Here is a 46,670-nt window from a genome sequence, read left to right on the forward strand (position 1 = left end):
ACAGGAGAGTCCGCAAAGGCAGCGGCTAATACAGGCGGTTCATCCAGTGGTGCGGTGACCGTAAAGGTTTCCTTATCACAGGCAGCAACCGAACCTCCGGTAAAAGCAGCGGAGTATTTTAAAGAGATTGTGGAAGAGCGCTCCAATGGCGAAATTAAAGTAGAAGTATATCCGGATAACCAGCTTGGCAACGAGCGAGATGTCATTGAGGGTATGCAGCTTGGCACTGTAGAGATGGCGATGACGTCGGTAGCGCCGTTCTCCAGCTTTGTTCCATCTGTTAATATATTCTGCCTTCCGTTCCTCTGGAGAGATAAGGAACATATGTATTCCGTTCTGGACTCTGACGAGATTGGAATGTCCTATAGCGGTGACTGTGAGGAGAAAGGCTTCCATCTGATGGGCTTCCTGGATTTGGGAACCAGACATATCATGACAACGCAGAAGACGATCAACAGCATCGAAGATTTAAAGAACCTCAAGATCCGTACCATGGAAAATCAGGTACAGCTGGATTCCTTTACCGCATTCGGCGCAAGCCCGCTGCCGATGGCATACGGCGAATTATACACAGCGCTGCAGCAGAACATCATTGACGGTGCAGAAGCGGCCAATACAAACTATTATTCCAAGAAGTTTTATGAGGCAGCGCCGCACTGGGCAATGGTTGGATGGACCAACGACTTAGGTATCTGCGTAGTTGCTAAGAATTTCTATGATTCTCTTTCGGACGAGCACAAACAGATTATCGATGAGTGCACCAAAGAAATGATCGATAAAGAGAGAGAACTTTATACAGCATCTGAGGATGAGTGTTTGGAACTGTTAAAGGGAGAGGGCATCGAAATCACAGAGCCGGATCGCGAACCATTTATCGAAGCAGCACAGAGCGTATATGATCAGTGGGGCGATAAAGTAGGCGGAAGAGATAAAATTGACGCAATCGTTAATTATGGAAAATAAAATGTGTTCAGTGACAGAGAAAGGCAAAGGTGTATATGGGATTTGATTATCAAAGTTTTTTGAATGACAAGATTTTTGAAGAATTAAACAAGATAAAAGCCTTTTCTCCGGAGGTTGTTGAGCAGGAAGCGGCGGCGCGAAAAAAACCGGGATTTCCGCATGATAAGCTGGTATTTGCGGCAGCGGATCACAATGCCAGAATGATCAATGAGTACAAAGGAAATCCGATTGGTTTAAGTAATAGGCGGGAGTATTTATCCCGCCTGGTGCGGATGCTGCAGAGTGACCAGATTGATGGAATCGAGGCGACACCGGATATTATTGAAGATTTATTTATCCTCAATAAATTGCAGCGGGAACGTGGAGAAAAGGCGTTTCTGGATGGGAAGATGCTGGTTGGCACTGTGAACCGGGGCGGTCTGAAAAATACAGTATGGGAGATGGACGATATGCCGTCCTGTTATACAGTCGATCGCCTAGTGAAACTTCGGATGGACGGTGTAAAGTTTATGATCCGTCTGAATCCGATGGATGAGCGAAGCAAATATACGGTTCGGTACTGTGCAGAAGCTGTCAATGCAGCAGAGTCAGCTGGTCTTCCAATTTTTATCGAGGCGCTGTATGTAGAAACGACGGAAACGGGGTTTACGATGAAGACGGATTCAGAGAGTCTGTGTAAGGTAGTCGGCGTGGTAGGCGCTCTTGGCTGCCGTGCATCCGGCAAATGGATTGAAGTTCCGCTGAATCATGAATATGCAGTTCCGACGGCGGCGACCACCTGTCCGGTGCTGGTAGTTCCAGACGAGGTAAAGAGTGAGCCGATTGAGGTTGTAGAAGAGTACACGAAAGAGATCGGAATCAGCAGCAATATCCGCGGAATCTTGCTGGGACGAAATGTTATGTACAATGAATCGGATCCGCTTCCAATCGCGGAAGCGATCGCGGATATCTGGCATAAGGGCGGCAACGCGGAAGAAAATTACAAGCGATGCGTCGAAAAATTATAAGAAAAAATAGGGTATATCAGGTTACTGGGCATGTATGTGTGAACAGTAACTATATCAGAAACGGGGTATATACAAAAGTCTAATTGAATTTGATCCTTATTTGCGCTATTATAAAAATAAGCGTTCCTGTAGACTAAAAGAAGTTGGATGCAAATCGCAGATTTGTTCTACAAGAAAGATGGGGGAAACAATGCGAGTTAGTGATGTGGCATACGAGAAGATTAAGATGATGATTATTACAGCCAGACTTCGCCCCGGACAGACATTAGTAGAGGCTGAATTGATGGAAGAGCTGGGGATGGGACGAACTCCCATCCGTGAGGCACTGAATCGACTGGCATGGGAAAACTTTGTGAAAATTGTCCCGAGACAATGTATTATGGTAAATGAGATTTCCTTATATGAAGTGGAATCGATTTATCAGATGAGATTTGCTCTGTCTCCACTTGAATCAGAGCTTGCTGCTATGAATCGGACGGAAGAAGATTTAAAGCGGCTGAAAGACAGCCTGGAAGTCCTGAGAGAGGAGACAGATGCGGAAGAAAGAGTTCTTTTGGATCGAGCATTTCATAGAATTATTTCTTCTATGACTAGGAATCCGTTTCTTGAGCGGGAGATGAATAATTATCAGGATTTGAGTATTCGTCTTCTGTTTTTAAACCGGATTAATTTATCTTCGATTGATGATATGGATATTGGACATCATGAGGAAATTTATCGTTGTCTTCAGGAGAGAGATGTAGATAAATTGATATCGGTTCAGAAAGCGCATGTTCAGGCATTTAAAGAAAAATTTATCCGCTGAGAGCGGGAACTTCCCTTCGCTGAAAGGCGAAGGGAAATATAAGCCACATAAGATATATTTGAAGTATATTACTAACTCGGACTTTAAGTTGAAAGGAGACCAGCTATGAAAAAAATTGCTTTTATTGGAAGTGGAACTATGGGTACAGCTCTTGCAACGGCAGCCTGCAAGGGAATTGATCCATCGGAAGTTGTGATTACAGATGTGGTTACAGAAAAAGGACAGAAATTAGCGGACGAGCTGGGATGCAACTTTGTTGAGACCAATGGAGAAGCGATCAAGGCAGCTCATTATGTTGTGTTCTGTGTAAAACCGCAGTTTTTAAAGAGTGTTCTGGAAGAGGTGAAACCGGTCTTTGCGGCATGTGCAGAAGAAGGGCAGGAAAAAATTATCGTTTCGATTGTAGCGGGTGTTGAGGTTTCAACCTATATGAAAGAATTAGAGTTAGAAGGAAAGAATGTTCCGGTTATCCGTATTCTCCCGAATACAGCCTGCTTGATTGGAAAAGGTTTTATCCTGATCGAACAGGGCGACAGCTACACGAAGGAACAGGAGGACGAATTCCGGTATATTCTACGTGAAGCCGGTGGATTTGACAGCCTTCCGGCCTCCCAGTTTGTGGCAGGCACAGTATTAACATCTACATCCCCGGCGTTTATCGCAATGTTTGCTAATTCTCTGGCAGACGGCGGCGTTTACAATGGTCTTTTACGTTATCAGGCGAGAAGATATGCACTGGAAGGAATCCTTGGAACCGTGCAGCTGTTTTTACAGAGCGAAAAGCATCTTGAGAATTTAAAAGATGATGTGTGTTCTCCGGCTGGTCCGGCGATGATCGGTGTGAAGACACTGGAAGACCGTGGGTTCCGCAGCAGCGTGATCAATGCGGTTGTCGATGCTTATAAACGATTTGATGAAATTGGAAAATTAAAATAATCGTTGCATCATCCTGAAAAAGCCCCCCTTTATATTTTTATACCACCTTAACAGCCGGTCGGTTTCCCTGATGAAGAGAAGCCGACCGGTTTCCCATTAACTGCTTGGGATATCTGGTTTTGATAAGTGCTGTTTCCGGTACTGTGCCGGTGTGCAGCCAATGATCCGTTTGAATGTGGCGATGTAATTGCTGACCTGGTTGTATCCGACCAGTCCGGCAATCTGTGAGATGGGCAGATCGCGGTGAAGGAGGGAAACACTGGTCTGGATGCGGTAATTAGTTAAATATCCATAGGGAGTTGTGTGAAGAATATTTTGAAAAATCCGGCAGCATTCTCCGACGCTGATATTGGCTGATGCAGCCAGGTCTGAGAGCTGTAAATCATCTGCGTAATGTGCATAGATGAACAGGAGAATGGATTGCAGGCGCTGCTGGCGCAGGAGGTTAATAGAGGTAGAATTCCCACTGCTGTGAAAATTGGAAATCAGCAGATTCCACATCGAGGCAATCTTAATGCAGATAGAATATTCCTTGCCTTTAACCTGATTGGAAAGAAATAAATCGGTTATTTTTTTGTGCAGTCCGATCAACTCTTTTTGCCATTCGGATTCCGGGTGAATAGAGAAAGCGGAGAATTTCCCACCGGCGGTATAGGGCAGGACGTAGTCTGATCCATGCGGCTTCCAGGAAAAAAGGCAAGAAGGCGGTAAGGAAAATTGAGGCTCGCATAGGAGCCGTCTTCCGACATCTGTGTGACGGCATGAATCAGGGAGGTGTTGACGAAAATCAGATCTCCAGCCTGTCCGGGCAGAGAAAGATTATCTACCTGCATTGTCAATGTTCCGCTTAGTACGAGGGTAAACTGCAGCTCATCATGCCAGTGGAAGTCGCGCAGCCAGCGTCCCGGCGGCTGCATGGAATGAATATCAGAATAGTAGACATTGACCGGAAAATCTTGATCTTGATAGTGGTTGATTTCCTGTAACTGGGAAGTAGATTTCAAAGGATCCCTTCTTTCTATAAAAATTCAATATGTTAAGATTTTGGTATTTTTAGTTATTGATATTGTACCATTTCCACATAAGAATTGCTATACTTTTAAACGAAAAGAGATTTATAGCAGGTACTAAAAAAATAAATCCCACAGAATGGGAATGTGAGAAAAAAATAGGAGGAAATCAGATGGCAGCAATCGAAAGAAAACCATACATGGATCGGATTGACCGATTAAAACAGAGAGTATTAAAGACCAAGCCAGAGATGGATCTGGAAAATGCAATTATCCTGACAAAGGGCTTCCAGGAATCAGAGGGGCAGCCGCTGTGCATCCGGAAAGCATATGCATTTAAGAAACAGTGCCTGGAGAAAACTGTAAAAATCTGGGGGGATGAGCTGATTGTCGGCAATGCCGGAAGCAAGCAGCGCGGCGGTATTTTAAGTGTCGATACCTGCTGGTCGGTTCTGGATGAGGAGCTGGATACCATCAGTACCCGTCCATATGACCCATTCTATCTGCGCCCAGAGGATCGGAAGGCATTTGAGGAGATCATCCGCCCGTACTGGAAGGGACGTTCCACGTATGAGCAGTGGCTGGTACAATGCCCAGATTTTGCGGCAACCTTACGTGACTGCGGTGCTCTTTACATCAACCGTAAATCGGTTCGTGGCTGGGGCGAGACGACTGCGGGTTATTCCAGAGTCATTAAAGAAGGCATGGAGGGAATCAAGGCGCATATCCATAAAGTGCTTGATACACTTGATATTACCCGTCCGGGTGACTATGAGAAGATTGAATACCTGAAAGCGATGGAGCTGGCAGCTGACGGTATCTCCGCATTGGGACACCGCTATGCGGCAGAGGCGAGAAAGCTGGCAGAGGCAGAGCCGGATGAGAAGCGCAGAAAAGAACTGTTACAGATTGCAGAGACCTGCGATCAGGTTCCGGAAAAACCGGCGCGTACCTTCCGCGAGGCGATTCAGTCGATGTATATTTACCAGACCTGTATTTTCATGGAGCAGAATGCAGCAAGCTACAACCCGGGACGTATGGATCAGTATCTTTACCCATTTTATAAGGCAGATATCGAGGCTGGCCGTTTGACAGAGGAAGAGGCGCAGGAACTTTTGGACTGCTTATGGGTTAAATTCTCTGAGCAGTGCCTGTTCCAGGATCAGGTAACCGCACAGTTTTCCGCCGGTTACCCAATGTTCCAGAACGTATGCTGCGGCGGTGTGGATGAGCGCGGCATGGACGCAGTCAATGACGTGTCGTACCTGATTTTGCAGGCAACCGCAGAAGTACAGTTATATCAGCCGTCCCTGTCTGTCCGCTACAATATGGCGAAGAATCCGAGCAGCTTCTTAAAGAAGATTGCAGAGGTTATCAAGCTTGGAACCGGTTTCCCGGCATTCCACAACGATGAAGTTGGTATCGAGATGCTCCTGAACAAGGGAATCCCGTTAAAAGAAGCATATAACTGGAATCCATGCGGCTGTGTAGAGACGAACCTGGAAGGAAAACAGAGATGCTACACCGCATATGCAGACTTCAACTTAGGTTCTGCGGTTGAATTTGCCCTGTTAAACGGTAAGAGCCGTAAATATGGCATTCAGGCATCTGAGGCGACCGGCGATCCGACTGCCTTTAACACCTACGAAGAGTTTGAAGAGGCAGTCAAAGAGCAGATCCGCTATGAACTTCGCGGAACCGTGGCTTCCAGCCATGTATGCGATGACATTGGCTTCCAGAGGGTCGTTCCGGCACTTTCCCTTTCCTTCTATGAGTGCGTAGAGAATGCGAAAGATTACGCATGGGGCGGTGCGAAATATAACCTTGGAAATGGTATTGATGCGATCGGCGTAGCAGACCTGATCAACAGCCTGATTGCAGTAAAGAAACTTGTATTTGATGAGAAAAAAGTAACGATGCAGCGTCTTCTGGATGCACTGGATGCAAACTTTGTGGGTTATGAGGATGTCAAGAAGATGTGTGATGAAGCTCCGAAGTACGGCAATGATGACGACGAAGTAAACGAGCTGACCGGTGATATGTTCTGTTTTATCGCGGACTATATCGAGTCGTTCCACAGCAAATTCGGCAAGATGACGCCAGGCATTCTTCCGGTATCTGGAAATACTCCGTTTGGTCTGGAGGTCGGTGCACTTCCGTCCGGACGTCTGGCTTGGAAACCGTTAGCAGACGGCGTATCTCCGAACCAGGGAACCGATACCGAGGGCATGGGCGCTGTATTGAAATCCATTTCCCACATTCCGCATGGCCGTTTCAATCAGGGAACCCTGCTGAACGTAAAGATGGATACGGTATTCCGCGACAGCCCGAACTCGACAAAAGAACTGATGAACTACCTGCGGAGTCTCTGCTCCCTGGGCGTATTCCACACACAGTTCAATGTCATCGATACGGAGACCTTAAAAGAAGCACAGAAGCATCCGGAGGATTACAACGGACTGCTGGTACGTGTAGCTGGTTATACAGCATATTTTACAGAGCTTGGAAAAGAAGTACAGGACGATATCATTTCCAGAACTTCACATTCCAATATCTGCTAGGAAAAAGAGTGAAATCTGCCGTGTTTTATAAAAAATGCGGCAAATCAGCTACCGGGGATGTGCATCATGCGCGGTGGCGGGCAGCAGGCAAGGTGTACTTGACAGGAGGAACAGCGTATGGAATTAAAAGCAAATATTCTTCGGATTGAGCGGTTATCCCTCTCCGATGGGAAGGGGATGCGGACGGTTGTATTTTTTAAGGGCTGTCCCCTGCGCTGTGCCTGGTGTTCGACACCGGAGTCGCAGTCGGGGCAGCGGGAAGTCTACTATATGAAAGAGCGCTGCACCGGATGCGGTGCCTGCATCCAGGTCTGTCCGGAACAGGCACTTCGCCGGAGCGAAAAAACGGGAGAGATCGTGAGGGATCACAGCCGCTGTAAACAGTGCTTTCAGTGTGTGGATGCCTGCAATTACCGGGCACAGCAGATCTATGGCAAGGAGATGACCGTAAAAGAAGTAATGCGCGAGATCCAGAAGGATGAGATGTTTTTCTTCTATTCTGGTGGTGGAGTGACACTTTCAGGAGGTGATCTGTTCTGTCAGACGGATTTTGCGGAAGCACTGCTGGAGGCCTGTGATGACGCCTGCATCAATGCGGCGGCAGAGTTAGATATGTTTACTTCGTTTGAAAATGTGAAACGGATCGTGCCGCATCTGCAGATGTTTTATGTGGATGTGAAAACGATGGATCCGGAAAAGCATAAAAAATGGACGGGGCAGGATAATGCCTGTATTCTGGAAAATATCCGCAAAGCCGATGCGATCTGCGCGCCGCATTCGATTCATGTCCGTGTGCCGCTGGTAGAAGGAGTCAATGATGATGTGGAAAATATTCGGAAAACGGCGCAGTTATGTCAGGAACTTAAAAATTGTCAGGAATTGGAATTTCTGCCATATCATAGACTGGGGCTTCATGCATACCGGCAGCTGGGAAGAAACTATCAATTAGAAGAACATGCGTCGATGAGCCGTTGGGATGTGTATCAGAAAATGGGATTTCTGTGCGAAACGGATTGGATGTTTGATATAGCGATATCAGGATTGGAGGTGTATAAAGCTGGAATAGGAAAAACGGGAGTAACAGAGGAGGTGTTAAAAGCGTAAAATACGATAAAAATTAGTATTGGATAAAAATGGATAATGGGAAAATGCGTACCGTGTGAGATAAGGTTGGTTGGTGAAAAATAGTCTTGCACGGTACGTTTATTTCTATGAATTTTCTATGAATTTCAATTTTCCTCTGGACAAACAAGACAAGTTAGTGTATACTAACTTCATCAGCAGTTAGACAGAGCTAACTTTCGGAGGATAAGATATGAGTGTTGTAATTGTAGGTGGTCATGACCGCATGGTCAGCCAGTACGTGAAAATCTGCAAATCATTTAACTGTAAGGCAAAGGTATTTACACAGATGACGGCGGATTTCGGCAAACAGATCGGAGCGCCGGATCTGCTTGTACTTTTTACAAGCACCGTTTCCCATAAAATGATTCGGACGGCGGTTGATGGTGCAAAGGGAAGCCGGACAGAAGTTGTCCGCTGCCACACCAGCAGCAAAACCGCGTTGGAAGAAATTTTGCAGGAACACTGTGCAGCTTGCTGACGTATTTAAATGCGAAGCCACGGCAAATTCCGTTACTGGGCACGTATGCGTGAACAGTAACTCCGTCGGTTTCTGGAAACGATAGATTGATTTCGATATGGTTTGAAATATTCTTCCAAATATGGTATTCTAGTATATAGTATTATGGTAACTGGTCGGCAGTTTGGGAAGACTATTCTGCGGGAGACGGGAAGGCACGAAGCCAGGCCGGTTATGTGTTAGAAGTTTGGAGGGAATCACTTTGAAAATACAGCAGTCAGCAGAGGATTATCTGGAAACGATTCTTATGTTAAGCTATCGCAAGCCGATGATCCGTTCGATCGATGTAGTCAATGAGCTGGGGTATTCAAAACCAAGCGTCAGCGTTGCGATGAAGAATCTTCGTGAAAACGGTTATATTTCGATGGATCATGAGGGATATATCACTCTGGAGCCGTCGGGACGGAAGATCGCGGAGATGATTTATGAGCGTCATACATTACTGACAAAGCTTTTGGTAGCGTTGGATGTGCCAAGAGAGGTGGCAGTGGAAGATGCCTGCCGCATTGAACATGTGATCAGCCCGCAGAGTTTTGAGGCAATCAAAGAATTTGCAGCCGCGCATCTGGCAAAGATCGAGAAAGCAAACCGGGCAGATGAGCCGGAAAAATAGATGGCTGTTTAAGATTCGGACAGTTATATTCTCATCATAAATTTATAATTGCAGAGGACACGGAAGAGAGACCGCACGCGTGAACGTGGCGGTCTCTTTTTCATAGGAAATTACGTCCTATGAAAAAAACGCTCCGCGGGATGTGCACTCGCGTGAAGAAGGTTTTCTCAAATAAAAGCGATCAGGCGTTGAGCATCTGCACCGAAAAATCATTAAAAGTACCCAGAACCGCCAGCGTGTAGCTGTAACCGCTGCGAAGCCGGATATTCGTATTGACGATGGCGAAGCCCGGATTGGTCCGGCGGTAGACGGTCAGCTGGTAGATGCCGGGGATGATGTGCATGTAGCGCGTATAATTCATGTAATCCAGATCAGATACGACCAGACGTCCGTTCAGGTAGATATCGATCGGTTCGCGGATGGAGGCGGCATTGTAGAAACGCAGGTGCGCGATCTCCGACGAGGTGGAAAAGAACGGCGAGAGAATGCCCCAGGTCCAGAGCGCGCCATTTGGAGATGGCTTCCAGTTGGAACCGCCGCAGTTTATGCAGCCACCGGTGTTCGGGCTGCCATGATTATTGGACGGCAGGCTGGGCATCACATCCCCGTATGGTCCGAAGCCCGGAGATACCTGAAGATCATTGGATGAGCTGTCCGGATATGTTAAGATAACAGGAGGCTGAGAACTAAATCCAGACTGTGCCGTATCACTGGTTCCAGCTGCTGCCGCATCCGTCTCCGGTGCCGCCGCCGGAGTCGTGTCAGCATCCCCCTCAGGCACTGCTGCTGCATCGTAGTTGTATGTTTCCATAAAAAGATACCTCTTTTCATATTGGCTATATTGCAGTATATGAAGAAGAAAAAAGGAGAGTTACTATTTGCAGGCAGGAATTTTTTGGACTGAAAATCCTGTTCGATACTGTAGAAAAGCGTATTTTGCCGATCTGGAATGCAGAGCATCGGCAAAATTCAGTTATAGTTTACATGATTTGGTGAAAGGTCAAGAATGAAGAAAATAAAAAAGAGACTCGAATCTCGAATCTCTTTCCAGTGACCTGTCCGGGAATCGAACCCGGGTTTACGCCGTGAGAGGGCGTCGTCTTGACCGCTTGACCAACAGGCCATATTTAATTTTATTCAATCGAGGCGACGTGATTCGAACACGCGACCTCTGCGTCCCGAACGCAGCGCTCTACCAAACTGAGCCACGCCTCGATATGATTTTCTCGCTTTTGAAGCGGTGCTCATCAGCGACTCCTATATACTATCACGCCTTCAAAAAAAATGCAAGCGTTTTTTTGAAAAAAATTGAAAAAGTTTTAAAAAATTGAAAAAACCCTTTAAAATCAATATTTTCACGCCTTTAACTTATATTTCGAAATTATTATGAATAACGTAAGAAAGCGAAAGGATGATTAAAGTCCTGCTAAGGATGCGCCGAAACTCTTTTCATTTTGGATAAAAAGAATAAAATGGGGAACAAAGCATAGTGAGCTTGCATTGAAAAATGAATGAGTCAGGAGGAATTAAGTATGAACATCATCGCAGCCATCTTATTTGGAATATATGGAGTGATCGGAGGCGTGAGTACCGTCGTATGTACCGTAAGCATTCCGGGTATCATTATTTGGAAAATTTACCGGAAAACGAAATATCATAAGGCGCTGACGGATTAAGGAAAATAAGGATTATAAAAAGGGGCTTGCAGGTGAAGAATTTTCTACCTGCAAGACCCTTTTTTGCTTAAAATCAATGTAATTATCGGACAATATAGACATCGGCGCTTCTCTTTCCATACTGCAGTGCCTGACTGTGGGAATTGAAGAAGATGTCCAGTTTGTTTCCGCGGATGCCGCTGCCGCTGTCTTCGACGGTATAGACAACGCCGTTGATGCGGAGTTTAGTTCCGAGCGGGAATACGCGCAAGTCGGCGGAAATAGTATGTCCTGCCTGCGGAATGGTTCCGGATTTAGTGCGGTTCTTTCCACCACGGCAGCATCTGCGGCAGCTGCAGTAAGCAGTTGTCGTAAAACGTCCGGCGTAGATTTCAGCAGGTGCCTCTGCTTCCTGTGCCTCGGCAGCAGCATTTGTGTCAGTATTTTCAGTCATTGCAGCTTCGTCAGCGTTCTCTGCCTCCACCTGTGCAGACTCATTTGAAAATGCAGCGACTTCTGCCTCGGAAGCGTTCGTGTCAGCCGCTTCTTCCGCAGCAGCGTTTGTCTGCTTTCTAATCAGCTCCGGATCGGAAGCCGGACCAGATGGTGTCTGGGCTGCTTCGGTGGAAGTGCCGTTTGTTTCTTCACCGGCTGCCGCATCTATTTGGGAGACAAGCTCGGTTCCGGCATCTGTGGCTGCCAGTGTATTCATGGTGCCTGCCATGAGACAGACCAGGCTCATTGCCGTTGTGGCAAGTCCGCGCCGCATGGTGTTCATCATATTCATCAAATAAAAACCTCTCATTTCAATTTAGATTCATTTGTCTCACCGCAACGATTGTGTATCTCACAAATATTGCAATGCGTTTACAAATGTTATAATTTATTACTATTATATTACAAAAATGTTAAATGTCAAGCCGGAGAGCCGGAAATAGGGCTCTGGGAGCGGTCGGAGGTTCGACAAGTCGAAAACTTGTTCGAACGCAAACAGGAAAGCGGGTAAGGGAGTTTCTACCTATAGAAAGTGTGAAAATCAGCGTGCCTAAAAACAGGGTATGCAGAATGGAAAATTTTATTCGAAAAAAGAAGAAAAAATTTTTTTTAAAAACCGAAAAAAATCATTGACAAATACTTGCGTAAGTAATATAGTATGAACTGTAGATATTAGCACTCTGATAGATTGAGTGCTAACAGAAAACTTCCAGAGCGGGTTTAAGAGACCGGCGGAAGCGGATGCACGGAAGGAGAGATTGGATGGAACTGGATGAGAGAAAAGAAAAGATTTTGAAAGCGATTATCCAGAACTATCTGGAGACCGGAGAGCCGGTTGGTTCCAGAACGATCTCCAAGTATTCCGATTTGAAACTCAGTTCGGCGACGATTCGAAATGAGATGTCGGATCTGGAAGAACTGGGATATATCATTCAGCCGCACACATCGGCAGGCCGGATTCCTTCAGATAAAGGATATCGTTTCTATGTGGATCAGTTGATTCATGAGAAAGAGACGGAGGTCACGCAGGTGCGTGATATGGTCATCCAGAGAGTGGATCGGGTGGAGCTTCTGTTAAAGCAGATGGCAAAGCTTTTGGCGAGCAATACGAATTATGCGACGCTGATCAGCGGACCGCAGTATCACCAGACGAAGATCAAGTTTATACAGCTTTCCAGAGTGGAAGCCGGGAAACTCCTGATTGTCACTGTTTTAGAAGGCAACATTATCAAGAACTCGATTGTGACACTTGATGCGGAACTGACCGATGAGGACATCCTGAATCTGAATATTCTTTTAAATAGCGGTCTCAACGGATTGACGATGGAGCAGATTAATCTGGATGTCATTACCCGGATGAAAGGGCAGGCAGGCGAGCGCAGCCACATCGTGGATGTGGTACTAAGCGAGGTGGCCGAGGCGATTCGTTCCGGCGAGGAAGATTTACAGATTTACACCGAAGGTACGACGAACATTTTCAAATATCCGGAACTGAGCGATGGCGCGAAAGCCAGCCAGCTCATCGGGACACTGGAGCAGAAAGACCTCTGGAGAGAGATTCTTACTGAGGACGATGCGGACAGCGATAAGAAAAATGAGATTCAGGTCTACATCGGAAGTGAGACACAGGTGCAGTCGATGAAGGACTGCAGTATCGTTACTGCCAATTATGAATTGGGGGACGGACTTCGGGGAACGATAGGAATCGTTGGACCGAAACGAATGGATTATGACAAAGTTGTATCGACCCTGCGCTCATTAAAGAGCCAGCTCGATCAGACATTCAATCATAAAGATACCGAGTAGCACGGATGTGCAAAATAAAGAGGTGAGAGACATGGCAAAGACAGAGATAGATTCCAAAGCAGCCGAGGCGGCAAATGAGGAGCAGGTAAAAGAAACAGAAACCCAGGCAGAAGCTGAGGCAGTGAAGGAAAAGGAAGCTTCTTCGGAAGACGCACAAGCGCCGGAGGGAGAAAAAGAGAAAAAAGGATTTTTCTCCAAGAAGAAGGATAAGAAAGATGAGCAGATCGAGGAGCTGACGGATCGCCTGAAGCGCACGATGGCTGAATTTGACAATTTCCGGAAACGAACGGAGAAAGAAAAATCAGCGATGTATGAGATTGGCGCAAAGGACATCATCGAGAAGATTCTCCCGGTGGTGGACAATTTCGAGCGTGGTCTGGCGACCATCCCGGAGGGCGAAGAAAAAAGTGCTTTCGCCGAGGGCATGGATAAGGTTTACAAGCAGCTCGTAAAAACACTGGGCGATGCAGGTGTAAAGCCAATCGAAGCGGTTGGTCAGCCATTTGATCCGAACTTCCACAATGCAGTGATGCATATTGAGGATGAAAACCTGGGTGAGAATGTGGTAGCCGAGGAGTTCCAGAAAGGCTATGTATACCGCGACAGCGTGGTTCGCCACAGCATGGTAAAAGTGGCAAATTAAAATAGGTAACACGTAAACAGCTGGCACCCAGAATTCGGTGCTGGTGGTTGATTTGATATAATATAGACAGACAGGCGGCAGAATTTAACTCCCATGAGGAGAAAGAGAACTGCCAGAAAAAGATAATTTCAGGAGGAAATAACTATGAGCAAGATTATCGGTATTGACTTAGGTACAACAAACAGTTGTGTAGCCGTTATGGAAGGTGGTAAACCGGTTGTTATCGCAAATACAGAAGGTATCCGTACCACACCGTCCGTTGTGGCATTTACAAAGACAGGCGAGAGACTGGTCGGCGAGCCAGCAAAGCGTCAGGCAGTTACCAACGCTGAGAAGACCATTTCTTCTATCAAGAGACACATGGGCAGCGACTACAAAGTAACCATTGATGACAAGAAATATACGCCGCAGGAGATTTCCGCGATGATTCTGCAGAAGCTGAAAGCAGATGCAGAGAGCTACTTGGGCGAGAAGGTAAACGAGGCAGTTATTACTGTTCCGGCTTACTTCAACGACGCACAGCGTCAGGCAACCAAGGATGCAGGTAAGATCGCTGGTCTGGATGTAAAGAGAATTATCAACGAGCCGACGGCAGCAGCGCTTGCGTATGGCCTTGATAATGAGAAAGAGCAGAAGATCATGGTATATGACTTAGGTGGCGGTACATTCGATGTTTCCATCATCGAGATCGGTGACGGCGTTATCGAGGTTCTGGCAACCAACGGCGATACACATCTGGGCGGCGATGATTTCGATAACCGTATTACCCAGTGGATGATCGACGAGTTCAAGAAAGCAGAGGGTGTAGACCTTTCCGCTGATAAGATGGCGCTTCAGAGACTGAAAGAAGCAGCTGAGAAAGCGAAAAAAGAGCTTTCTTCCGCAACTACAACCAATATCAACCTTCCGTTCATCACTGCAACCAGCGAGGGACCGAAGCATCTGGATATGAACCTGACCAGAGCTAAATTTGATGAGCTGACCAGAGACTTAATCGAGAGAACCGCAATTCCGGTACAGAACGCACTGAAAGATGCTGGTATCACTGCTTCTGAGTTAAGCAAAGTACTTCTGGTAGGTGGTTCCACACGTATGCTGGCAGCACAGGAAGAAGTAAAACGTCTGACTGGTAAAGAGCCGAGCAAATCCTTAAACCCGGATGAGTGCGTAGCAATCGGTGCAGCTATCCAGGGTGGTAAGCTGGCTGGCGATGCCGGTGCCGGTGATATCCTTCTTCTGGATGTAACTCCGCTGTCCCTGTCCATCGAGACTATGGGTGGTGTAGCAACCAGACTGATTGAGAGAAATACCACAATCCCGACCAAGAAGAGCCAGATCTTCTCTACCGCAGCTGATAACCAGACCGCTGTTGATATCCACGTTGTACAGGGCGAGAGACAGTTCGCAAAGGACAACAAGACACTGGGAACCTTCCGTCTGGATGGCATTCTTCCGGCAAGAAGAGGTGTTCCGCAGATTGAGGTTACCTTCGATATTGATGCAAACGGTATCGTAAATGTATCTGCAAAAGACCTTGGTACAGGTAAAGAGCAGCACATCACGATTACCTCTGGTTCCAATATGTCCGATTCCGATATCGATAAGGCAGTCAAAGAGGCAGCTGAGTACGAGGCACAGGATAAGAAGAGAAAAGAGGGCATTGATGCAAGAAATGAAGCTGACTCCATGGTATTCCAGACCGAGAAGGCTCTGCAGGATGTAGGCGATAAGATCGATGCAAACGATAAAGCAGCCGTAGAAGCTGACTTAAATGCACTGAAAGAAGCTATCAACAAAGCTCCGATCGACCAGATGACCGATGCACAGATTGATGAAATCAAGGCTGGCAAGGAAAAACTGATGAACAGCGCACAGGCACTCTTCAGCAAGGTTTACGAGCAGGCACAGGCAGCTGGCGCAGCAGGAGCACAGGGCGGAGCTCAGGGTGCAGCTGATGCAGGAAGTGCACCGCACGACGATAATGTAGTTGACGGAGACTTTAAAGAGGTATAATATAATAGGCAGCCATTTTTCAAAGAAAAATGAGCGGATTACGAATGTTTTTGAGGATTGCGGGAGCACGCAGTGCGGAGCAATCCGGGACATCGGGGTATCAATAGAAAAACGCAGTGAGGGGCTGTCGCAGGAATCTGCGGCAGACCCCCATTTGTAGGTTGTGGGGTAACTGTTCAGTAGGTCTGCGCATTTACTGCGCTGACCGTACGAAAACATGGGCCAGCAGGCAAAAATCCCATTGCCGTAGGCAATTTTTAATGGATTTTTGCGCGTGACTGTGAAGGTACTGAACAGTTACGTTGTGGGAAGATAAATAGATACGATAGAAACTCTGCCGGATGCGGTCAAATGTACCGGCGGATTTTGGGAAGGAAGAGCTGAGATGGCAGAGAGTAAGAGAGATTACTATGAGGTCTTAGGCGTCCCGAAGGATGCGGACGATGCGACACTCAAAAAAGCATACAGAACCCTGGCCAAAAAGTATCATCCGGATGCAAATCCGGGCGATCAGGCGGCAGCCGATAAATTTAAGGAGGCATCGGAGGCGTACAGCGTACTGAGTGATCCGGAGAAGAGACGTCAGTATGATCAGTTCGGCCATGCGGCTTTTGACGGCGGTGCAGGCGGCGCAGGCGGATTCGGTGGTTTTGATTTCAACGGCGGCGATATGGGAGACATTTTCGGAGATATCTTCGGAGATATTTTTGGCGGCGGACGCAGCCGCGGCGGCAGAAGCAACGGACCGATGCGCGGCGCGGATGTGCGTACCAGTGTGCGGATTACTTTTGAAGAAGCGATCTTCGGCTGTGAAAAAGAGCTGGAGTTAAACTTAAAGGAAACCTGTGAGAAATGCCATGGAACGGGTGCAAAACCGGGAACCCAGCCGCAGACCTGTCCGAAATGTAACGGTAAAGGCAAGATCATGTACACGCAGCAGTCGTTCTTTGGTCAGATTCAGAATGTACAGACCTGTCCGGATTGCAACGGAACCGGAAAGATCATCAAGGATAAATGCCCGGATTGCTACGGAACCGGCTATGTAGCGAAGAGAAAGAAGATCAAAGTGACGATCCCGGCAGGTATCGACAACGGTCAGATGCTGCGTGACCGCGGCAATGGTGAACCGGGTACCAACGGCGGTCCGCGCGGAGATCTGCTGGTAGAAGTAGTGGTATCCCAGCACCCGATCTTCAAGCGTCAGGATACAACGATCTACTCAACCGTGCCGATCTCCTTCGTGAAAGCAGCACTCGGCGGTCCGATCCGCATCAAGACGGTGGACGGCGAGGTAGAGTATGAGGTCAAACCGGGAACCCAGACAGATACGAGAGTCCGCCTGAAAGGAAAAGGTGTTCCGTCCCTGCGTAACCGCAACGTGCGCGGCGACCATTTCGTGACGCTGGTGGTACAGGTTCCGGAGCGCATGACCGAGGCACAGAAGGAAGCGCTTCGCAAGTTTGACGATGCCATGAACGGAATTGCACCGGAGGGCGAGAAACATAAGAAGAAAGGACTGTTCGGAAAGCTGGAGAAATAGAATACGGACAGGACAAAAATAGAAAAGAGCTGTCGGGCTGACATAAAAATGCGGCGCGGCAGCTCTTTGTTTCTGTTTCATAGAAAATTACGTCCCATTACGCGTTCTGTAACAGAATATAGTTACTGTTCACGCATACGTGCCCAGTAACGGAATTTGCCGTGGCTTCGCATTTAAATACGGCAAATTCCTGCTGCCACCACGTTTTCTTACGGCACTTTCGGTTCCAAAAGTGCCTACCCGTGAACAGAAACGTAACAGAATATACCAGAAAATGACAGAGTTTTGTAAGTTGACTTCCGTTTAAAACTTATATACAATAGGACGATGGAGGACCAGCAACACAGATAGAATGGATTTTTGTCAGAAAAATATGCCAAATGATAAAACCATTACTTGAATGGCAGATCCTTCCGGGAATAGGAACCCGTATTGGATTTTTAAAGGGAGAATAGGACGATGACAGATAGAAACGGGAATTTGAATGAAAATTCACGTTCCGGCAGCCGCGAAGATGGGCGGGAGCCGGTGAGACGAAATACGGCGATGAACAGCCGGGAGATTATGCTGGAAGATGAAGATTATCTGGATGAGCCGGATGAGGGCTATTTGGATGATGATTATTTCGACCGGGATATGGAAGAACGGATCCTGAGGGAAGCGGAGCTGGATATGGAAAACATACACCAGCCAGAGCGTCAGGATCAGAACCGGTGGGAAGAGCCGGAACGCCTGCCGGAGAAAGAGCCGGAGGAGACAGCCAGTCGAAAGCGCAGCCGCGCCCGTGGAAATCAGAACGCAGGCACAGGGCGGGAGGCAGCCCATGCGGCGCCGCGGCGGGGACAGGATTCCGGAAGGACGGCATCCTGGACGGAAACCACCCCGGAAAAGGCAGCTCTGAAAGCTGAGCATAGAAAAAACGGTAAAAAGGCGGCATGGATCGCTGCCTGCACGGCGGGCATTCTGCTCGTGGCAGCCGGAGGTGTCTATGCGGGAATGTCCCAGAAATATAAGACTCGTTTCTTTCCGAATACGCAGATCAACGGTGTTGACGCGTCTGGAAAGACAGCGGCAGAGGTGCAGGAACTGATTGCGGAAGGTGTGAATGGTTACACACTGACGATCACCGAGAGAAATAATCAGACAGAAACCATTGCCGGAACCGATATCAAGCTGCATGCGGAGTTTGACGGCAGCCTGGAAAAGATGGTAGCGGCACAGAACCCGTTCGCATGGCTGGGGCATGTGAAACAGGAAGAATATACGATCGGAACCATGGTGGCGTATGATGATGCGGCGCTGGAAAGCCAGATCCGGAATTTATCGTGTTTAGACCCGGGGAAAGCGGTAGAACCGGTCAATGCAAAGATTTCAGAGTATGTGTCCGGACAGGGATATTCGATTGAGCCCGAACAGGAAGGAACGGCAGTCGAGGCGGAGAAGCTGACACAGGCGGTAACGGGTGCGATCGAGAATCTGCAGGATCATTTATCGCTGGAGGAAGCAGATGTCTATAAGAAGCCGACGGTATTGAAAGACGATGCATCTCTGGCAGAACAGCTGGATAAGATGAATAAATACGCGAAAATGAGCGTGACATACCAGTTTGGCGATTCGACGGAGACCTTAAATGGAGATCAGATTCATGCGTGGCTGATTGCCAATGCAGACGGAAGTGTTTCGGTAGATCCTCCAAGGTGTCGGAGTACGTGTCTGAGATGGCGAAAGCACACAATACTTCAAACAAAGCGAAAACATTGAAAACATCGTATGGTTCCACGATTCAGGTAAGCGGCGGAACGTATGGCTGGAAGATCAACCAGGCGGCAGAGACGGAAGCGCTGGCAGCGATTATTGCCTCCGGCGAGAGTACGACGCGTGAGCCGGAGTATTCCCAGAAGGCGGCGAGCCATGGGGCAAATGACTACGGCGACACTTACGTGGAGATCAATCTGACCGGACAGCACCTTTTCTTCTATAAAGAAGGAAAGCTGGTGGTAGAGTCGGATTTCGTATCTGGAAACCTGGCGAAAGGCTGGGGAACCCCGGCAGGCTCGTATCCGCTGGCATATAAGCAGAAAAATGCGGTCCTGAAGGGTGAGAATTACCGGACGCCGGTTAATTATTGGATGCCGTTCAATAATGGTATCGGTATGCATGATGCGAAGTGGAGAAGCAGTTTTGGCGGTGCGATTTACAAGACGGGCGGTTCCCACGGCTGTATCAACCTGCCGCCGAGTGTTGCAAAGACGATCTTTGACAATATTTCGGCAGGAACTCCGGTGATCTGCTACAATCTGCCTGGTACGGAGAAGAGTACGACGAGCGGTACGGCAAAACCGGCGGAGACGAAGCCGGCAGAGACCACGGCGCCAGCAGAAACACCAGCGCCGGCAGAGACGCAGGCGCCAGCACCGGCAGAAACACAGGCACCGGGTCCGGCACCGACCACAGCGCCAACGCAGGCGGAGACGAAAGCGCCGGAGACTGCGGCACCGACCAGGCAGGACCGGGAGGTCCTCGGGGGATAATGGTGGAAATATTGCAGTGGGACCAGGAGCATAGGAAGAAACGGGAATAAAAATCGAGAAAAAACCTGCATAAAATGATTTACACCGAAAACATATTGTGTTATACTAACTAGGTATGAGTCCGCCGGTGCTCAGTTTTTTGACGACTCCGACATAAACTTAGCATACGGTAAGAATAATTTTAAGGAGGAAATCACAATGATTTCAAAGGAAAAGAAAGCAGCTATTATCGAACAGTACGGAAGAAAAGCAGGCGATACAGGTTCACCGGAGGTTCAGATCGCAATTCTGACCGCTAGAATCGCTGAACTTACAGAGCATTTAAAATCCAATCAGAAGGATCATCATTCCCGCCGCGGACTTCTGAAGATGGTAGGACAGAGACGTGGTCTTCTGGATTACTTAAAGAAATCCGATCTGGAAGGATACCGTGCACTGATCGAGAAGTTAGGCATCAGAAAGTAATTAAGATTAAAACGTATAGGGTGGAGCAATCCACCCTAGTTGTTTATGTAGAAGAAAAGTCCGAGACCGCTGCTGTACCCGTAAAGCAGAAAAACATATTTGCGGGCAGAGCAGTAGTTTCGGTATTACTTTTCACAGAAAGGCACTTTTGGAACCGAAAGCGGCGTATGAGAATGTGAAGGTTCTTCTGCAAAACAAGATGAAAGGAGATATGAGATGTACAAGAGTTTTTCGATGGAACTGGCTGGCAGAACTTTAACAGTGGATGTTGGCCGTGTAGCAGCTCAGGCAAATGGTGCTGCATTTATGCATTATGGAGATACAACCGTATTATCAACCGCGACAGCTTCTGACAAGCCGCGTGACGGTATTGATTTCTTCCCGTTAAGCGTTGAGTTTGAGGAGAAGATGTATTCGGTCGGAAAGATTCCGGGCGGATTTAACAAGAGAGAGGGAAAGGCATCTGAGAACGCAGTTCTGACTGCACGTGTTATCGACCGTCCGATGCGTCCGCTGTTCCCGAAGGATTACCGCAACGATGTTACCTTAAATAACCTCGTATTATCCGTTGACCAGGACTGCAGCCCGGAGTATACCGCGATGTTAGGTTCTGCAATCGCAACCTGCATTTCCGATATCCCGTTTGATGGTCCGTGTGCGACCACCCAGATCGGCATGATCGACGGCGAGTTTATCGTAAACCCGACTAACGCACAGAAGAAAGTATCTGATATGGCTCTGACCGTTGCTTCCACCCGCGAGAAGGTTATCATGATCGAGGCTGGCGCAAAGGAAGTTCCGGAGAACATCATGATCGACGCGATCTTCAAGGCACATGAAGTAAACCAGGAGATCATCAAATTCATCGACACCATCGTAGCAGAGTGCGGCAAGCCGAAACATTCCTACGAGAGCTGTGCAGTTCCGGAAGAGCTGTTTGCAGCGATTCGTGAGCTGGTTCCGCAGGAAGAGATGGAAGAGGCTGTATTTACAGACGAGAAACAGAAGAGAGAAGAGAATATCCGCGCAATCACCGAGCGCCTGGAAGAGGCATTCGCTGATAACGAGGAGTGGCTGGCTGTTCTGGGTGAGGCTGTATATCAGTACCAGAAGAAGACTGTCCGCAAGATGATCCTCAAAGATCACAAGCGTCCGGATGGCCGCGGTATCACCGAGATCCGTCCGCTGGCAGCAGAGATCGACATTCTGCCGCGTGTACACGGTTCCGGTATGTTCACCCGTGGACAGACACAGATTTTAAATATCTGTACACTGGCTCCGCTGTCCGAGGCACAGAAGATCGACGGACTGGATGAGAACGAGACATCCAAGAGATATATGCACCATTACAATTTCCCGTCCTACTCCGTAGGCGAAACCAAACCGTCCAGAGGACCGGGACGCCGTGAGATCGGTCATGGTGCGTTGGCGGAGCGTGCGCTTGTGCCGGTACTTCCGACTGCGGAAGAGTTCCCGTATGCAATCCGTACCGTATCTGAGACGATGGAATCCAATGGTTCTACCTCCCAGGCAAGTATCTGTGCATCCACTCTGTCCCTGATGGCAGCAGGTGTACCGATCAAGCTCCGGTAGCTGGTATTTCCTGCGGTCTGGTAACAGGCGACACCGATGATGATTACATCGTTCTGACCGATATCCAGGGTCTGGAAGACTTCTTCGGCGATATGGACTTCAAGGTAGGCGGCACTCACAAGGGTATTACTTCCATCCAGATGGATATCAAGATCCACGGTCTGACCCGCCCGATCATCGAGGAGGCAATCGCTAAGACGAGAGAGGCAAGACTCTACATTCTGGATGAAGTTATGGCGCCGGTTATCTCCGAGCCGAGAAAGACCGTCAGCCAGTATGCTCCGAAGATCGTTCAGATCTCCATCGATCCGCAGAAGATCGGCGATGTAGTCGGAAAACAGGGCAAGGTAATCAACAAGATCATCGAGCAGACCGGCGTTAAGATCGATATCGAGGACGATGGCAGCGTATCTGTATGCGGCACCGATCAGGCAATGATCGACAAGGCAGTTTCCATCATCAAGGGCATCGTGACCGACATCGAGCCGGGTCAGATTCTGACAGGTACCGTTGTCCGTATCATGAATTTTGGTGCATTCGTAGAGCTGGCTCCGAACAAAGATGGTATGGTTCATATTTCCAAGCTTTCGGACAAGCGCGTAGCGAAGGTAGAGGATGTTGTCAACATCGGCGATGAAGTTACTGTAAAGGTAATCGAGGTCGATAAGATGGGTCGTATCAACCTGAGCATGAAACCAGGCGATCTGGCTGAAAATAAATAATAAATAGATTGCAAATGCACACGATGTGCTGCAATCATCCATCATAAAATCAATGTGCCTGCATCACTGCGGCGCAGACCAGATAAAGTAAGGAATGCTGCAAGGCAGAGAAGCGGTTCGCTTCTGCTTTGCGGTGTTCCTTTTTACTTTACAAAGAGGAAAAATATGTTAGAGGTAACAGGGATAGAAAAACGGTACCGCGGAAGGACGATCCTAAAAAATGTCTCTTTTCGGGCAAATCCAGGGGAATGCATCGGGATTGTCGGCGGAAATGGATGCGGCAAGACGACGCTGCTCTCGATCCTCGCGGGGATCCGCAAGCCGGATCGGGGGAGTATTCGGATTGACGGGCAGGAGGCGCTTGGAAGACATCGTCTATTAGAAGAAAAAATTGCCTATGTGCCTCAGGAAAATCCATTGATCCCGGAGCTGACGGCATTTGATAATTACCGTCTCTGGTTCCGGGGGGAACGGCGGGAGATGGAGCGGGATCTGGAATGCGGCGTCGGTCGTGTGCTGGGTGTGGACCGATTTTTGAAAACGCAGGCGGGACGGCTTTCCGGCGGAGAGAAAAAGAGGCTGAGCATCGCGGCGGCACTCTCCGGACGCGCGGATATCCTGATTCTCGATGAACCGGGGGCAGCGCTTGACCTGGAGGCAAAGGAGCAGATCCTGACTTATATCAGGAGCTATGTGAAAGCAGGGGGAACAGTTCTTTTAACGTCCCATGAGATGGGAGAGATAGGGGCGTGTACAACCCTTTATGTATTAAAGGACGGTGTGCTGGTTCCGACGGAGGCAGGGCTTTCGGCGCGGGAGCTGATACAGAGGTTTTAAGGTTACTGGGCACGTATGCGTGAACAGTAACGTTTTAAGAGTGAGAAAACAGGAGGAGGTACAAGATGGAAGAGGGAAATAATGCAAACAATACAAACAATGCAAACATGTCAAACAATTCAATCCCGCTAAACCCGGCAGAGGCAGCGGCGCAGGCGCTTACGGCCGCATCTGACACGGCGGATGGAACCAGTGCAGGCGGATCCGCTGGTGCAGGCGGCGGAATCGGTGGAAATGCTGCAGGCGGCAGTGACGGTGGCAGAACGGGCGGAAATGGTTCTGGCAGGAAGAAATGGCTCATTTCAGCCGGAGCAGCCGCAGCGGTGGTCGTGGTCGGCGGCGGTGTGATGCTCAGCCATCAGGCGGACCCGAAGGACACAGTGATCGATGCGTTCAAGAGTATCACGGCGGAAGGGCAGTTAAATCCGTCTGAGGAGATCTTTGGGACGAAAGAGCTGGAAGACCTTTTACAGAAGGGATCTGCGCAGACGGGTATGGAGTTAAGCATGACAGGTATTTCCGATGAATCCCTGAACCAGATGAGCGGTGCGGGCATCGGTCTGGATGTGAAGCGCGATGTGGACAGCGGACGGCAGCTGCTAAATCTTTCCTTGCAGTATGGCGGCGGAGAATTGGCGGACGCACAGTTTTACATGGATGATACACAGATCATGGCGGCGATTCCGGCACTTTCCAGCCGTATGTTTACCCTTGACTATGTCAATGATCTGGAAGGACAGCTCATTAATTCTCCGTATGCGGCGCAGAAGCTCGAAGAGCAGGGGATTGATATTGAGGGGCTGGCAAATTATCTGGGACAGTACAAGGAAGCGCTTTCGGACGAGGAGCCGATGATGGATCTGAAAGCACTCTGGAACCGCTACAAAGAGGGAAGCAAGGCGATTGATGACCTCAAAACGGCTATGACCGTCACTAAGAATGACAAAAAAGAGTTTACGATCGACGGACAGAGCGAGAACTGCCGCGGTTACCATGTGACTCTGCCGAAGAATGCGCTGATTCGCTTTGCAAAGACGACGAGAGAATTTTTCCTGAATGATGAGACACTCAAACAGGATGTGGTGCGCTATCTGGAACTGGCAGGCGACGCAAGCAGCATCTATGCAGCGGACGGGGACGGAGAGAGCGTGGATCCGGAGGAACAGCAGAAGGAACTCTGGGCGCAGGCGGAAGCGGTGCTGGACAATCTGGTAGAGGAAATGGAAAATACCATCGGGGATGTGACGATGGATGTCTATGTGAGAAAAGACGGCAAAATGGCTGGATTTTCCTATGAGACGGATGCAACGGTTGAGGAAGAAAATGTCCGTTTTTACGGCGATGTTTCCTTTGGCGGCGGTTACAACATGCTGTCGAATGTGAATGGGGCGTTAAATATTGAGGATTCGGACGGTCAGATTATCACGGTTTCCCTGGATAAAACAGGCGCTTACGAGGCTGGAAAGAGCTGGAGTGGTCAGGTAATTGCGACCCTGCAAGGCGACGAAGAAAAATACCAGTTTATTCTGGATGGCGACTATCAGATCGCGGACGGCAGCTATGAGGTAAAGCTGGATCTGCAGAGTAACGGTGCGTCTCAGGCGTCGCTCACGGCGAATGGCGCGGTCAGCGAGCTTTCGAAGGGCGAGAGCGTCCATATCGATATGGATTCTCTGCGTATGGAAACTACATTGTTAAATGGAAGCATTTCTTATGTTGAATTAGCCGGTTCCTATTATGTCAACCCGCTGGAGGATGAGATCGCGCAGCCGGACGGCGTTCCATTTGATGTGCTGGCTTCCTCCGAGGAGGATTATAACCAGGTCACAACGGAGATGACAGGCAACCTGTTCGCAATTCTACTGAAAGTCATGTCATAGGCGGCGGAAAATGCGAACATATATGATATATCTGCTGCTGACCGGAAAGCGCCTGCTCCGCCAGCTGCCGTATTTTCTGGCAGGGCTGGCAGTGATGGTGCTGCTCATCGGCATGGCGGCGTTTTCGGCATCTAAGGTTTTATATGGGGAAACATCTTTAAAGAAAATCGAGGTGGGTGTGGTGCTTCCGGAGGACGATGCGCTTTCGGAAAAGATAACCAAAATGATTGCCTCGCTGGACAGCGTGGAAAGTCTCTGCGATTTTTCGTATCTGGAACACGATGAAGCGTTCCAAAGGATGAAAAGCGGGGAACTTCAGGCGGTTTTCGAGGTGCCGTCCGGCATGGCGCGTGGCATTTTGGACGGAACGAACCAGCCCGCCACGATCTGGTTTCTGGATGAGAGCGGGCTGGAAGAAGCTGTTTTTCGGGAACTGGCAGAGTCGGGCAGTTCGATGCTTGGCACTTCGCAGGCGGCGATCTATGCGGCAAATGAATGTTTAAATATCCATGGAGTGCCGGAACAGATTTCGGTGTCCGAACAGGATTTGAACCGTATCTTTTTAAAATATGCGATGAACCGCGAGGCACTTTTCCGGAAGAAAACGGTCAGCGCGGCGGGGGATGTATCGACGGCGGTCTTTTATGGAATTTCGGGGATTGTATTTTTGATGATTCTTACCGGAATCCCGGCAGCGCCGTTTCTGGCGCCCCAGACGGAGGCGCTGGAACAGGGGCTTCGGCGTATCGGGATCCTGCGGTGGTATCCGCTTTTCTGCAAATGCTTGTGCATGATGCTTCTTCTGATGGCAGTCACGGCGGGCGGCTATGGCTGGGCGGTGCAGAAGGGATATGCGCTGGCGGGGCGGGAAGAACTGGCGGCGTGGGGGCTGACCTGCGCGGCAGTTTCGGCGTGGATTCTGCTGTTTTATGAGGTGTGCAGAAGTTCGGCAGCGGCGATTTTGACGTTGTTTGCGGTCAATGTGGTATTTCTCTTTCTGGCGGGCGGCATCATCCCGTCCGTCTTTCTGCCGGAGCTGGTTCAGAAAGTCGGAAATATGACGGTGATGGCGCTCTGGATGGATGGAATCCGCTTTATCGCTTCGGGCGAGGAGACAGGGGCGGTTCCGGTGCTGTGGAAACTGGCTGCGGCGGCATTGGCATGCTTTGCACTGGCGCTTGCCGCCGGAAAAAGGAGGGATTGACGGATGCGGAAGCTGGCGTGGTGGTTCTGTATGTTTGGAATGACGCTGCGGCGGGCTCTTTACCGCCCGGTGTTCCTCCTGTTTCTTCTGATCTTTCCATTGGGAATGGGCGCGCTCCATCAGGTGGAAAAACGGGATTCCGGGCGGATCGCGGTGGCGCTCTGCCCGGGAACGGATGCGTGGAATCAGGCGCTTGCAGAAAGACTGGAATCGGAAGAGAGCAGTTCATTTTTCTTTTATCCGTGCGGGACGGAGGAAGAGGCAAAGGAGGCGGTTATGACCGGACGGGCGGAGTGCGCCTACCTGTTTCCAGAGAGATTAAAAGAACGGCTGGACGAGGGGCATTATACCCGTGCGGTCCGCGTGCTGGTGTCGCCGTCCACAGTGGCAGAGAAAATTATATCAGAAAAGATATTTTCTGAACTGTTCGAGGTGTACGGGCGGGAACTGCTGGCGGACTATGGGAAAAATGGAGCGGCATTTCAGACGGTGATGGCACGCTGCCAGACGACGGAGGCGCGGGAAAAGGCGTGCGGCATGCTGCTGGAACTCTATGAAAAATACCGCAGCAACGGAAGCACCTTTACCTTTGATTATCAGACCTTACAGGGAGGAACGGCACTGCAGACAGGGGCGATGAAGGTGGTCTTTCCGGTGCGCGGGCTGACGGCGGTATTCCTTTTTATCATGGGGCTGGCGGCAGCTGTCATGGCGGGCGAGGATGCAGAGCGCGGGCTTTATGCGGCGGTCCGGAGCCGGGAGCGGTGGTTGCTGCAGACGGCGGAGATCGCGGCGTTTGTATTTTTAGCATCCATTTCGGCCTATGCGGCGCTTCTGGCGTCGGGAAATGGGGCAGAGCCGCTTTTAGAGGCGGGAAAGCTGCTTTTTTATCTCTTCTTCGTGACCATGTATGCCTTTGGATGCCTGGCAGTCTGCCGGAAGCCGGGATTTCTGGCGGCGCTGATTCCGGTGTTTATCCTTGCGAGCCTCCTGCTCTGCCCGATCTTTTTTGACGCTTCAGTCTTTTTGCCGGGAGCCGCGGGTATGCGAAAGCTGCTGCCGCCGTGGTGGTATCTGAGCGGCATTTTCGGTTCCAAAAGTGCCTACCCGTGAATAATTACTTTTTAACAACGTTTTTTTGGATAACTTCGATAAAAAGATTGCTATTTTTTCATTCAATTATTATAATAAAAAGAGACATCCGGTATCGAGCATCAATCTGCCGGATGTTTTCATGCGAGAAAATCAGGAGAGGAGTGAACACAATGGAAAGCCGGAGTCATAAGGCGGAATCAGACGGCAGCTACCCAGAACCGAAGGCAGCGTACACATGCATTTGCAGGAATGACAGCTGCAAACAGCGGATTCCTTGTGTACACTGCCGCATCTGTGGATAAGTTTCCGGCATTCTGCCTGTGTGCAGGAGCAGGAAGGGAGCAGCCTGTCCGATTTCCAAAATGACAATATTTTGGAAGGAGACGGGAATGTTAGAAGAAGAGAAGAAAGAAGAGCTGCTGGCTCTGCTGTCCGGGAAGAAGTACCGGGAGCTGAAAAGCCAGCTGGTCGAGATGAATGAGGTGGATATTGCCTCATTTATCGAAGAATTGGATTCAGAGAAGACGGTCGTTGTATTCCGTATGCTGCCGAAAGAGCTGGCATCGGAGGTATTTGCCTGTCTGGAAGTCGAACAGCAGCAGCACATCATTACCAGTATTACGGATAATGAGCTGCGTGCCATCATTGACGACCTGTATGTCGATGATGCGGTCGATATGCTGGAGGAGCTGCCGGCGACGATCGTGCGGCGCGTACTTCAGAACTCCAGCCCGGATACGAGAAAACTGATCAACCAGTTCCTCAATTACCCGGAAAACAGCGCCGGAAGCGTCATGACGGCGGAGTACGTGGGACTCAAGAAAAATATGACGGTGGAGCAGGCATTTGATTATATCCGGAAATATGGTGTGGACAAGGAGACGATTTACACCTGCTACGTCATGGATGAAAAACGCCGCTTAGAGGGCGTTGTGACGGTCAAGGATCTTCTGATGAATGATTATGCGGCGCTCATGGGCGATATCATGGATCCGCATGTGATCAAGGCGTATACGACGGAAGACCAGGAAAAGGTCGTGGAGACGTTCAATGAGTACAACCTCCTGAGTTTACCGGTTGTGGACGGCGAAGACCGTCTGGTCGGCATCATCACGGTCGATGATGTCATGGATGTCATGGAGCAGGAGGCGACGGAGGACTTCGAGAAGATGGCGGCGATGCTGCCAAGTGAGAAGCCGTACCTGAAGACGGGCGTGTTCCAGCTCGCGAGAAATCGTATTCCGTGGCTGATGATCCTGATGTTGAGCAGTATGGTGACCGGCGGTATTTTGTTAAAATATGAGAATGCCTTTTCGGTAATTCCGCTTTTGGTTACGTTTATTCCGATGCTGATGGATACGGGCGGAAACTCCGGCAGCCAGGCGAGCACGATGATCATCCGTGGTATGGCGGTCGGCGAGGTAGAACCGGCGGATATTCTGAAAGTTATGTGGAAAGAAATCCGCGTGGGAATGCTCTGTGGACTTTCTCTGGCGCTTGTCAATTTCGTTCGCCTGATGATCCAGTATCCGGGGCAGGTACTCATCTGCCTGACGGTAGTTATCAGCCTGTTCTGCACGGTTATCATCGCGAAGACGATCGGATGTGTGCTTCCGATTGCGGCGAAGACGATCCATCTCGACCCGGCGATCATGGCGTCGCCGATGATCACGACGATCGTGGATGCGTGTAGCCTGATGATTTATTTCCAGCTGGCGTGCCATCTGCTGAATATGAAGGCGTGATATAAATTACCTGCCTGCTGGCCCATGTTTTCGTATGGTCAGCGCAGTAAATGCGCAGACTTACGGAACAGTTACTTTATTTTATAATTCCAATATTTTAATTATTTCTAGGAAAGGAAAAACTGTTTGGAACATAAGCTTCCAGACAGCCGTGTGAAAAGTATGACAAAGATCAGAACCAGATACGCACCGAGCCCGACAGGCAAAATGCATGTAGGAAACTTAAGAACTGCATTATACGCATACCTGATTGCAAAACATGAGGGCGGCGATTTTATCCTGCGAATCGAGGATACCGATCAGGAGCGTTTCGTTGAAGGCGCGACCGAGATCATTTACAATACGATGCGCGATACCGGACTGAAGCATGACGAAGGTCCGGACATCGGAGGTCCGGTTGGCCCGTATGTACAGAGCGACCGTCAGAAACAGGGCATCTACATGGAATATGCGAAGAAGCTGATCGATAAAGGCGAAGCTTATTACTGTTTCTGCGATCAGGAACGCTTAAACAGCTTAAAGAGAGAAGTAAACGGCGAAGAGATCATGACCTATGATAAGCACTGCCTGCACCTTTCCAAGGAAGAGGTAGAGGCAAACTTAAAGGCAGGAAAGCCGTTTGTCATCCGTCAGAACAATCCGACCGAGGGAAAGACTACCTTCCACGATGAGATTTACGGGGATATTTCCGTAGATAACTCCGAGCTGGATGATATGGTTTTAATCAAATCGGATGGATTCCCGACCTACAACTTCGCAAATGTGGTGGACGATCATTTACAGCAGATCACCCATGTAGTCCGCGGTAACGAGTACCTGTCTTCTTCACCGAAGTACAACCGTCTGTACGACGCATTCGGATGGAAGGTTCCGGTTTATGTGCACTGCCCGACCATCACGAACGAGGAGCACAAGAAGCTGAGCAAGCGAAGCGGTCATTCTTCCTATCAGGATCTGATCGATCAGGGCTTCGTTTCCGAGGCAGTTGTCAACTTCGTTGCCCTGCTTGGCTGGTCACCGGAAAATAATCAGGAGATTTTCTCCTTAGACGAGCTGGTAAAAGAGTTCAACTACAAGAATATCAGCAAATCTCCGGCTGTTTTCGATATGGTAAAACTGAAATGGATGAACGGCGAGTACATCAAGGCGATGGATTTTGATAAGTTCTATGAGATGGCAGAGCCGTACATCAAGAAAGTAATCACCAAGGATCTGGATCTGAAGAAGATCGCGGCGATGGTTAAGACGAGAATCGAGATTTTCCCGGATATCGAGGGACACATCGATTTCTTTGAGACACTGCCGGAGTATGATCCGCAGATGTATGTTCACAAGAAGATGAAGACCAATCTGGAGACATCCTTAAAGGTATTAAAAGATGTTCTGCCGATTCTGGAAGCACAGGAAGATTACTCCAACGACGCCCTGTACGCGGCGCTGTCCGAGTATGTATCCAAAGAGGGCGTTAAGACCGGCTTTGTAATGTGGCCGATCCGTACCGCTGTATCCGGCAAGCAGATGACGCCGGCAGGCGCGACCGAGATCATGGAAGTGCTTGGCAAGGAAGAGTCGATCCGCCGTATCAAGAAGGGGATTGAACTTCTGGAGGCACAGCAGTAGGCTGTCGTAACCGTCGATGTTCGACTTGAAGCAAGTTTGGCTTCGCAGATTAAATCAGTAGGTAGTAAATAAATAACTGCTTTTTCATGTATCGTAGATGCATGAAAAGCAGTGAAAAGGTGCGCTTTGTGAGAAATACATTCCAAGGCGCACTTTTCTTACATTTGTACTTGACAGATTTGCTTCAGATGCGCGGCAGAAGGATGTCTTGCACGTCAAAATGCGAATTTCGAAGCAAATATGCCGAGATATTCTTGAATTGTGGAGTAAGGAAACAGGAAATGGCATTCAGTAAAGCACAGACACAGGCAATCATGCATAAAGATGGTCCCATGATGGTTCTGGCGGGACCGGGATCAGGGAAAACAACGGTGATCACCCATCGGGTCCAGTATCTGACGAAGGAGTACGGAATCGATCCGGGGGATATTCTTGTGATTACCTTTACCCGGGCAGCAGCCGAGGAGATGCGGGAGCGGTATGAAGCATTGATCGGCGGCGGATCCAGAGTCACCTTTGGCACGTTTCATTCGATCTTTTTTAGGATCTTAAAGCTGGCATACCGATATACGCTGACAATATTGTCCGGGAAGAGCAGCAGATGCAGTTTGTCCGGGAGCTGGCTCAGGCCGGAGGTCTGGAGCCGGAGGATGAAAATGAGTTTGCAGCCTCCATTTTAAGTGAGATAAGCTCTGTCAAGGGAGAGAGGATTGCACTGGAACATTACTATTCCAAAAACTGTCCGGATGCAGTTTTCCGTCAGCTCTATGCGGGCTATGAAGAGAAAATGCGCCGGGCCGGACTCATCGATTTCGATGACATGATGGTGCTGTGTCTGGAACTTTTTACGGAAAGAAAAGATATCCTGTCTGCCTGGCAGAGGAGGTATCGGTACATCCTGATTGATGAGTTTCAGGACATCAACCGGCTTCAATATGAGATCGTGCGGATGTTAGCCAAGCCGGAAGATAATCTTTTTATCGTGGGCGATGATGATCAGTCGATTTACCGGTTTCGTGGGGCCAAACCGGAGATTATGCTGGGGTTTGAGCGGGATTATCCGGGTGCCGGACGGATTCTTCTGGATGTGAATTACCGCAGTACCGAGGAGATCGTGGCACCGGCATTGCGGCTGATCGGAGAAAACCAGAAACGTTTTTCAAAGACCATCCATACAACGGGACGGCATGGGAAGAACGTGATCACGAAGCTCTGGCAGGATCCGGGGGAAGAAAATCTGGCCATTGCCAGGGAGATACAGCTGTATCTGCAGTCGGGAGTGCGGCCGGGGGATATCGCAGTTTTATACCGGACCAATGCTGGTCCTCGTTTTCTGATGGAAAAGCTGATGGAATACAACCTTCCCTTCCGGACAAGGGATACGGTGCCGAATCTCTATGAACACTGGATTTCGCGAAATATCCTGACCTATATCCGAATCGCCATGGGAAGCCGGGCTCGGGAAGATATTTTGCAGGTCATCAACCGTCCGAAGCGTTATATCAGCCGGGATGCGATGCCGGATGAGACGGTTTCGTTCGAGAAGATGAAGGCATTCTATGCGGAGAAAGACTGGATTGCCGAGCGGATCGAGAGTCTGGAAGGCGATCTGCGGGCGATCGCCCGGATGTCACCTCTGGCAGCCGTCAATTATATCCGCCAGGGCATGGGATACGACGAATATCTGATCGAGTATGCGGCATTCCGGCGGATGCGACCGGAGGAACTTTTAGAGACTGCCGACGAATTAAAAGAAAGTGCGGCGGGTTTCAAGACCTTTGACGAGTGGTTTGCACACATCGAGGCGTACAAGGAGGAACTGCTCCGGCAGGCGGCGCAGCGGCGGACGGAGACGGATGCGCTCACACTCGCGACGATGCACAGCGCCAAGGGGCTGGAATTTCCCATTGTCTATATTCTCGATGCCAATGAGGGCATCACGCCGCACAGCCGCGCGATGCTGGACGAGGATATGGAGGAAGAACGACGTCTGTTCTATGTGGCAATGACGCGTGCAAAGACCCGGCTGCATGTATATGCGGTGCGGGAGAGGTACCATAAAAAGGCGGAAGTATCGCGGTTTGTGTGGGAGTATCTGGGGCGGGATGGAGATAGCAGGTAACGAAATTCACAATGAAAATCGGGAAATCAGGCAAAAAAGTTTGAGGACAAAGGAGAAATGTCGTTCGGTTCCAAAAGTGCCTACCCGTGAACAGTAACAATAACGGTACCAAGCATATATTGTGTATAGTTTGTTGACATTTTTTGAAAATTGTTCAATAATAACAGTATGAGAATTAAACTTCATGAGCGTCAAAAGAGATGAAAGGTAAACAGAGAGGAGATGGGAGAATGAAAAGTATACGAAGGGCGGCAGCGATGTGTCTGACAATGACAGTGGCAGTATCGACATTATTTGGAAATACGGCATGGGCGGATATGCCGCAGAAGACGGAGAAGAAAAAATGTGTCCATGTGCATACCGAGGAGTGCTACGGCGAGCCGGATGAGGAAGCGACCTCGTCACAGATAGGAGAAGAGCCGACGGAATGTACCCACGTCTGCACTGTAGAAAGCGGATGCATACGGAATACAGCCGCGTCTTCCGGTACGAACGAGGACGATTCTGAAACCGGGCCGGATGATGAAGAAACCAACGATCAGAAAGATTCTGCCGACAAAGCAGAGGATGACGAGAAACAGGAAGATGCACCTTCCGTCAGTACACCATCGGATATGGAAGATACGACAGTTCCAGGCGGAACAGTGATACCGGCTGTGAAGTCCAGATCTTCTCCTGGTCCTGGTATGATCCGGAAGAGAATCTGCTGGATGGCAGATTAGAGCTTAGCGGAGTTACCGAGGAAGTCCAGCCATCCTTCGAAGAGGTCGCGGAGTACTTACCACAGGCTATTATTGCCCAGGTCGGAGAAGAAAGCGAAGTGGGGGGGGGGAAGAAGAGGAAAAACTTCCGATCACTGGCTGGAGCTGTAACGAGTATGTGCAGGATGAAGAAGGCCGCTGGCCGCTGGAAGGCACCTATGAGTTTGCAGCAGAGCTGCCGGAGGCATATGAACTGGCGGAAGATGTAGAGACGCTGGTGGTGGAAGTGTCTGTGACGGGAGACCAGGCGGCGATGCCGGTGTATGATTATAAAAATGTTGTGTTAAATGTAAATTTTGAAGAAGGGAAAACTTGTAAAGGTCTTGCCTATGATGAGAGTGGGTTTTCTAGTCTTAACGACGACGTAATGAATTTATTGAACGATCGCGGTATAGAGGTTACTAATTCAGGAGAAAATAGCTTTCAATTAAGAATGACGAATGCTACTACCATACAGAACCTTGAGTTAAGCCGGGGAACATGGGAGATAGTATTAAATGGAAGCAATGTATTAGAGGGAAAAGGAAAAGGTGTTGGAGGAGTTGGCCTCAAAATTAAGGAAAATGTAAGCGCGACGATTAAGGAAGGAACAGCACCCGCTTCTTTGACAGCTAAGAATTCTCCAACGACAGGAACAAGTAGGGATGGATCCAGCGGAATAGCAGTCGAAGGTAACTTGACGATAGAAAGTGGAACGATAGAAGCAACTGCCTATGCGGGAAACAATAGCGCTCCATTCTCAGGAGGCATTGTTGTGGGAAAAACGGGAAATTTAAATATTAGAGGAGGCGCTGTTACTGCTACGGGAACAGGCAAGAATGGCGTGTTTGTCCGTGGAAATTTCCGGATGACGGGTGGATCATTAACGGCAACTGGAAGTGGGAAACCCGGAATTGAGAATGAGGGTATTTTTGAACTTTCAGACGGAACAATTTCAACAAAATCTAATAGTGATGGAATAGGATTTTTGCAGAGTGGTGGATCTGCAACGATTCAAGCCCAAGAACTGATTACGGATCGATTATATATAAATAGTTCCTTCACTGTTGCAAGTGGCGGAAAGGTAACCTCTGGAAGTACGATAATTGATAGTGGCACACTTACCAATAAAGGAGAATTTGTTTCAAACGGTCCATTTGTAAAAAAAGAAAACGGAACATTTATCAATAAAGGCACAATCAGCGGAAACGGAAGTCTGCCCGATGATGCAAAGCAGACACCGGATCAAATTACAGGTTATACAGCGGAAATTAGTAGAGATTATAGCGAAAATATGTCGATCGATGTTCAAAACCTTGCGGGTATTCATCAACCGGATAGAGCCGGAAACCTGCAATATGAACTTGCTGAATATACAGGAAGTGATAAAGGAGAAGGAACGATTGACGAGGAAACGGGCCAGTTGAAGGTGACCAAGGCTGGTGTATTTAAAATCCAGGTAAATACACAGGCAAGTGGATTCTATAAAGCCGGAGAAAATCCGGTTTGTATAACATTGACGGTTAATAAAGCAAAGTTTCCTGATTCCTGGAACTTGACCGTAACGGCTGCCAGCGGTGAATATAGAGGAGCCCAAGGATATCTGGCAGCTGCCATTAGCGCAAGTAGTATTCCTAGTGGTGCAAGATATGAATATCAGCTGAAGAGAACAAATCGTAAGGATGATTTACAAGAAGATCAGTGGAAGTCGGAGTGTCCGAAGATTGTGAATGTAGCAGAGTCTGGTCAGTTTGTATTTGTAAGGGTGACAGTAGATAATTACGAGTCGAAGGTATTTTGCTCTGATAACCGAACGAGTATTACCGAACGGAGGTTTGCAGATACAAAAGTAACACTCGAACCAGAGACCGTCATTTATAATGGTCAATCCCGGAACCCGAAGATCAAGGTGGTTGAGAACTGGCAGGGAGCTTCCGGAGATGAAGTGGATAAGGCGGATTATACAATCCAATATTGGACATATTGGACAGGAACTGATAATATGATAGTTACAGAGCGAAAAGATGCTGGAACATACACCGTTTATCTGTTGGGACAGGAAAATTATACGAATGAATCGAAACAAGCTATACTTACAATCGACAAGTGTAAATTAAATGCGCGGATAACAGGAGACTCTTTGGATAAAGTCTATGATGGAACGACAGATATTACGGAGGAGCAGAATTTATCCGTTCAGCTTTACAGTGATTCCGGTACTCCTGATTCTCAGGATGTTCGTGCTGACCAGGTGAATTTGGCATATCAGAGTGCGGATGTTGGAGAGCACAATATTGAGGCGGCAAATATTACGTTAGCAGGTGACAATGCAAAGAATTATGAGCTGACAGAAAATAGCGCATCTATCAAAGGCAATATCGTAGCACGTGATTTCGCATCCATGATTGTGTCGGCAGCTCCGCTTACCTACAATGGTACCGAGCAGAAGCCGCAGATCCATGCATCTGTGGAAACCGGTCTTTCAAATGTGAGTCCGGATGCAGTGGTATTTACTTATTCTAAGAATGGAGTGGATTACCAGAGTGAGATCCCGGGCTTTACAGATGCGGGAACCTATCAGGTATATGTGAAAGCTTCGATGGCCAATTTCAATGATGCTGTAAAAACAGTCAATGTGACGGTTCAGCAAGCGCCTTCAAGCTCAGGCAGTCATTCAGGCGGCGGAAAAGACAGCGGCGGAAAAGACAGCGGTGGAAAGGGCAGCAGTGGAACAAGCAGCAGCGTAAGTTCCGGCACAGTAACCAAAGATAGCCAGAAAGGCTACCGCAGCGAGGAGCAGGGGGTTATCACCGGTGCATCGAATCAGGCAGTGAATGACGGTTACAGCCATTGGATAAAGGATGCCAGAGGCTGGTGGCTCCGTTACAGTGACGGCACCTGGCCTATGGGCAATACCGGTGCATTTCATTGGGAAAAAGTCAACGGCAGATGGTGGGCATTTGGCGCTGAGGGATATCTGAGTACCGGCTGGATCTATGACACCCTGTACCAGGGATGGTTCTATATGGACGAAAACCAGGGTATGCTTACAGGATGGCAGTTCATCAATGGAAAATGGTATTATCTGAATCCGAATCAAGACGGCAGTGCCGGCATCATGTATTCAAAACGCCGGACACCGGACGGCTGGTACGTGAAGGAAGACGGCAGCTGGGATGAAGAAGCGGGAAGATAATAGGTAAAAGAGTTATTTAAAGCGGTTGATCGGGAGGTCAGCCGCTTTTTTGACCACATTTTGGCTTTAAAAATTGAAAACGTATCAATGAATTGATTGATAAAAGAACGGAGATACGATAAACTATTTATTATAGAGGAAAGTATATTTCAGCCGAGAAAGGAGGAGCTATGCCATTACCTAAATACAAAACGTATACAGTACAAGATATATATGATCTTCCGGAAGGAACCCGTGCAGAATTGATAGATGGTACCATGTATATGATGGCACCTCCAAGCCGGGCTCATCAGGAAATTGTAGGTGAAATATTTGCAGTTATTCGGGACTATATTAAGCAGAAAGGCGGAGTATGCAGGCCTTATGTCGCTCCATTTGCAGTTTTTTTTAAACGAGGATGATCATACTTACGTAGAGCCGGATGTAAGCGTGATCTGCGATCCGTCTAAATTAAATGATAAAGGATGTGCGGGAGCACCAGATTGGATTATTGAAGTGGTATCACCGGGAAGCCAGCGGATTGACTACATGATAAAGCTTTTTAAATATCGCACGGCCGGTGTCCGTGAATATTGGATCGTGGATAAAACGAAAAACAGGATTATTGTATATAATTTTGAAAAAAATGATATGAACGAATATACATTTTCCGATCTTGTTCCGGCAGGGATTTATGATGATCTGAATATCGATTTTGCAAAAATTGACGAATTGCTGTGAGCGTTGAATGGTTAGTAAATTGGAGTGGGAAGTATAATAAGAAGCACTGTGGGTTGATTACAAGAATTGTTTTAGGCGGTTGATTATGGTATTGATCAGCCGCTTTTCTTTTGAGGAAAATTGTGTCAATATATGGATGATTTTAGATGGGATGTATATACGACACCTATTAGGTGGGGGGTACTATATATGGAAATGTGTGATATGATTGATTTATGGAAATTCAGATGAATTTGCAGGAATAAATTTCACTGCGAAGATTGATAATCTGTAGATGGCAAAATGGATAGGAGCGTGATAAGTGAGAGGGGTGGGAGTGATGAAAAAAGACAAGATGAAATATCTGGCACATATTGATGGTAAACGTGAACAATCAATAAAAGAACATCTGGAGGGGACTGCCGTACTGGCAGCAGAGTTTGCAAGGTCCTTCAGAAAGGAACAGTGGGGTTATTGTGCTGGGATGCTGCATGATATAGGAAAATATTCAGAAGCATTTCAAGAGAGGATACGTGGAAATAATACTAATCAGGTAGATCATTCTACAGCTGGGGCAAAGGTTTGTATGGAAAAAGGTGGTTTCTACTCTCTTCTGGGGTATTGTATTGCCGGTCATCATGCAGGACTTCCCAATACAGGAGCAGGAACGGGACTTGATAAATCAATGATGTATGGAAGATTGAAGAAAAAGGTGGAGGATTATAGTTCTTACCTAGATGAAATCGAGATTCCGGCATTACAGGAGATTCCCTTTGATCCGAATGTAGTGATAAATCCGGATTTCTCATTGAGTGTATTTATTCGTATGCTGTACTCTTGTTTGGTAGATGCGGATTTTTTGGATACTGAGCAGTTCATGCTCAATGGAAAGGTAGGGAGAGATTCAGGAGAATCTTTAGAGGTATTAGAACAGAGACTTTCTGAGTATATAAAAGGATGGCTTGAAAATAAAGATTTGACAACCGTCAACGGTCATCGCAGCGAAATCTTGAGAAATTGTATTCAAAGTGGGGAAGAAGAACCGGGAATATTTCAGTTAACTGTACCGACCGGCGGAGGGAAGACGCTGGCTTCCCTTGCGTTTGCCTTGAAACATGCAGTCCGATATGGGATGGAACGAATTATTTACGTCATTCCATATACGAGTATTATTGAGCAGAATGCATCTGTATTTCGTGAAATTCTGGGGGAACGGAATGTACTGGAAAATTACTATAATATAGATTATGAATCATCGGAAGAATTAAAGCCAATGCAGCTGGCAGCAGAAAATTGGGATAAACCTGTGATTGTGACGACGAATGTACAGTTTTTTGAATCATTATTTTCCAATAAATCATCTAAATGCCGTAAATTGCATCGCATCGCAAATAGTGTAATTATATTTGATGAGGTACAGATGCTTCCAACCGATTACATGCTACCATGTCTGGCACAGATGGAGGAATTGGTTCAGAATTATCATTCTAGTCTGGTTCTTTGCACTGCGACTCAACCTGCCTTGGAAGGATTATTTCAAAAGAAGTGTAACATTCGCGAATTATGTCCGCAAAAGGAAGAACAGTTCGCCTTTTTTAAACGAACAGAGTTTATCTCGATGGGAAAGGTTAGTACGGAGGAGTTGGAAGATCGTTTAATAGAGGAAACACAGGCGCTCTGTATTGTTAATACAAAAGCAAGAGCTCAGTCTTTGTACCAGCGATTAAAAGAAAGAGGAGCAGAACATGTATATCATCTTTCTACTGCTATGTATCCGAAGCATCGAAAAGAAGTGTTAGAGGAAGTTCGGCAGAGATTAAAAGGGAGTGATGAGTGTATTCTGATTGCAACCAGTTTGATAGAGGCTGGAGTGGATGTGGATTTTCGGTCTGTATATCGTCAGCTTGCCGGAATCGATTCAATCGTTCAGGCAGCAGGACGATGTAATCGTGAGGGAAAGCGATCGGTGGAAGATAGTAAGGTGTATATCTTTACATTTTCAGAAAAAGAATATATGCCGGGACAGAGACAACAGATGGATGTTGCCTCTAGCTTGATGGATGAACAAGTGGATTTTTCAGCACCGGAGACGGCGAGAGATTATTTTAAGAAATTGTATTATCTTCGAAGGAATGAGTTAGACAAAAAGAAAATAATGGATGAATTCCAAAGAGGAGTTTATAATTTTTCAACGGCTTCGAAGAAATTTAAATTAATTGATGAGCATACGGTAACAATTTTTATTCCTCAGGAGGAAGATGCAAAACAACTGCTGAAAGAAATACGATATAAGGGATATACAAAATCTCTGATGCGAAAGGCAGGTCAGTATTGCGTTAACGTTTATACAGGAAATTATGATAAATTGGCAGCTTCCGGAATGTTGAGACCAGTATCAGAGGATATAGAAGATTTATATGAACTTTGTTCAGATGACGGGTATACAGAAGAGTATGGACTTCGGTTGGACATAGAGATGGGAATGGGGGTATTTATGTAGTAAGAATAAAGTCCAGCAGGAAGTTAATTCTTGCTGGACTTGTGGTGCATTACTGCAAATGCCAATATTTCAATCCACAGGTTGTTGTATAGTGCACCTGACAGATAAATTATAATATAGAATTACGGATTTGTGTATGATAAAAATGTTTTTGGTGCAACTACTAAAATGAATTTTCATTGGAATTTGAAGTAAATATTGATCTTTGGAATGAAGTGTGGTATAGTTGGTTTTATAAGAAAGGACTGACAATTGCAAAGCTTTATGTTGGTATTATATCAAAATGACACGAGAAATAATATGTTTTTCTGACAAAAGGGGTGGTGGTTTTAATGAGTGTTAAAATTAAAGTCTGGGGTCCGTATGCTCTATTTTCCCGACCTGAAATGAAGGTGGAGCGCTGCAGCTATGATGTGATTACTCCATCTGCAGCAAGAGGAATTTTAGATGCGATCTACTGGCATCCGGGACTGCGTTGGGTGGTAGATAAGATTCATGTTATTAATCCAATACGCTTTACAAGTGTAAGGAGAAATGAAGTAAAGAGCAAAGTTTCGGCCAGTAATGTGCTGCAGGTCTATAACGGTGGTGATAAGCAGTTGTATATCAGTACGAAGGAAGATATTGTCCAGCGTGCATCATTGCTCCTTTGTGATGTTGAGTATATTGTGGAAGCCCATTTTGAAATGACAGAGAAGGCGAATAATACAGATAATCCGGGGAAATTCCAAGATATAATAAAACGCCGGCTCAAAAGAGGGGAGTGCTACCATATGCCATACTTTGGATGCCGAGAATTCCCAGCACAGTTTATGTTGTGGGAAGAGGATGAGATTCATTCTTGCTATGAAGTTGTTCCGGAAAAAGATTTGGGATATATGTTGTATGATATGGATTATACAGATCCAGAACATATACAGCCTATGTTTTTTAGGGCAGTTATGAAGCATGGAACAATCGATTTAGGAGACTGCGAGGTGATAAGGTGATATTGCAGGCGCTTGCAAAGCATTATGAAAATCTGGCAGCAGAGGGAAAGGTATCAAAAGAAGGATGGTGTGAAGCGAAGGTTTCCTATGCAATTGAATTAATGCCAGATGGAAAGGTGAAAGGATTTATCAGTTTAAAAACAGAGGAAGAGCGTGGAAAAAAGAAAGTTTGGGTTTCAACGACTAGAATGGTTCCGCAGATGGTAACACGTTCCTCCGGTGTGTCATCCAATTTTCTTTGCGATAATTCGAAATATATGCTTGGATTCGATAAAGACGGAAGTTCTAAAAGAGTGTTAGAGTGCTTTCAGGCAGCAAAGGAAAAACACCTGGAATTGCTTGAACAGGCAGAAGGAGAGATGGCAGCATCTATCAAAGCATTCTTTGAAACGTGGAATCCGGAAAAAGAGGAAGAGAAGTTAAAGGAATCTGAAATTTGGGAAGCTCTTACAGATGGCGGTAATTTAATATTTTACATGAATGGATGTGAAGCACAAGAGGATGAAGAAATAAAAGAACTGTGGAATAAAAAACAGAATTCATGTGACGGGGAAGAAGGTGGAAATACAGGAATTTGTCTGGTAACCGGTAAGAAAGCAGAGATATCTCGTATACATCGAACCATCAAAGGTGTTCCAGGTGCTCAGTCCAGCGGTGCAGCATTGGTATCATTTAATGCTCCGGCTTTTGAATCTTATGGAAAAGAACAAAGTTATAATGCACCGGTTGGAAAATATGCGGAATTTGCTTATACAACAGCGCTAAATTATTTGTTGTCGCAGAGAAATTATACGTTTCAGCTTGGAGACACAATGGTTGTTTATTGGGCTGAAAATGGACAGAAGGCATATCAGGATGTATTTTCGTTTGCGTTAGTTCCTACAGTAGATAATCGGGAGACGATTCGTGAAATATTTGACTGCATCAAAAAGGATCAGCCGATTAAGGTAGAAGATATAGAGATGGATTCGGAACAGCGTTTTTACATTCTGGGATTGGCACCTAATGCGGCAAGGCTTTCGGTTCGATTCTTTTACCAAGATTCATTTGGAAAGATACTGGAACATATCTCAGAGCATTATGAACGCATGAAAATTGTACAACCGTCTTGGGAAACCAGGGAATATATGAGTATACGTGATATGCTGATGGAAACAGTTAATCAGAATTCTCGAGATAAGAGTCCGATTCCCAATATGGCTGCGATGGTGATGCAGGCTGTATTATCGGGCGGACGTTATCCGGCAAGCTTATACACAGATACATTGATTCGAATTCGGGCAGACCAAGGAGAACGGAAGCTCAGTTGGGGGCGCACGGCAATTTTAAAAGCATATTTGATTAGAAATACAAATTGGAAAGAAGGAGTTAACTACATGGGATTAAATAAGGAAAACAGTGAACAGCCTTATTTATTGGGACGTTTGTTTGCAGTGTTAGAATTTATTCAAAAAGACACAAATCCGGGAATCAAGGCAACGATTCGAGATCGCTATTTTAATTCGGCTTGTGCTACGCCAGCATCCGTATTTCCGATTTTGATTAAGCTTATGAATAGTCATATCAAAAAATTGGAGCGGGATAATCTAGGTGCAAAAATCAGTTATGAAAACCAGCTGACAGAAATTATGGGTAAATTAGATGAGTTTCCGAGAAGATTGACTTTGGAAGAGCAGGGAAAATTTGATTTAGGGTATTATCATCAGGTGCAGGATAAATATACTAAACGGGAGGATAGAAAATGAGAGAAGCGATTAAAAACAGATATGAGTTTGTGATTTTATTTGATGTAGAAAATGGTAATCCAAATGGAGATCCGGATGCTGGAAATATGCCGCGTATTGATCCGGAAAGCGGACTAGGATTGGTAACGGATGTTTGCCTGAAACGAAAAATTCGTAATTATGTGGAAACTGTAAAAGAGGGAGAAGCCGGTTATCAGATTTATATCAGAGAAGATGTGCCTTTAAACAGAAGTGATCGGAAAGCATGCGAAAATCTGGGAATTACAGAAACAGATGATAAAAAGGTAACGGAAGGATTAAAAAAATTAAAAAAGAATGATCCGGATGCAGATTTGAAAATCAGAGATTATATGTGCCAGAATTTCTTTGATATTCGTACTTTTGGTGCTGTAATGACGACTTTTGTAAAGGCATCATTAAATTGTGGTCAGGTAAGGGGACCGGTTCAGATTGGATTTGCAAGAAGTATTGATCCGATTGTAAGCCAGGAAGTCACTATTACACGAGTGGCTATTACAACCGAAAAGGATGCGGAAGATAAAAAGACAGAGATGGGAAGAAAGAGTATTGTTCCATACGGACTTTATCGCGCAGAAGGTTATGTGTCAGCCAATCTGGCAAGAAAAGTAACAGGATTTACAGAAGAGGATCTGGACCTGTTATGGGAAGCTATTATTAACATGTTTGAGCATGATCATTCAGCGGCACGAGGAAAAATGGCTGTACGGGAATTGATTGTATTTAAACACAGCAAGGAACTGGGAGATTGTCCGGCATATAAATTATTTGATGCAGTAGAAGTTTCCAGAAAAGCCGATGTTGTATATCCGAGAAATTATTGTGATTACGATGTTCAGATTCATGGTGAGCAGATCCCGGATAGTGTCGAGGTGAAGAGAATGATAAAATGATCTATGCAGAAGATGATTATTTGATGATATCTGGAATTCAGCACTTTAAGTTTTGCCGAAGGCAGTGGGCGTTAATTCATATTGAACAGCAGTGGGCCGAAAATGAGTATACCGTAATAGGCGAATTGATGCACAAAAAAGTTCATGATCCGTACCTGGCGGAGAAGCGCAAGGATATTCTGATTGTACGGGCGCTTCCTGTGCACTCTAAGATAATGGGAGTGAGTGGGGAATGTGATGTGGTAGAATTCCATAAAAGTGAAGAGGGTGTCAAACTGCATGGACATAGGGGATTATATGCAATTTACCCGGTGGAATATAAAAAAGGAAGGCCAAAATATACAGAAGAAGATATTTTACAGCTTACAGCACAGACGATGTGTCTGGAAGAAATGTTTTCAACACAAATTTATGAAGGTGCCCTTTTTTATGGTGAAACACGTCGTCGCGAAAGAATTCTGATAACGCAGGAACTTCGGACAGAAGTCGAAAATATGTTCAAGGAAATGCATCAATATTATCAAAGGGGATATACTCCTAAGGTAAAATACAGCAAAGTATGTCAATCTTGTTCTTTAAAGGAAATTTGTATTCCTAAATTGAGTCGTTCAGATGAGGTGAAAAAGTATATTTCCCAAAAACTGGCGGAGGATGAACTATGAAAAAATTGTTGAATACCTTATATGTAACATCGGAAAATAGTTATCTGGCATTAGATGGAGAAAATATAGTAATTTATGAAGAACAAGAAGAGCGCGGGAGATTGCCGCTTCATAATTTAGAAGGAATCGTTTCTTTTGGATATAGAGGGACAAGTCCCGCGTTGATGGGCGCTTGTGCAGACAGAAATATCTCTTTATGCTATGTGACTCCGCAGGGGCGTTTTTTAGCGCGCGTAACAGGCAAAGTCAGAGGAAATGTATTGTTGCGTAAACAGCAGTATGAAAGCAGTCAGGATAATGCAATTAGTTTGGAGATCGCTAAAAATTGCATTGTTGGAAAGGTTTATAATGCGCGATGGGTGCTGGAAAGAGCAGTACGTGATCACCCACTTCAGGTTGATGTTGAGAAAATGAAAAATGCATCGCAGCAGCTGAAAAATTCACTGATACAAATACAAAGCAGCGAATCAAAAGAACAGCTTCGTGGCTATGAGGGAGAGGCTGCAAGTGTATATTTTGGTGTATTTGATGAATTGATTTTGCAGCAAAAAAAGGAATTTTTCTTCCATGGGCGGAGTAAAAGACCTCCAATGGATAATGTGAATGCAATGTTGTCCTTTACGTATACCCTTCTGACCAATAATATTGTATCGGCATTGGAATGTGTGGGCCTTGATTCGTGCGTAGGATATTTGCATACGGAGCGTCCGGGAAGAGCTTCTTTGGCATTAGATTTGATTGAAGAATTGCGCCCTGTATTGGCAGATCGTTTTGTTTTGTCACTGATCAATAAAAAGATTATGACTGGTAAAAACTTTACCAAAAAGGAAAACGGAGCAGTTCTGATGGATGATGAGATTCGGAAAAAGTTTTTAACAGAGTGGCAGAAAAAGAAAAAAGAAACCATTACACATCCGTATTTGAATGAAAAAATTGAGTGGGGAATGATTCCATATGTGCAGTCAATGCTTTTAGCAAGATATCTGCGTGGTGATCTGGATTCATATCCGGTTTTTTTGTGGAAATGAGGTGTGGAACATGTTAGTATTAATTACGTACGATGTTAATACAGAAACAGCGGCAGGCCGTACTCGTCTTAGAAAAGTGGCAAAGCAATGTATGAATTATGGCAGAAGAGTACAAAATTCGGTATTCGAATGTATAGTAGATAACGCACAGTGTGTGATGCTTAGATCACTTCTTACAGACATTATCGACGTTAATGTGGACAGTCTTCGGTTCTACTATCTGGGAAATAAGTATCAGACGAAAGTTGAGCATGTAGGCGTGGACAAAGGAATAGCGGCGGATGATGTTCTTATCTTGTAACAAGTCTGTGCGAACCTAAAGCAGACATAAAAAGCCTGATAGGTTCGCACCTGAAAAAGTAAACAAAAACAAATAAAATGATTAATTGCTAGATGGTATATACATTAATTTGAAGTGCCAGATGGATGATCTATACAAGGAATACTTTGGATCAGATGTAAAAATTGGTAATTAATGCAGTCGCCTCCCTCGCGGAGGCGTGGATTGAAATAAATCCCCGGATCTCTTCCGGAGTCTTTCCGGTGTCGCCTCCCTCGCGGAGGCGTGGATTGAAATAGAATTGCATAGCCGAATTCGCCGCCGCGCCACGAAAGTCGCCTCCCTCGCGGAGGCGTGGATTGAAAGTCGCCTCCCTCGCGGAGGCGTGGAATTGAAATATTGCCATTCGCAGTAATA

Annotated in this window: 37 protein-coding genes, 2 tRNA genes and 2 pseudogenes (1 of these 41 only partly in view); 35 read left to right on the top strand and 6 right to left on the bottom strand. The window is 47.0% G+C overall.

Features of this window, described 5'->3' with window-relative positions; translation table 11 throughout:
• The 4 genes from DWX76_RS06265 to proC form a co-directional block, all read left to right on the top strand.
• Positions 1 to 963, top strand: partial view of a TRAP transporter substrate-binding protein gene (locus DWX76_RS06265; RefSeq protein ID WP_182429743.1) — the 3' portion only. The gene continues 96 nt to the left of window position 1, outside the view; only the last 963 of its 1,059 coding nucleotides appear in the window; its start codon lies beyond the left edge, outside the window; its stop codon occupies positions 961 to 963.
• A 35-nt stretch (positions 964 to 998) separates the two neighbouring features.
• Positions 999 to 1,970, top strand: coding sequence for a hypothetical protein (locus tag DWX76_RS06270; protein ID WP_118522759.1), 972 nt, complete (start codon positions 999 to 1,001; stop codon positions 1,968 to 1,970).
• Between the two features lie 190 nt (positions 1,971 to 2,160).
• On the top strand, positions 2,161 to 2,775 hold the full coding sequence (locus DWX76_RS06275) for a GntR family transcriptional regulator (RefSeq protein ID WP_181357223.1): 615 nt from the start codon (positions 2,161 to 2,163) through the stop codon (positions 2,773 to 2,775).
• Positions 2,776 to 2,880: 105 nt separating this feature from the next.
• On the top strand, positions 2,881 to 3,711 hold the full coding sequence (gene proC / locus DWX76_RS06280; RefSeq protein ID WP_107001105.1) for a pyrroline-5-carboxylate reductase: 831 nt from the start codon (positions 2,881 to 2,883) through the stop codon (positions 3,709 to 3,711).
• 96 nt (positions 3,712 to 3,807) lie between these two features.
• Here the strand turns inward: proC and DWX76_RS06285 are convergent, their stop codons facing one another.
• Both DWX76_RS06285 and DWX76_RS06290 read right to left on the bottom strand, forming a co-directional pair.
• A complete protein-coding gene (locus tag DWX76_RS06285; RefSeq protein ID WP_118570322.1) occupies positions 3,808 to 4,302 on the bottom strand; it encodes a helix-turn-helix domain-containing protein in 495 nt (164 codons plus the stop codon).
• Complete coding sequence (locus DWX76_RS06290; protein WP_118570323.1) at positions 4,299 to 4,715, bottom strand: cupin domain-containing protein; 417 nt, start codon at positions 4,713 to 4,715, stop codon at positions 4,299 to 4,301. Before DWX76_RS06290 ends, DWX76_RS06285 begins: the two co-directional genes overlap by 4 nt.
• Before the next feature lie 179 nt (positions 4,716 to 4,894).
• On the opposite strand from DWX76_RS06290, the gene DWX76_RS06295 reads away from it, so the two are divergent.
• The 4 genes from DWX76_RS06295 (at position 4,895) to DWX76_RS06310 (ending at position 9,537) form a co-directional block, all read left to right on the top strand.
• Positions 4,895 to 7,282 carry a glycyl radical protein gene (locus DWX76_RS06295; protein WP_118522755.1) on the top strand — a complete coding sequence of 796 codons (2,388 nt, stop codon included), beginning with the start codon at positions 4,895 to 4,897 and terminating at the stop codon, positions 7,280 to 7,282.
• Between the two features lie 117 nt (positions 7,283 to 7,399).
• Positions 7,400 to 8,386 (top strand): glycyl-radical enzyme activating protein, encoded by a 987-nt coding sequence (locus DWX76_RS06300; RefSeq protein ID WP_118570324.1) that lies wholly within the window; start codon positions 7,400 to 7,402, stop codon positions 8,384 to 8,386.
• Between the two features lie 211 nt (positions 8,387 to 8,597).
• Entirely contained in the window at positions 8,598 to 8,885 is a 288-nt protein-coding gene (locus DWX76_RS06305; RefSeq protein ID WP_022358490.1) for a DUF2325 domain-containing protein, read from the top strand.
• 241 nt (positions 8,886 to 9,126) lie between these two features.
• A complete protein-coding gene (locus DWX76_RS06310) occupies positions 9,127 to 9,537 on the top strand; it encodes a metal-dependent transcriptional regulator (protein ID WP_118471928.1) in 411 nt (136 codons plus the stop codon).
• Between the two features lie 181 nt (positions 9,538 to 9,718).
• Here DWX76_RS06310 and DWX76_RS06315 read toward each other — a convergent pair whose 3' ends face one another.
• From DWX76_RS06315 to DWX76_RS06325, 3 genes are all read right to left on the bottom strand, one after another.
• The gene (locus tag DWX76_RS06315) at positions 9,719 to 10,348 is read right to left on the bottom strand and encodes a DUF4397 domain-containing protein (protein WP_022358492.1); all 630 of its coding nucleotides are present in this window, start codon (positions 10,346 to 10,348) and stop codon (positions 9,719 to 9,721) included.
• Between the two features lie 240 nt (positions 10,349 to 10,588).
• Positions 10,589 to 10,660 (bottom strand) — tRNA-Glu (locus DWX76_RS06320).
• Positions 10,661 to 10,678: 18 nt separating this feature from the next.
• Positions 10,679 to 10,752, bottom strand: a tRNA-Pro gene (locus DWX76_RS06325).
• 317 nt (positions 10,753 to 11,069) lie between these two features.
• On the opposite strand from DWX76_RS06325, the gene DWX76_RS13925 reads away from it, so the two are divergent.
• Positions 11,070 to 11,213, top strand: a complete 144-nt coding sequence (locus tag DWX76_RS13925; protein ID WP_022358601.1) for a hypothetical protein — start codon at positions 11,070 to 11,072, stop codon at positions 11,211 to 11,213.
• Positions 11,214 to 11,295: 82 nt separating this feature from the next.
• Here DWX76_RS13925 and DWX76_RS06330 read toward each other — a convergent pair whose 3' ends face one another.
• Complete coding sequence (locus DWX76_RS06330; RefSeq protein ID WP_182426607.1) at positions 11,296 to 11,979, bottom strand: 3D domain-containing protein; 684 nt, start codon at positions 11,977 to 11,979, stop codon at positions 11,296 to 11,298.
• Positions 11,980 to 12,449: 470 nt separating this feature from the next.
• Here DWX76_RS06330 and hrcA point away from each other — a divergent pair, with 470 nt between their 5' ends.
• The 26 genes and pseudogenes from hrcA (at position 12,450) to cas2 (ending at position 46,274) form a co-directional block, all read left to right on the top strand.
• On the top strand, positions 12,450 to 13,493 hold the full coding sequence (hrcA, locus tag DWX76_RS06335; RefSeq protein WP_022359494.1) for a heat-inducible transcriptional repressor HrcA: 1,044 nt from the start codon (positions 12,450 to 12,452) through the stop codon (positions 13,491 to 13,493).
• Positions 13,494 to 13,524: 31 nt separating this feature from the next.
• Positions 13,525 to 14,136: a nucleotide exchange factor GrpE gene (grpE, locus tag DWX76_RS06340; RefSeq protein WP_118471934.1), complete on the top strand. Its 612-nt coding sequence runs from the start codon at positions 13,525 to 13,527 to the stop codon at positions 14,134 to 14,136.
• 144 nt (positions 14,137 to 14,280) lie between these two features.
• Positions 14,281 to 16,149, top strand: coding sequence for a molecular chaperone DnaK (gene dnaK / locus DWX76_RS06345; protein ID WP_022359496.1), 1,869 nt, complete (start codon positions 14,281 to 14,283; stop codon positions 16,147 to 16,149).
• A 385-nt stretch (positions 16,150 to 16,534) separates the two neighbouring features.
• Positions 16,535 to 17,689 carry a molecular chaperone DnaJ gene (gene dnaJ / locus DWX76_RS06350; RefSeq protein WP_107001096.1) on the top strand — a complete coding sequence of 385 codons (1,155 nt, stop codon included), beginning with the start codon at positions 16,535 to 16,537 and terminating at the stop codon, positions 17,687 to 17,689.
• Between the two features lie 459 nt (positions 17,690 to 18,148).
• On the top strand, positions 18,149 to 19,450 hold the full coding sequence (locus DWX76_RS06355) for a peptidoglycan binding domain-containing protein (protein WP_118570325.1): 1,302 nt from the start codon (positions 18,149 to 18,151) through the stop codon (positions 19,448 to 19,450).
• Entirely contained in the window at positions 19,408 to 20,220 is an 813-nt protein-coding gene (locus tag DWX76_RS06360) for a L,D-transpeptidase (RefSeq protein WP_118570326.1), read from the top strand. Before DWX76_RS06355 ends, DWX76_RS06360 begins: the two co-directional genes overlap by 43 nt.
• Before the next feature lie 198 nt (positions 20,221 to 20,418).
• Positions 20,419 to 20,685 carry a 30S ribosomal protein S15 gene (gene rpsO / locus DWX76_RS06365; RefSeq protein ID WP_022358577.1) on the top strand — a complete coding sequence of 89 codons (267 nt, stop codon included), beginning with the start codon at positions 20,419 to 20,421 and terminating at the stop codon, positions 20,683 to 20,685.
• 216 nt (positions 20,686 to 20,901) lie between these two features.
• Positions 20,902 to 23,000: pseudogene (locus tag DWX76_RS06370) on the top strand (polyribonucleotide nucleotidyltransferase).
• A 165-nt stretch (positions 23,001 to 23,165) separates the two neighbouring features.
• Positions 23,166 to 23,837 carry an ABC transporter ATP-binding protein gene (locus DWX76_RS06375; RefSeq protein WP_118570327.1) on the top strand — a complete coding sequence of 224 codons (672 nt, stop codon included), beginning with the start codon at positions 23,166 to 23,168 and terminating at the stop codon, positions 23,835 to 23,837.
• Positions 23,838 to 23,902: 65 nt separating this feature from the next.
• On the top strand, positions 23,903 to 25,717 hold the full coding sequence (locus DWX76_RS06380; protein ID WP_118570328.1) for a zinc ribbon domain-containing protein: 1,815 nt from the start codon (positions 23,903 to 23,905) through the stop codon (positions 25,715 to 25,717).
• Positions 25,718 to 25,727: 10 nt separating this feature from the next.
• On the top strand, positions 25,728 to 26,921 hold the full coding sequence (locus DWX76_RS06385) for an ABC transporter permease (RefSeq protein ID WP_118570329.1): 1,194 nt from the start codon (positions 25,728 to 25,730) through the stop codon (positions 26,919 to 26,921).
• A gap of 3 nt (positions 26,922 to 26,924) precedes the next feature.
• Entirely contained in the window at positions 26,925 to 28,034 is a 1,110-nt protein-coding gene (locus tag DWX76_RS06390) for a hypothetical protein (RefSeq protein WP_118570330.1), read from the top strand.
• A 371-nt stretch (positions 28,035 to 28,405) separates the two neighbouring features.
• Positions 28,406 to 29,761 carry a magnesium transporter gene (mgtE, locus tag DWX76_RS06395; protein ID WP_118467208.1) on the top strand — a complete coding sequence of 452 codons (1,356 nt, stop codon included), beginning with the start codon at positions 28,406 to 28,408 and terminating at the stop codon, positions 29,759 to 29,761.
• A 162-nt stretch (positions 29,762 to 29,923) separates the two neighbouring features.
• A complete protein-coding gene (gene gltX, locus DWX76_RS06400; protein WP_107001292.1) occupies positions 29,924 to 31,381 on the top strand; it encodes a glutamate--tRNA ligase in 1,458 nt (485 codons plus the stop codon).
• A gap of 281 nt (positions 31,382 to 31,662) precedes the next feature.
• Positions 31,663 to 33,503 (top strand): annotated as a pseudogene (locus DWX76_RS06405) (ATP-dependent helicase).
• Between the two features lie 230 nt (positions 33,504 to 33,733).
• Positions 33,734 to 34,225 carry a hypothetical protein gene (locus DWX76_RS06410; RefSeq protein ID WP_118570331.1) on the top strand — a complete coding sequence of 164 codons (492 nt, stop codon included), beginning with the start codon at positions 33,734 to 33,736 and terminating at the stop codon, positions 34,223 to 34,225.
• A 157-nt stretch (positions 34,226 to 34,382) separates the two neighbouring features.
• Positions 34,383 to 37,439 carry a YDG domain-containing protein gene (locus tag DWX76_RS06415; RefSeq protein ID WP_118570332.1) on the top strand — a complete coding sequence of 1,019 codons (3,057 nt, stop codon included), beginning with the start codon at positions 34,383 to 34,385 and terminating at the stop codon, positions 37,437 to 37,439.
• A gap of 170 nt (positions 37,440 to 37,609) precedes the next feature.
• Entirely contained in the window at positions 37,610 to 37,840 is a 231-nt protein-coding gene (locus DWX76_RS14950) for a Uma2 family endonuclease (protein ID WP_412693998.1), read from the top strand.
• Between the two features lie 28 nt (positions 37,841 to 37,868).
• Positions 37,869 to 38,159: a Uma2 family endonuclease gene (locus DWX76_RS14955; RefSeq protein ID WP_412693999.1), complete on the top strand. Its 291-nt coding sequence runs from the start codon at positions 37,869 to 37,871 to the stop codon at positions 38,157 to 38,159.
• A gap of 319 nt (positions 38,160 to 38,478) precedes the next feature.
• Positions 38,479 to 40,638 carry a CRISPR-associated helicase Cas3' gene (gene cas3, locus DWX76_RS06425; RefSeq protein ID WP_412650247.1) on the top strand — a complete coding sequence of 720 codons (2,160 nt, stop codon included), beginning with the start codon at positions 38,479 to 38,481 and terminating at the stop codon, positions 40,636 to 40,638.
• Positions 40,639 to 40,970: 332 nt separating this feature from the next.
• The gene (cas5c, locus tag DWX76_RS06430; protein ID WP_118570333.1) at positions 40,971 to 41,627 is read left to right on the top strand and encodes a type I-C CRISPR-associated protein Cas5c; all 657 of its coding nucleotides are present in this window, start codon (positions 40,971 to 40,973) and stop codon (positions 41,625 to 41,627) included.
• Positions 41,624 to 43,372, top strand: a complete 1,749-nt coding sequence (gene cas8c, locus DWX76_RS06435) for a type I-C CRISPR-associated protein Cas8c/Csd1 (RefSeq protein ID WP_118570334.1) — start codon at positions 41,624 to 41,626, stop codon at positions 43,370 to 43,372. The genes cas5c and cas8c overlap by 4 nt, the downstream gene beginning before the upstream one ends.
• Positions 43,369 to 44,283 (top strand): type I-C CRISPR-associated protein Cas7/Csd2, encoded by a 915-nt coding sequence (gene cas7c / locus DWX76_RS06440; RefSeq protein ID WP_118570335.1) that lies wholly within the window; start codon positions 43,369 to 43,371, stop codon positions 44,281 to 44,283. The genes cas8c and cas7c overlap by 4 nt, the downstream gene beginning before the upstream one ends.
• On the top strand, positions 44,280 to 44,945 hold the full coding sequence (gene cas4, locus DWX76_RS06445) for a CRISPR-associated protein Cas4 (RefSeq protein ID WP_118570336.1): 666 nt from the start codon (positions 44,280 to 44,282) through the stop codon (positions 44,943 to 44,945). The genes cas7c and cas4 overlap by 4 nt, the downstream gene beginning before the upstream one ends.
• Positions 44,942 to 45,973 (top strand): type I-C CRISPR-associated endonuclease Cas1c, encoded by a 1,032-nt coding sequence (gene cas1c / locus DWX76_RS06450; protein ID WP_118570337.1) that lies wholly within the window; start codon positions 44,942 to 44,944, stop codon positions 45,971 to 45,973. Before cas4 ends, cas1c begins: the two co-directional genes overlap by 4 nt.
• Positions 45,974 to 45,983: 10 nt before the next feature.
• Complete coding sequence (gene cas2, locus DWX76_RS06455; protein ID WP_118570338.1) at positions 45,984 to 46,274, top strand: CRISPR-associated endonuclease Cas2; 291 nt, start codon at positions 45,984 to 45,986, stop codon at positions 46,272 to 46,274.
• Positions 46,275 to 46,670 lie beyond the last annotated feature (396 nt).

It is taken from the genome of Clostridium sp. AF21-20LB, from assembly GCF_003478795.1.
Classification (GTDB): domain Bacteria; phylum Bacillota; class Clostridia; order Lachnospirales; family Lachnospiraceae; genus Otoolea; species Otoolea fessa.

Coding starts and splice junctions, on each gene's coding strand:
- DWX76_RS06270 (WP_118522759.1), top strand. CDS start 999: ATGGGATTTGATTATCAAAGTTTTTTGAATGACAAGATTTTTGAAGAA.
- DWX76_RS06275 (WP_181357223.1), top strand. CDS start 2,161: ATGCGAGTTAGTGATGTGGCATACGAGAAGATTAAGATGATGATTATT.
- proC (WP_107001105.1), top strand. CDS start 2,881: ATGAAAAAAATTGCTTTTATTGGAAGTGGAACTATGGGTACAGCTCTT.
- DWX76_RS06295 (WP_118522755.1), top strand. CDS start 4,895: ATGGCAGCAATCGAAAGAAAACCATACATGGATCGGATTGACCGATTA.
- DWX76_RS06300 (WP_118570324.1), top strand. CDS start 7,400: ATGGAATTAAAAGCAAATATTCTTCGGATTGAGCGGTTATCCCTCTCC.
- DWX76_RS06305 (WP_022358490.1), top strand. CDS start 8,598: ATGAGTGTTGTAATTGTAGGTGGTCATGACCGCATGGTCAGCCAGTAC.
- DWX76_RS06315 (WP_022358492.1), bottom strand. CDS start 10,348: ATGGAAACATACAACTACGATGCAGCAGCAGTGCCTGAGGGGGATGCT.
- DWX76_RS13925 (WP_022358601.1), top strand. CDS start 11,070: ATGAACATCATCGCAGCCATCTTATTTGGAATATATGGAGTGATCGGA.
- DWX76_RS06330 (WP_182426607.1), bottom strand. CDS start 11,979: ATGAATATGATGAACACCATGCGGCGCGGACTTGCCACAACGGCAATG.
- hrcA (WP_022359494.1), top strand. CDS start 12,450: ATGGAACTGGATGAGAGAAAAGAAAAGATTTTGAAAGCGATTATCCAG.
- grpE (WP_118471934.1), top strand. CDS start 13,525: ATGGCAAAGACAGAGATAGATTCCAAAGCAGCCGAGGCGGCAAATGAG.
- dnaK (WP_022359496.1), top strand. CDS start 14,281: ATGAGCAAGATTATCGGTATTGACTTAGGTACAACAAACAGTTGTGTA.
- dnaJ (WP_107001096.1), top strand. CDS start 16,535: ATGGCAGAGAGTAAGAGAGATTACTATGAGGTCTTAGGCGTCCCGAAG.
- DWX76_RS06355 (WP_118570325.1), top strand. CDS start 18,149: ATGACAGATAGAAACGGGAATTTGAATGAAAATTCACGTTCCGGCAGC.
- DWX76_RS06360 (WP_118570326.1), top strand. CDS start 19,408: ATGGCGAAAGCACACAATACTTCAAACAAAGCGAAAACATTGAAAACA.
- rpsO (WP_022358577.1), top strand. CDS start 20,419: ATGATTTCAAAGGAAAAGAAAGCAGCTATTATCGAACAGTACGGAAGA.
- DWX76_RS06375 (WP_118570327.1), top strand. CDS start 23,166: ATGTTAGAGGTAACAGGGATAGAAAAACGGTACCGCGGAAGGACGATC.
- DWX76_RS06380 (WP_118570328.1), top strand. CDS start 23,903: ATGGAAGAGGGAAATAATGCAAACAATACAAACAATGCAAACATGTCA.
- DWX76_RS06385 (WP_118570329.1), top strand. CDS start 25,728: ATGCGAACATATATGATATATCTGCTGCTGACCGGAAAGCGCCTGCTC.
- DWX76_RS06390 (WP_118570330.1), top strand. CDS start 26,925: ATGCGGAAGCTGGCGTGGTGGTTCTGTATGTTTGGAATGACGCTGCGG.
- mgtE (WP_118467208.1), top strand. CDS start 28,406: ATGTTAGAAGAAGAGAAGAAAGAAGAGCTGCTGGCTCTGCTGTCCGGG.
- gltX (WP_107001292.1), top strand. CDS start 29,924: ATGACAAAGATCAGAACCAGATACGCACCGAGCCCGACAGGCAAAATG.
- DWX76_RS06410 (WP_118570331.1), top strand. CDS start 33,734: ATGAAAAGTATACGAAGGGCGGCAGCGATGTGTCTGACAATGACAGTG.
- DWX76_RS14950 (WP_412693998.1), top strand. CDS start 37,610: ATGCCATTACCTAAATACAAAACGTATACAGTACAAGATATATATGAT.
- cas3 (WP_412650247.1), top strand. CDS start 38,479: ATGAAAAAAGACAAGATGAAATATCTGGCACATATTGATGGTAAACGT.
- cas5c (WP_118570333.1), top strand. CDS start 40,971: ATGAGTGTTAAAATTAAAGTCTGGGGTCCGTATGCTCTATTTTCCCGA.
- cas7c (WP_118570335.1), top strand. CDS start 43,369: ATGAGAGAAGCGATTAAAAACAGATATGAGTTTGTGATTTTATTTGAT.
- cas4 (WP_118570336.1), top strand. CDS start 44,280: ATGATCTATGCAGAAGATGATTATTTGATGATATCTGGAATTCAGCAC.
- cas1c (WP_118570337.1), top strand. CDS start 44,942: ATGAAAAAATTGTTGAATACCTTATATGTAACATCGGAAAATAGTTAT.
- cas2 (WP_118570338.1), top strand. CDS start 45,984: ATGTTAGTATTAATTACGTACGATGTTAATACAGAAACAGCGGCAGGC.